This is a genomic window from Streptomyces sp. NPDC047971, assembly GCF_040653355.1.
Classification (GTDB): domain Bacteria; phylum Actinomycetota; class Actinomycetes; order Streptomycetales; family Streptomycetaceae; genus Streptomyces.
Window position 1 is genome coordinate 1 of the sequence record NZ_JBEZNW010000046.1, and the last position, 52,364, is coordinate 52,364.

General features: G+C 72.7%; 50 protein-coding genes. 32 read left to right on the forward strand and 18 right to left on the reverse strand.

What is annotated here, in order from left to right; genetic code table 11:
* Positions 1–142 precede the first annotated feature (142 nt).
* Both AB0D99_RS30630 and AB0D99_RS30635 read right to left on the reverse strand, forming a co-directional pair.
* Positions 143–2,548: an HAD-IC family P-type ATPase gene (locus AB0D99_RS30630; RefSeq protein WP_362369513.1), complete on the reverse strand. Its 2,406-nt coding sequence runs from the start codon at positions 2,546–2,548 to the stop codon at positions 143–145.
* 122 nt (positions 2,549–2,670) lie between these two features.
* Positions 2,671–2,940 (reverse strand): DUF2530 domain-containing protein, encoded by a 270-nt coding sequence (locus AB0D99_RS30635; RefSeq protein ID WP_362369515.1) that lies wholly within the window; start codon positions 2,938–2,940, stop codon positions 2,671–2,673.
* 144 nt (positions 2,941–3,084) lie between these two features.
* Between AB0D99_RS30635 and AB0D99_RS30640 the strand changes: the two genes are divergently transcribed.
* Complete coding sequence (locus tag AB0D99_RS30640; RefSeq protein WP_362369518.1) at positions 3,085–4,542, forward strand: NCS2 family permease; 1,458 nt, start codon at positions 3,085–3,087, stop codon at positions 4,540–4,542.
* Positions 4,543–4,551: 9 nt separating this feature from the next.
* Here AB0D99_RS30640 and AB0D99_RS30645 read toward each other — a convergent pair whose 3' ends face one another.
* Positions 4,552–4,752, reverse strand: a complete 201-nt coding sequence (locus AB0D99_RS30645; protein ID WP_362369521.1) for a ribbon-helix-helix protein, CopG family — start codon at positions 4,750–4,752, stop codon at positions 4,552–4,554.
* A 132-nt stretch (positions 4,753–4,884) separates the two neighbouring features.
* Here AB0D99_RS30645 and AB0D99_RS30650 point away from each other — a divergent pair, with 132 nt between their 5' ends.
* On the forward strand, positions 4,885–5,328 hold the full coding sequence (locus AB0D99_RS30650; RefSeq protein WP_362369524.1) for a MarR family transcriptional regulator: 444 nt from the start codon (positions 4,885–4,887) through the stop codon (positions 5,326–5,328).
* A 27-nt stretch (positions 5,329–5,355) separates the two neighbouring features.
* Positions 5,356–6,693 carry an MFS transporter gene (locus AB0D99_RS30655; protein WP_362369527.1) on the forward strand — a complete coding sequence of 446 codons (1,338 nt, stop codon included), beginning with the start codon at positions 5,356–5,358 and terminating at the stop codon, positions 6,691–6,693.
* Between the two features lie 74 nt (positions 6,694–6,767).
* On the opposite strand, the gene AB0D99_RS30660 is transcribed toward AB0D99_RS30655, so the two are convergent.
* Entirely contained in the window at positions 6,768–7,274 is a 507-nt protein-coding gene (locus AB0D99_RS30660; RefSeq protein ID WP_362369530.1) for a GNAT family N-acetyltransferase, read from the reverse strand.
* A gap of 33 nt (positions 7,275–7,307) precedes the next feature.
* Here AB0D99_RS30660 and thpR point away from each other — a divergent pair, with 33 nt between their 5' ends.
* Both thpR and AB0D99_RS30670 read left to right on the forward strand, forming a co-directional pair.
* A complete protein-coding gene (gene thpR, locus AB0D99_RS30665) occupies positions 7,308–7,877 on the forward strand; it encodes an RNA 2',3'-cyclic phosphodiesterase (RefSeq protein ID WP_362369533.1) in 570 nt (189 codons plus the stop codon).
* Between the two features lie 348 nt (positions 7,878–8,225).
* Entirely contained in the window at positions 8,226–9,218 is a 993-nt protein-coding gene (locus AB0D99_RS30670; protein WP_362369536.1) for an aldo/keto reductase, read from the forward strand.
* A 113-nt stretch (positions 9,219–9,331) separates the two neighbouring features.
* Here AB0D99_RS30670 and AB0D99_RS30675 read toward each other — a convergent pair whose 3' ends face one another.
* Positions 9,332–9,862 (reverse strand): MarR family winged helix-turn-helix transcriptional regulator, encoded by a 531-nt coding sequence (locus tag AB0D99_RS30675; RefSeq protein ID WP_362369539.1) that lies wholly within the window; start codon positions 9,860–9,862, stop codon positions 9,332–9,334.
* A gap of 34 nt (positions 9,863–9,896) precedes the next feature.
* Between AB0D99_RS30675 and AB0D99_RS30680 the strand changes: the two genes are divergently transcribed.
* The gene (locus AB0D99_RS30680; RefSeq protein ID WP_362369542.1) at positions 9,897–10,367 is read left to right on the forward strand and encodes a carboxymuconolactone decarboxylase; all 471 of its coding nucleotides are present in this window, start codon (positions 9,897–9,899) and stop codon (positions 10,365–10,367) included.
* Between the two features lie 68 nt (positions 10,368–10,435).
* Here the strand turns inward: AB0D99_RS30680 and AB0D99_RS30685 are convergent, their stop codons facing one another.
* The gene (locus tag AB0D99_RS30685; protein WP_362369544.1) at positions 10,436–10,954 is read right to left on the reverse strand and encodes a hypothetical protein; all 519 of its coding nucleotides are present in this window, start codon (positions 10,952–10,954) and stop codon (positions 10,436–10,438) included.
* A 128-nt stretch (positions 10,955–11,082) separates the two neighbouring features.
* The gene (locus tag AB0D99_RS30690; RefSeq protein WP_362369547.1) at positions 11,083–11,766 is read right to left on the reverse strand and encodes a GDSL-type esterase/lipase family protein; all 684 of its coding nucleotides are present in this window, start codon (positions 11,764–11,766) and stop codon (positions 11,083–11,085) included.
* Positions 11,767–11,844: 78 nt separating this feature from the next.
* On the opposite strand from AB0D99_RS30690, the gene AB0D99_RS30695 reads away from it, so the two are divergent.
* The gene (locus AB0D99_RS30695) at positions 11,845–12,825 is read left to right on the forward strand and encodes a WD40 repeat domain-containing protein (RefSeq protein WP_362369550.1); all 981 of its coding nucleotides are present in this window, start codon (positions 11,845–11,847) and stop codon (positions 12,823–12,825) included.
* Here the strand turns inward: AB0D99_RS30695 and AB0D99_RS30700 are convergent.
* A complete protein-coding gene (locus AB0D99_RS30700) occupies positions 12,791–13,546 on the reverse strand; it encodes a TetR/AcrR family transcriptional regulator (RefSeq protein WP_362369553.1) in 756 nt (251 codons plus the stop codon). The genes AB0D99_RS30695 and AB0D99_RS30700 overlap by 35 nt on opposite strands.
* A gap of 78 nt (positions 13,547–13,624) precedes the next feature.
* Here AB0D99_RS30700 and AB0D99_RS30705 point away from each other — a divergent pair, with 78 nt between their 5' ends.
* From AB0D99_RS30705 to AB0D99_RS30715, 3 genes are all read left to right on the forward strand, one after another.
* The gene (locus AB0D99_RS30705; protein WP_362369556.1) at positions 13,625–14,641 is read left to right on the forward strand and encodes an ATP-binding cassette domain-containing protein; all 1,017 of its coding nucleotides are present in this window, start codon (positions 13,625–13,627) and stop codon (positions 14,639–14,641) included.
* Positions 14,638–15,471: an ABC transporter permease gene (locus AB0D99_RS30710; protein WP_362369559.1), complete on the forward strand. Its 834-nt coding sequence runs from the start codon at positions 14,638–14,640 to the stop codon at positions 15,469–15,471. Before AB0D99_RS30705 ends, AB0D99_RS30710 begins: the two co-directional genes overlap by 4 nt.
* 86 nt (positions 15,472–15,557) lie before the next feature.
* On the forward strand, positions 15,558–15,923 hold the full coding sequence (locus AB0D99_RS30715) for a hypothetical protein (RefSeq protein ID WP_362369562.1): 366 nt from the start codon (positions 15,558–15,560) through the stop codon (positions 15,921–15,923).
* A 66-nt stretch (positions 15,924–15,989) separates the two neighbouring features.
* Here AB0D99_RS30715 and serC read toward each other — a convergent pair whose 3' ends face one another.
* A complete protein-coding gene (serC, locus tag AB0D99_RS30720) occupies positions 15,990–17,108 on the reverse strand; it encodes a phosphoserine transaminase (protein WP_362369565.1) in 1,119 nt (372 codons plus the stop codon).
* A 51-nt stretch (positions 17,109–17,159) separates the two neighbouring features.
* Between serC and AB0D99_RS30725 the strand changes: the two genes are divergently transcribed.
* The 4 genes from AB0D99_RS30725 (at position 17,160) to AB0D99_RS30740 (ending at position 21,884) form a co-directional block, all read left to right on the forward strand.
* Positions 17,160–19,886: an FAD-binding and (Fe-S)-binding domain-containing protein gene (locus AB0D99_RS30725; RefSeq protein ID WP_362369568.1), complete on the forward strand. Its 2,727-nt coding sequence runs from the start codon at positions 17,160–17,162 to the stop codon at positions 19,884–19,886.
* Between the two features lie 9 nt (positions 19,887–19,895).
* Entirely contained in the window at positions 19,896–20,627 is a 732-nt protein-coding gene (locus AB0D99_RS30730; protein WP_362369571.1) for a TetR/AcrR family transcriptional regulator, read from the forward strand.
* Positions 20,566–21,153, forward strand: coding sequence for a DUF2867 domain-containing protein (locus AB0D99_RS30735; RefSeq protein ID WP_362369574.1), 588 nt, complete (start codon positions 20,566–20,568; stop codon positions 21,151–21,153). The genes AB0D99_RS30730 and AB0D99_RS30735 overlap by 62 nt, the downstream gene beginning before the upstream one ends.
* Positions 21,154–21,224: 71 nt before the next feature.
* A complete protein-coding gene (locus AB0D99_RS30740) occupies positions 21,225–21,884 on the forward strand; it encodes a DUF5701 family protein (protein ID WP_362369577.1) in 660 nt (219 codons plus the stop codon).
* Here the strand turns inward: AB0D99_RS30740 and AB0D99_RS30745 are convergent.
* The gene (locus tag AB0D99_RS30745) at positions 21,881–22,915 is read right to left on the reverse strand and encodes a helix-turn-helix domain-containing protein (RefSeq protein WP_362369580.1); all 1,035 of its coding nucleotides are present in this window, start codon (positions 22,913–22,915) and stop codon (positions 21,881–21,883) included. The two genes, AB0D99_RS30740 and AB0D99_RS30745, sit on opposite strands and share 4 nt — an antisense overlap.
* 115 nt (positions 22,916–23,030) lie before the next feature.
* Between AB0D99_RS30745 and AB0D99_RS30750 the strand changes: the two genes are divergently transcribed.
* Positions 23,031–23,624 carry an MBL fold metallo-hydrolase gene (locus tag AB0D99_RS30750; RefSeq protein ID WP_362369583.1) on the forward strand — a complete coding sequence of 198 codons (594 nt, stop codon included), beginning with the start codon at positions 23,031–23,033 and terminating at the stop codon, positions 23,622–23,624.
* Between the two features lie 86 nt (positions 23,625–23,710).
* Here AB0D99_RS30750 and AB0D99_RS30755 read toward each other — a convergent pair whose 3' ends face one another.
* Positions 23,711–24,610, reverse strand: a complete 900-nt coding sequence (locus tag AB0D99_RS30755) for a LysR family transcriptional regulator (protein WP_362369586.1) — start codon at positions 24,608–24,610, stop codon at positions 23,711–23,713.
* A gap of 108 nt (positions 24,611–24,718) precedes the next feature.
* On the opposite strand from AB0D99_RS30755, the gene AB0D99_RS30760 reads away from it, so the two are divergent.
* A complete protein-coding gene (locus AB0D99_RS30760; RefSeq protein ID WP_362369589.1) occupies positions 24,719–25,675 on the forward strand; it encodes an EamA family transporter in 957 nt (318 codons plus the stop codon).
* Here the strand turns inward: AB0D99_RS30760 and AB0D99_RS30765 are convergent.
* Positions 25,672–26,160, reverse strand: coding sequence for a VOC family protein (locus AB0D99_RS30765; protein WP_362369592.1), 489 nt, complete (start codon positions 26,158–26,160; stop codon positions 25,672–25,674). The two genes, AB0D99_RS30760 and AB0D99_RS30765, sit on opposite strands and share 4 nt — an antisense overlap.
* A 106-nt stretch (positions 26,161–26,266) precedes the next feature.
* Between AB0D99_RS30765 and AB0D99_RS30770 the strand changes: the two genes are divergently transcribed.
* The 6 genes from AB0D99_RS30770 to AB0D99_RS30795 all read left to right on the forward strand — a co-directional run bounded on the left by AB0D99_RS30770 (position 26,267) and on the right by AB0D99_RS30795 (position 34,317).
* Complete coding sequence (locus AB0D99_RS30770) at positions 26,267–26,875, forward strand: TetR/AcrR family transcriptional regulator (RefSeq protein ID WP_362369652.1); 609 nt, start codon at positions 26,267–26,269, stop codon at positions 26,873–26,875.
* Positions 26,876–27,229: 354 nt separating this feature from the next.
* Positions 27,230–28,021 (forward strand): TIGR03084 family metal-binding protein, encoded by a 792-nt coding sequence (locus AB0D99_RS30775; protein ID WP_362369595.1) that lies wholly within the window; start codon positions 27,230–27,232, stop codon positions 28,019–28,021.
* Positions 28,018–29,706, forward strand: coding sequence for an acyclic terpene utilization AtuA family protein (locus AB0D99_RS30780; RefSeq protein ID WP_362369598.1), 1,689 nt, complete (start codon positions 28,018–28,020; stop codon positions 29,704–29,706). Before AB0D99_RS30775 ends, AB0D99_RS30780 begins: the two co-directional genes overlap by 4 nt.
* Positions 29,703–31,301: a carboxyl transferase domain-containing protein gene (locus AB0D99_RS30785; protein ID WP_362369601.1), complete on the forward strand. Its 1,599-nt coding sequence runs from the start codon at positions 29,703–29,705 to the stop codon at positions 31,299–31,301. The genes AB0D99_RS30780 and AB0D99_RS30785 overlap by 4 nt, the downstream gene beginning before the upstream one ends.
* An 8-nt stretch (positions 31,302–31,309) precedes the next feature.
* On the forward strand, positions 31,310–33,187 hold the full coding sequence (locus AB0D99_RS30790) for a biotin carboxylase N-terminal domain-containing protein (protein ID WP_362369604.1): 1,878 nt from the start codon (positions 31,310–31,312) through the stop codon (positions 33,185–33,187).
* Complete coding sequence (locus tag AB0D99_RS30795; RefSeq protein WP_362369606.1) at positions 33,184–34,317, forward strand: acyl-CoA dehydrogenase; 1,134 nt, start codon at positions 33,184–33,186, stop codon at positions 34,315–34,317. Before AB0D99_RS30790 ends, AB0D99_RS30795 begins: the two co-directional genes overlap by 4 nt.
* 28 nt (positions 34,318–34,345) lie before the next feature.
* Here the strand turns inward: AB0D99_RS30795 and AB0D99_RS30800 are convergent, their stop codons facing one another.
* Positions 34,346–35,149: a sporulation protein gene (locus tag AB0D99_RS30800; RefSeq protein WP_362369609.1), complete on the reverse strand. Its 804-nt coding sequence runs from the start codon at positions 35,147–35,149 to the stop codon at positions 34,346–34,348.
* A 186-nt stretch (positions 35,150–35,335) separates the two neighbouring features.
* On the opposite strand from AB0D99_RS30800, the gene AB0D99_RS30805 reads away from it, so the two are divergent.
* Genes AB0D99_RS30805 through AB0D99_RS30815 form a run of 3 tightly spaced genes read left to right on the forward strand, consistent with a single transcriptional unit; the run spans position 35,336 to position 38,206 of the window.
* Positions 35,336–36,913, forward strand: coding sequence for a 4-coumarate--CoA ligase family protein (locus tag AB0D99_RS30805; protein ID WP_362369612.1), 1,578 nt, complete (start codon positions 35,336–35,338; stop codon positions 36,911–36,913).
* Between the two features lie 19 nt (positions 36,914–36,932).
* Complete coding sequence (locus AB0D99_RS30810; RefSeq protein ID WP_362369615.1) at positions 36,933–37,640, forward strand: enoyl-CoA hydratase family protein; 708 nt, start codon at positions 36,933–36,935, stop codon at positions 37,638–37,640.
* Positions 37,628–38,206: a TetR/AcrR family transcriptional regulator gene (locus tag AB0D99_RS30815; protein ID WP_362369618.1), complete on the forward strand. Its 579-nt coding sequence runs from the start codon at positions 37,628–37,630 to the stop codon at positions 38,204–38,206. Before AB0D99_RS30810 ends, AB0D99_RS30815 begins: the two co-directional genes overlap by 13 nt.
* Positions 38,207–38,230: 24 nt before the next feature.
* On the opposite strand, the gene AB0D99_RS30820 is transcribed toward AB0D99_RS30815, so the two are convergent.
* Positions 38,231–39,967: an FAD-dependent monooxygenase gene (locus tag AB0D99_RS30820; RefSeq protein ID WP_362369621.1), complete on the reverse strand. Its 1,737-nt coding sequence runs from the start codon at positions 39,965–39,967 to the stop codon at positions 38,231–38,233.
* 294 nt (positions 39,968–40,261) lie between these two features.
* Between AB0D99_RS30820 and AB0D99_RS30825 the strand changes: the two genes are divergently transcribed.
* Positions 40,262–41,302 (forward strand): 2-oxoglutarate and iron-dependent oxygenase domain-containing protein, encoded by a 1,041-nt coding sequence (locus AB0D99_RS30825; protein ID WP_362369624.1) that lies wholly within the window; start codon positions 40,262–40,264, stop codon positions 41,300–41,302.
* Between the two features lie 216 nt (positions 41,303–41,518).
* Here the strand turns inward: AB0D99_RS30825 and AB0D99_RS30830 are convergent, their stop codons facing one another.
* Complete coding sequence (locus AB0D99_RS30830) at positions 41,519–42,628, reverse strand: citrate synthase 2 (RefSeq protein WP_362369627.1); 1,110 nt, start codon at positions 42,626–42,628, stop codon at positions 41,519–41,521.
* A 218-nt stretch (positions 42,629–42,846) separates the two neighbouring features.
* Between AB0D99_RS30830 and pdxH the strand changes: the two genes are divergently transcribed.
* Entirely contained in the window at positions 42,847–43,479 is a 633-nt protein-coding gene (pdxH, locus tag AB0D99_RS30835; RefSeq protein ID WP_362369655.1) for a pyridoxamine 5'-phosphate oxidase, read from the forward strand.
* Here the strand turns inward: pdxH and AB0D99_RS30840 are convergent.
* Positions 43,471–44,349 (reverse strand): winged helix-turn-helix transcriptional regulator, encoded by an 879-nt coding sequence (locus tag AB0D99_RS30840; RefSeq protein ID WP_362369630.1) that lies wholly within the window; start codon positions 44,347–44,349, stop codon positions 43,471–43,473. The two genes, pdxH and AB0D99_RS30840, sit on opposite strands and share 9 nt — an antisense overlap.
* A gap of 131 nt (positions 44,350–44,480) precedes the next feature.
* On the opposite strand from AB0D99_RS30840, the gene AB0D99_RS30845 reads away from it, so the two are divergent.
* The 3 genes from AB0D99_RS30845 to AB0D99_RS30855 are packed head-to-tail and all read left to right on the forward strand — an operon-like array spanning position 44,481 to position 47,078.
* On the forward strand, positions 44,481–45,284 hold the full coding sequence (locus tag AB0D99_RS30845) for an ABC transporter permease (RefSeq protein WP_362369633.1): 804 nt from the start codon (positions 44,481–44,483) through the stop codon (positions 45,282–45,284).
* A gap of 1 nt (position 45,285) precedes the next feature.
* Positions 45,286–46,260: an ABC transporter ATP-binding protein gene (locus tag AB0D99_RS30850; protein WP_362369636.1), complete on the forward strand. Its 975-nt coding sequence runs from the start codon at positions 45,286–45,288 to the stop codon at positions 46,258–46,260.
* The gene (locus AB0D99_RS30855; protein ID WP_362369638.1) at positions 46,257–47,078 is read left to right on the forward strand and encodes an ABC transporter permease; all 822 of its coding nucleotides are present in this window, start codon (positions 46,257–46,259) and stop codon (positions 47,076–47,078) included. The genes AB0D99_RS30850 and AB0D99_RS30855 overlap by 4 nt, the downstream gene beginning before the upstream one ends.
* Positions 47,079–47,121: 43 nt before the next feature.
* On the opposite strand, the gene AB0D99_RS30860 is transcribed toward AB0D99_RS30855, so the two are convergent.
* Positions 47,122–48,084 (reverse strand): alpha/beta fold hydrolase, encoded by a 963-nt coding sequence (locus AB0D99_RS30860; protein ID WP_362369640.1) that lies wholly within the window; start codon positions 48,082–48,084, stop codon positions 47,122–47,124.
* Between the two features lie 531 nt (positions 48,085–48,615).
* Here AB0D99_RS30860 and AB0D99_RS30865 point away from each other — a divergent pair.
* A complete protein-coding gene (locus AB0D99_RS30865; RefSeq protein WP_362369643.1) occupies positions 48,616–49,830 on the forward strand; it encodes a helix-turn-helix domain-containing protein in 1,215 nt (404 codons plus the stop codon).
* A 263-nt stretch (positions 49,831–50,093) separates the two neighbouring features.
* Here the strand turns inward: AB0D99_RS30865 and AB0D99_RS30870 are convergent, their stop codons facing one another.
* Positions 50,094–50,717: a hypothetical protein gene (locus AB0D99_RS30870; protein ID WP_362369646.1), complete on the reverse strand. Its 624-nt coding sequence runs from the start codon at positions 50,715–50,717 to the stop codon at positions 50,094–50,096.
* A gap of 207 nt (positions 50,718–50,924) precedes the next feature.
* Between AB0D99_RS30870 and AB0D99_RS30875 the strand changes: the two genes are divergently transcribed.
* Positions 50,925–52,262, forward strand: a complete 1,338-nt coding sequence (locus tag AB0D99_RS30875; protein WP_362369649.1) for a PAS domain-containing protein — start codon at positions 50,925–50,927, stop codon at positions 52,260–52,262.
* The last annotated feature ends 102 nt before the right edge of the window (positions 52,263–52,364 follow it).

Sequence of the window (52,364 nt, forward strand, 5' to 3'; positions counted from 1 at the left end):
CGACCCCAAGCCCTACGTCTGGACCAAGACCGCAGACGAGATCCTCGAACGCCTCACCTCATATCTGAACAGAATTCCTGACTCAGAAGACTAGCCCCGGCCACCCCGCGTGCCCGGTCGCGTTTCCGCACCGGGCACGTCCTCAGGCCGGGAAGCGGCGGTCCACCCAGCGCCAGGCCACTTCGAGGAGTGCCGCGCCCGCCGCCGCGATCGCCACCGCCGTCCAGGGCATCGTCACGCCCACCAGCTTCAGGGCGAAGAAGTCCTGGAGCCAGGGGACGACGAGGACCAGCAGGAAGGCGCCGCCCATCGTGGCGACCAGGGCGATGCGCCACCAGGTGTAGGGGCGGGCGACGATCGCCAGGACCCACATGGAGACCAGGAAGAGCGTCAGGGTGGCGGCGCTCGTCTCCGCGTCGAGGGCGCCCGGGCCGCTGTAGTGGGAGCGGGCGATGAGGTACGTGGTGAAGGTGGCCGCCGCCGCCACGACGCCGCCCGGGATCGCGTACCGCATCACCCGTCTCACGAAGTTCGGCTTCGCGCGCTCCTTGTTGGGGGCGAGGGCGAGGAAGAACGCGGGGACACCGATGGTGAGGGTGGACAGCAGGGTCAGATGCCTCGGCAGGAACGGGTACTCGACCTGTGAGCAGACCACCAGGACGGCGAGGAGGACGGAGTAGACCGTCTTCGTCAGGAAGAGGGTCGCCACCCGGGTGATGTTCCCGATGACCCGGCGCCCCTCCGCCACCACCGAGGGCAGGGTCGCGAAGGAGTTGTTCAGGAGGACGATCTGGGCGACGGCCCGGGTCGCCTCCGAGCCCGAGCCCATCGAGACGCCGATGTCGGCGTCCTTGAGGGCGAGGACGTCGTTGACGCCGTCGCCGGTCATGGCGACCGTGTGGCCGTGGGACTGGAGCGCGCCGACCATGTCCCGCTTCTGCTGCGGGGTGACCCGGCCGAAGACCGCGTTCCGGTCGAGTTCGTCGGCCATCGCGGCCTGCTCGGAGGGCAGCTGACGGGCGTCGACGGTGTTCTCGGCCCCGGGCAGGCCGAGCTTCGACGCCACCGCGCCGACGGAGACCGCGTTGTCGCCGGAGATGACCTTGGCGGCCACGTTCTGGTCGGCGAAGTAGGAGAGGGTGTCGGCGGCGTCGGGCCGCAGCCGCTGTTCCAGGACGACGAGCGCGGTCGGGGTGGCCTCCTGCGCGACGTCGGGGGAGTCGAGCTCGCGGGTCGTACGGGCGAGGAGCAGGACGCGCAGGCCCTGTTCGTTGAGGTGGTCGATCTCGGTGAGTGTCGGGTCGCCGGCCTTCAGGAGGACGTCGGGGGCGCCGAGCAGCCACGCGGAGCTCTCGCCGTCGCCCTCGCTGAACGCCGCGCCGCTGTACTTGCGGGCGGAGGAGAACGGCAGCGACTCGGTGCAGCGCCAGTCCTCCGCGTCCGGGTAGGCGTCGATGATGGCCTGGAGCGAGGCGTTGGGATGCGGGTCGGACTCGCCGAGGGCGCCGAGGACCTTGCGTACGTACTCCTCGTCGCTCCCGTTGAGGGCCCGCAGCTCGGTGACGTCCATGCCGCCCTCGGTCAGCGTGCCCGTCTTGTCGAGGCAGACGACGTCGACGCGGGCCAGGCCCTCGATGGCCGGCAGTTCCTGCACGAGGCACTGCTTGCGGCCGAGCCGGATCACCCCGATCGCGAAGGCGACGGAGGTGAGGAGGACGAGGCCCTCGGGGATCATCGGGACGATGCCGCCGACGGTCCGGGCGACGGAGTCCTTGAAGTTGGTGTCCTTGACGACGAGCTGGCTGATGATGAGGCCGATCGCCGTCGGGACCATCATCCAGGTCACGTACTTGAGGATCGTGGAGATGCCGGAGCGCAGCTCGGAGTGGACGAGGGTGAAGCGGGACGCCTCCTCGGCCAGCTGGGCCGCGTACGCCTCGCGCCCGACCTTCGTGGCGGTGAACGCGCCGCCTCCGGCGACCACGAACGAGCCCGACATCATGGTGTCGCCGGGCTTCTTCACCACCGGGTCGGCCTCGCCGGTCAGCAGCGACTCGTCGATCTCCAGGCTGTCCGCCTCGGCGACCTCGCCGTCGACGACGACCTTGTCGCCGGGGCCGAGTTCGATGAGGTCGCCGAGGACGATCTCCGAGGTGGAGACCTCGGCGGAGACCCCGTCGCGCCGGACCGTCGGTTTCGCCTCGCCGATGACGGCCAGGCTGTCGAGGGTCTTCTTGGCGCGCAGCTCCTGGATGATGCCGATGCCGGTGTTGGCGACGATCACGAAGCCGAAGAGGCTGTCCTGGATCGGCGCGACGAAGAACATGATCACCCAGAGCACGCCGATGATGGCGTTGAAGCGGGTGAAGACGTTGCCTCGGACGATGTCGATCGTGGAGCGCGAACTGCGGACCGGGACGTCGTTGACCTCGCCGCGGGCGACGCGCTCGGCGACCTCGGCGGAGGTCAGTCCGGCGACGTGGTGGACGACGGGTGGTTCGTCCGTGATCTCACTGCCGTCCGTGTCGATCTTCGCCCGCTGAGTCATGTTTTCGACGGTACGACCGGAAGCGGTCGTTCACCCGCCGAGAAGGGTGAACATCAGACCGGGGGAGGACCGAAATCGTCCCGCGGTACTACGGGTGATCGAGCGGTACGACGTGCGCGGGGTCAGGGAGTGGGCGAGGCGTTCCGCTCGGCCTCGTGCCGCTTGATCGCGGCGTCGCGCTTCCGCACGTACCAGATGCCGATGAGCCCGAGGCCGGCTCCGGCCAGGCAGGTCCACACCCACCAGGTCAGGTCCCGGTCGTCGAACCAGCCGTAGAAGGGGACCTGGACGAGGAAGAGTACGAACCAGAGGATCGTGCCGCCGGTGATGGTGGCGACGACGGGCCCCTCCAGGGGCTCGGGTGCCTCGTGCTTGGGGGTCCACTTCGCCATGCGGTCAGTCTAGGCGGCGGGAAAAGGGGTCTACGCGCGGAGATGGACGCTCGCTCGTTCATGTGTTCATACTGAAACGGTTTGCCTCTGGCGGGTTTCTCTCGTATGAACCGCCAATTGGACGCCCCGAAGAGGAACCACCCCATGAGCACCACGGCCACCGCCAAGGCCATATCTCCCGAGCCCGCCCCCGAGTCGCCGCAGCGGCCCGCATCCGGACTCGACCGCTTCTTCAAGATCTCCGAGCGCGGCTCCACCGTCGCCCGCGAGGTCCGCGGCGGTTTCGCCACCTTCTTCGCGATGGCCTACATCATCGTGCTGAACCCGATCATCCTCGGCAGCGCCAAGGACATGTACGGGCACCAGCTCGACGGCGGCCAGCTGGTCACCGCGACCGTGCTCACCGCGGCCTTCTCGACCCTCCTCATGGGTGTCATCGGCAACGTGCCGATCGCCCTCGCGGCCGGACTCGGCGTCAACACCGTCGTCGCCCTCCAGCTCGCGCCGAGGATGTCCTGGCCGGACGCGATGGGCATGGTCGTCCTCGCCGGCCTCGTCGTGATGCTGCTGGTGGCGACGGGCCTGCGCGAGCGGGTGATGAACGCCGTCCCGGTCGGCCTGCGCAAGGGCATCGCGATCGGCATCGGTCTCTTCATCATGCTCATCGGCCTCGTCGACTCGGGTTTCGTCTCCCGCATCCCCGACGCCGCGCACACCACCGTCCCGCTCCAGCTCGGCGGCGACGGTCACCTCACCGGCTGGCCGGTCCTGGTCTTCATCCTCGGCACGCTGCTCACCCTCGCGCTGATCATCCGCAAGGTGCCGGGCGCCATCCTCATCTCCATCGTCGTGATGACGATCGTCGCGATGGTGATCAACGCGGTCGCCACCGTCCCGTCCTGGGGCCTCACCACCCCGACCTGGCCCGGGAACCCGGTGGCCTCGCCCGACTTCGGCCTGGTCGGCGAGGTGAGCCTGTTCGGCGGCTTCGAGAAGGTCGGGCTGCTGACCGGCGTCCTCTTCGTCTTCACCGTGCTGCTGTCCTGCTTCTTCGACGCGATGGGCACGATCCTCGGTGTCGGCGACGAGGCGAAGCTGATCGACAAGGACGGCAACTTCCCCGGCATCAACAAGGTCCTGCTGGTGGACGGCCTGGCCGTCGCCTCCGGTGGTGGCACCTCCTCCTCGGCCACCACCTGCTTCGTGGAGTCCACGGCGGGTGTCGGCGAGGGTGCGCGCACCGGCCTCGCGTCGGTGGTCACCGGTGGTCTGTTCTCGGTCGCGCTGTTCCTGACGCCGCTGGCCACGATGGTCCCGTCCCAGGCGGCGACGCCGGCGCTGCTCGCGGTCGGCTTCCTGATCCTGGCCGGTTCGATCAAGGAGATCGACTGGAGCGACTTCACCATCGCGGTGCCGGCGTTCCTGGCGATGGTGATGATGCCGTTCACGTACTCGATCACGAACGGCATCGGCATCGGCTTCATCGCCTTCAGCGTGCTGCGGCTCGCCACGGGCCGGGGCCGCGAGGTCCCGGTGGCGATGTACGTCGTGTCGGCGGTGTTCGTCTTCTACTACGCGATGCCGTCCCTCGGCCTCACGTGATCCACACGGTCATGACGGAGCGTTCGTGGGCTTGAGCCCGTAGAACTTCTCCGTCTCGTCGACGGCGGTCTGGAACCGGTCGTCGAAATCAGCGCGGATGAGCGTCCGGACGACATAGTCCTGGACGCTCATTCCGCGTTTGGCGGCGTGTCCCTTGAGACGGTCGAGCAGCTCACCGTCGATGCGCAGGCTGAGCACGGTCGATCCCATGCCCGTCAGGGTCGCGGCAGGAACGGGCCCCGTGCGTCACTTTCCGGATCCGTCTCACTCGTTTGGGTGACAGATTCGGTCACGGGCATCCCGAGTGGTATTTAGATTGGGTAATGAGTTATGCTAACGAACATGCCTGACCTGTCCCACGGCACTGCCGACGACGTCGCCGCCGTGAACGAGCTCCGCTCCGCCGTCATGCGACTGGGCCGACGCCTCAAGCACCAGCGCGTCGACGAGTCACTGAGCCCGACCGAGATGTCGGTGCTCGGCACCCTGAAGCTCTGCGGCTCCGCCACCCCCGGTGAGCTGGCCCGCAAGGAACACGTCCAGCCGCCGTCGATGACCCGCATCGTCGCGCTGCTCGAAGCCAAGGGGCTGGTCAGGCTGGAGCCGCATCCCGACGACCGACGACAGAAGGTCGTCAGCCAGACCGAGCGGGCCGAGGCCATGCTCGAGGAGTCCCGCCGCAAACGGAACGCCTGGCTGGCGTCGCTCGCCGAGGGTCTGGACGAGGACGAATGGGCCAAGCTGCGCGCGGCCGCCCCCGTCCTGGAGAAGCTCGCCCACCTCTAGACCCCGACGCCGAGGAGGCGACGCACTTTGAGTACGGGACCCGGAGCAGACTCCGCACCCGTCCATCAACCCGACACCCACACCCCCGGGCGAGGCGGCACGTTCTCCTCGCTCAGGATCCGGAACTACCGGCTGTTCTTCACCGGTGCCATCGTCTCGAACACCGGCACCTGGATGGCCCGTATCACCCAGGACTGGCTGGTCCTGAGCCTCACCGGATCCGCCGCAGCCGTCGGCATCACCACGGCGCTGCAGTTCCTCCCGATGCTGCTCTTCGGTCTGTACGGCGGTGTCCTCGCCGACCGGTACCCGAAGCGGCGCATCCTGCTGATCAGCCAGGCCGCGCTCGGCCTCTGCGGGCTCGCGCTGGCCGTCCTGACGCTCTCCGGCCACGTCCAGGTCTGGCACGTCTACCTGATCGCCTTCCTGCTCGGCATGGTCACCGTCGTCGACAACCCGGCCCGGCAGTCCTTCGTCTCCGAGATGGTCGGCCCCGCGCAGCTGCGCAACGCCGTCTCGCTGAACTCCGCGAACTTCCAGTCCGCCCGGCTCGTCGGCCCGGCGGTCGCCGGTCTGCTGATCGCCACCGTCGGCAGCGGCTGGTCGTTCCTGCTCAACGGCCTCTTCTTCCTGGCCCCGCTGGCCGGGCTGCTGATGATGCGCCCCGCCGAGTTCCACAAGGTGGAGCGCGCCCCCCGGGGCAAGGGACAGCTCAGAGAGGGCCTGCGGTACGTGGCCGGGCGGCCGGACCTGATCTGGCCGATCGTCCTCGTGGGCTTCGTCGGCACCTTCGGGTTCAACTTCCCGATCTGGCTCACCGCCTTCGCGGACGACATCTTCCACGTGGGCGCCGGGACGTACGGCTTCCTGAACACCCTCATGGCGGCCGGCTCGCTCGTCGGCGCGCTCCTGGCGGCGCGGCGCGGCTCCACGCGGCTGCGGATGCTGGTGCTCGCCGCGGTGGTCTTCGGTGTGCTGGAGATCGCGGCGGCGCTCTCGCCGTCCTTCTGGCTCTTCGTGCTGCTGCTCGTCCCGATCGGCATGTTCGGCCTGACGGTCAACATCACCGCCAACTCGGCGGTGCAGCTGGCGACGGACCCGGTCATGCGGGGCCGGGTGATGAGCCTCTACATGATGGTCTTCGCGGGTGGCACCCCGATCGGCGCACCGCTGCTCGGCTGGGTCACCGACACGTACGGGCCCCGGGTGGGCTTCGCGACGGGCGGTCTCGTCTCCCTCGCGGCGGCGGTCGTGGTGGGCCTGGTCCTCGCGCGCGTGGGCGGCCTGAGGATGGCGTTCGGCTGGAACCACGGCCATCCGCGGGTCCGGTTCGTCGAACGCGAGCGTCTGGCGACGGCGGCGTAGCCCTGGAGCGGGCGGCGGAGCGGGAGCCCCCGGTCCGCCGCCCGAACAGCGGTGTCCTGCCGGACGGGCGGTCGTCACACCCGCCGCTCCAGCACCTGGCCCGGCCAGTCGCCCACCGTGAAGGGCTCGGTCCTGATGAATCCCTGGCGTTCGTAGTACTCCACCAGGCGCCCCTCGCTGCCCGCGAAACAGTCCACCCGGAGCAGGGACAGGCCCTGGCGACGGGTCTCGTCCACCGCGTGGGCGAGCAGCGCCGCGCCCACGCCCCGGCCGTGGAAGCGCGCGTCCGTCGCCAGGATGTGGACGTAGACCTCCGGCTCGTCCACCGGCGCCACGTACGGTGCGGGATGCGGGGTCAGGGTGACGGTTCCGGCCGGGACACCGTCGATCTCCGCGATCCACGGAGTGCCCTCGGCCACGATCTCCTCGACCCGCGCGACCGCCTTCGCCCGGGCGGACCAGGGCTCCGTGCCCCACTGATCGGTGATCCCCTTGCCGTTGAGCCAGCGGACCGCGCTGTCGAGCATCGCGAGTATCGCGGGGACGTCGTCCGCCCCGCCCTTCCTGATGGTGATCTCCATCCGGTCGACGGTAGCCGCTGACACACTCTGCCCATGAGGCTTTTCGCTGCCGTGCTTCCGCCCCGGGAGCAGCTGACCGAACTCGCCCGTCTCGTGGACCGCCTGGCCCGCCTCCCCGACGCCGGGCGCCTGCGCTGGACCCAGCGGCCCGGCTGGCACTTCACCCTCGCCTTCATGGGCGAGGTCGACGACGAGCTGCTCCCGGAACTGCACGAGCGGCTCGCCCGCGCCGCCCACCGCACCTCGCCGTTCGCGCTGCGGCTGCACGCCGGCGGACACTTCGGGCGGGCGGTGCTGTGGACGGGAGCCGCCGGAGACCTCGACGAGATGCGCCTGCTCGCCGAGCGCGCCGACGCGGCCGCCCGCCGGGCCGGCGTGCCGATGGACGAGCACCGCCGCTACCAGGCCCACCTGACGATCGCCCGCTCGCGCGCCGACGTCGACCTCCGGCCGTTCGTCGACGCGATGGCCGGCTTCGAGGGCAGCCGCTGGCAGGTCCCCGAGCTGGCGCTGGTCCGCAGCAACCTCCCGGGCGGTGGCGTGCCGGGGGAGCAGCCCCGGTACGAGACGGTCGGCGCATGGCCACTCGGAGGGGCGGGTTAACCTCGAAGGGTGGACCCGAAAACCCGTAACCGGATCATGGCCGGTGTGCTTGTCCTGATGTTCGCGATGATCGCGGTGGCCTCCGTGGTCGGCCAGTAGCCAGGAGCCGGGCCGGTTCGTGAGAACCCGCTCGGCGATGCCGTCGCGTACCGCCCGGCCGCGGAGCTCGCGGGCCTGCGCGCCGTCCGGACGCGGAAGCAGCCGAGGAACTCCTCGGCGATCCCGAGCCGGGGTGGCGCGTCACGTCCGTGCCAGGGTGCCGCGGAAACGCGACTGTGCGCGCATGAACGGGCCGCTGCGCGATCGGCCCTTGCCTGGAGTGGGCTCGAAGCGGTTCGCTTGTGGTTCATGAAGTACACGCAGCTCGGACGTACGGGACTCAAGGTCAGCCGACTCGTTCTCGGCACGATGAACTTCGGTCCTCAGACAGACGAATCAACCAGCCACGGCATCATGGACGCCGCCCTCGACGCGGGTGTGAACGTCGTCGACACGGCCAACGTCTATGGGTGGGGTGAGAACAAGGGCCGCACCGAGGAGATCATCGGCAGCTGGTTCGACCAGGGCGGCGGCCGCCGGGACAGGACGGTCCTGGCGACCAAGGTCTACGGCTCCATGTCGCGCGAGGGCGAGACCTGGCCCAACGAGGACCGGCTGTCGGCGCTGAACATCCGGCGGGCGGTCGAGGCCAGCCTCAAGCGGCTGCGGACGGACTACATCGACCTGTACCAGTTCCACCACATCGACCGGCTCACTCCCTTCGAGGAGATCTGGCAGGCGGTCGACGTCCTGATCCAGCAGGGCAAGATCCTCTACGCCGGATCGTCCAATTTCCCCGGCTACAAGATCGCCCAGGCCAACGAGATCGCCGCTCGACGCGGCTCCACGTACGGCCTGGTCAGCGAGCAGTGCCTGTACAACCTCCATGAGCGGCGGGCCGAGATGGAGGTCCTCCCGGCGGCCCGGGAGTACGGCCTCGGCGTCATCCCGTGGTCCCCGCTCCACGGCGGACTGCTCGGCGGCGTCATCCGCAAGGAGGTGACGGGCGGGCGGCGTGCCTCCGGCCGGACCGCCGAGGCACTGACCGACACCGCGGTCCGGGCGCGGATCCAGGCGTACGAGGACCTGCTCGACAAGCACGGCCTGGAGCCCGGCGAGGTGGCCCTGGCGTGGCTGCTGACCCGCCCCGGCGTCACGGGGCCGATCGTCGGCCCGCGTACGGCCGAACAGCTGGACTCCGCTCTGCGCGCTGTGGAGTTGGAGCTGAGCGAGGACGTGCTGACCGGCCTGGACGAGATCTTCCCGGGGCCCGGGCCTTCGCCGGAGGCCTTCGCCTGGTGATCGAGTAGCGCGTGGTCGTCGAGGCCGTCGCCCCTCCCGGGGGCGGCGGCCTCCGCGTCTCTCCGAGGACCGGGGCCGCTCCGGGCGAGAGGTCTCGGTGGAGGACCGTCGGGTCAGCCGCCGAGCCAGCTGCCGGCGTCGAGGCGGAAGGCGGTCTCCGGGGGGACGACCTGGCGCAGCGCGTTCTCCACGTCCCGGACGCGCTCGGCGCCGAGGGTCGCGCACCACTCCGCGTGCAGCGCGTCGAAGATGACGGCCGAGCGGGCGAGGGCGTCGTGGCCGCGTGCGGTGAGGCGGACGAGTTTGCGGCGGGCGTCGGCCGGGTCGTCGGCGCGCTCCGCGTAGCCGACGGCGAGGAGACGGTCGACGGTCTTGCCCGCGGCCTGTTTGGAGACGCCCAGATGGCGCCCGATGTCGCTGGCGGTGGCGCCGCGGGGCCCGCCGGCGGCGATGGCCTGCATGGCGAAGCCGTGTGCGGGGCGCAGGTCGGGGTGGCCCTGGCGGGCGAGTTCGGCGTGGAGCCGGTCGATGAGGGTGCGGAAGCCGGCGAAGAGGAGCAGCGGCAGCTCGAAGCCCGCGACGGATTCCCCCTTGCCCCTATCGACAACCTGGTTTACGTTTTCCTCGTCCGCATGGTCAACCATGTTGTCGATTCTACTCTCTCGTCCAGGAGTCGCCTTGTTCACCGATCACACCGTAGAGACCGCCCCCGCCGCCTCGCGCCGCTCCATGGAGTCCGTGTCCGCCGCCTGGGGCCGTCTCCCGCAGGCCGTCGCGCGCATGGCCGAGTCCCCGCATGCGCTGGACGGATTCCTGACGATGAGCGCGCTGTTCGAGGCCACGACGCTCGACGCGCACTCCCGCGAGACCGTGATCCTCGTGGTCGCGGAACGCCATCAGTGCCATCTGTGCATCGGGATCCACGAGGCCAGGCTGGCCGGGCTGGGTCCGGCCGGGCGACCGGAACGGCTGGCGAGCGTACGGAGGTTCACGCATCAGGTCCTCGCCTCGTCCGGGGCGGTGAGCGACGAGGAGCTGGAGGCGTTCCTCGACGCCGGGTACACCCGGCAGAACGCCCTGGAGGTGGTGCTCGGCATCGGTGCGTACACCCTGTCGACGCTGGCGAACCGGCTGACCCGCTCGGCGTGACGGAGCCGGGCCGTCACGAGCGGGTCGGTGGGGGCGGGTCGTACGGCCGACCGGTGGCGTCGGCGGTGTCAGAGGGAGACGGCGACGAGCGCCAGGGCGGAGCCGCCGAAGACGATGGCGTGCCGGATGTTCTGCTGGATCCGGACCCAGCCCGGGAAGGCGTTCTCGGCGGCCTTGAGGAAGGCGGGGACGTCGACGCGCGCCAGCTCCGGGTCGCCCTTGCGCCGGAAGGCGGCGCGGACGGCGGAGACGGCCGTCAGGTTGCTGTAGAGGATCAGGCCGTTCATGACGATGACGAGCGACTGGAAGATCCAGGTCGAGGTCGTGGCCCAGTCGCTCCCGGCGACGTTGAGCGCGGCCAGGGCGATCATGACCACACCGACCGAGACCGGGGCCCATGTCTCGTGCCCGCTCGCGTCGAACCTGAGGCCGTTCTCCTCCAGGACCTCGGGCCGGACGCCCTGGCGGGTGAGCTCGTCCTGAGCGGCGGTCGTGGCCAGGGGGCCGAAGCGGTGACGGACGATCGGGATGCTGACGAAGGCGAGGGCGATGAGCAGCTGCATGAGGGCGGCGAGGTCGGCGTTCACGGGGGGCCTGCTTCCTGGTCGGCGTGGCGTCGTTGCTGACGAGGAAGACGATGCCGAGCCGCGCTGACGCCCCGCGGACCGTTCGCTGACAGGGTCCGTGAGGGCCTGTCAGCGTCGGCGTCCGGCTGTCAGGCGCCCTGGTAGAGGGCCCCGAGACCCCATGCCTGGTGCATGGCCGCCGCGAAGGCGCCCGCCAGTTTGTGCTCGCCGGACGGGCCCGGGTGGGTGCCGTCGTAGGTGTCCGCGTGGATGTCGTACGCCTCCGGGGTCGTCGCCAGGAGCAGTGGCGACGCCGCCGTGTCGAGGTCGGCGACGGCCTTCGCCAGCAGCTCGTTGAAGCGCGCGCACTCGGCGGCGAACGGTGCGTCGTACTCGGCCCGTACGTTCGGGATGACGGGCATGACCACGGTCCTGACGCGCGGGTTGACCGCGCGGGCCGCGGCGACGAACGCGCGGGTGTTCTCCGCGGTCTGGTCGCTGTTGGTGTAGAAGCCGAGGTCGATCAGGCCGAGGGAGACCAGCAGGACGTCCGCCCGGGTCGTCCCGACCGCCTCGCCGATCAGCGGCGCCATGTGCAGCCAGCCCTCGCCCCAGCCGGCCAGATGGCGCCGGGCGGGCGCGGGGAAGCCGGGGTCGGCGTAGTCGTGCGAGAGCGGGGCGTCGGCGGCGGTGTCGTACAGCTCGGTGCGCGGCCCGACGATCTCGTACCGCCCGGGCAGCGCGGTCTCCAGGTGCTGCCACATCCGGTAGCGCCACGTGTAGTCGCCGGCGCGTCCGATGGTCATGCTGTCGCCGACGAACATAAAACGCATGGTCACATCATCGCGGAGCCCGAGCGGCGGCTGCGACGTGATCCCGGCCACCCCTCGGCCCCGTGGCAGGCTTGGTCCATGCGATCGCTTCTGCGCGTCACCGGTGCCGCCGCCCTGGTCCTCCTCACGGCGGCGGGCCCGGCCGTGGCCGCGGACGCCGACCAGGACTTCACGATCAAGGATCCGCGGATCACCGAGTCCAGCGGCCTCGCGGCCAGTCACGCCCACCCGGGCGTCTACTGGACGCACAACGACCAGGACGCGCCCCTGATCTACGGCATCGACTCGCGGACCGGCGAGACGGTCGCGACGCTCACCATGAAGGGCGTCGGCACGCCCCGTGACATGGAGGCCGTCGCCGTCGGCCCGGACGGCGACATCTACGTCGGCGACATCGGCGACAACAAGGACGGCACCTGGGACCACGTCTGGATCTACCGCTTCCCCGAGCCGAAGCGGCTGAAGGACCAGACCGTCACGGCGCAGCAGTACGACGTGACGTACGCGGACGGGCCCCGCAACGCAGAGGCCCTGATGGTCCATCCGAAGACCGGCCGGGTCTACATCGCCAGCAAGAACCAGGACGGCGGCGGGCTCTACGCGGGCCCCGAGCGGCTCTCCTCGGGGAGGACGAACGTCTTCCGGCGCGTCGACGACGTGCCCTGGGTGACGGACGGCGCCTTCTCGCCCGACGGCGAACGGCTCACCCTGCGCGGCTACTTCTCCGCGAAGGAGTACGCCTGGAAGGACGGGCGCCTCGGTGACGAGGGAACGAGCGTGGGGGCGCCCTTCCAGGGACAGGCGGAGTCGGTGACGTACTCCGGGGACGGCGAGGCGCTGATGTTCGGATCGGAGGGGGCGAACAGCAAGGTCGTCCGTGTCGACCGGTCCCCGGCGCCGCGTCCCTCGACCTCGGCCCCCGGCGCACCGCCGAAGGCCCCGGACGCGGACGCGTCCGCCACCGCGGAGGACCGCGGGAACTTCACCGTGGGCGTGATCGTCCTCGGCGCCGCGACCGCCCTGGTCATCGGCGGGAAGCGCCTCCTGCGCCGCCGCTGACGAGCACCTCGAAGCCGTCGAGGAGACGTGCGAGCCCGAAGGCGAAGTGGTCGACGTCGTGGGAGAAGGTGTCCTCGGCGAGTGCCGCCATGTGCGGATAGTCGCCCGAGGCCATCGCCCGTTCCAGGAAGGGGTGTTGCCTCTTCCAGAACTCCTCGTCGTCCACGCCCGTCTCCTTCGCGGCCTCGACGGCCTGGATCTCCATCCGGGCGACGCCGACGACGTAGTTCTGCACGGCGATGATCACTCCGATCGTCTCGGGGTCGCTCAACCCCATCCCGTGCGGCCCCTTCAGGCCGGAGAGGCAGAGATCGAGCCCGCGCAGGGTGCTCGGTCCGAGGACCGAGCGGGCCTGGTTCACCCTGAGCAGCCAGGGGTGGGACCGGTACAGCTCGCGGTAGGAGCGCGCGAGCTGCTCGACGGTGTCCCGCCAGTGCGTGGGGGGCGGCGGGTCGCCCTCGAACGACTCGCCCTGGACGCGGTCGAGCATCAGGTCGAGCAGCTCGGTCTTGCCGGGGACGTACCGGTAGAGCGACATCGTGCCGACGCCGAGCTCGGTGGCCACCCGCCGCATCGAGACGGCGTCGAGCCCCTCGGTGTCGGCGACCCCGACCGCGGCCGTGACGATCCGGTCGAGGGTGAGGCCCGGCTTGGGGCCTCGGCTGGGCCGGTCGCCCGTGCCCCACAGGAGTTCCAGGCTGCTCGTCGTCGCGTCCTTCATGGCCTCACCTTAAAACTGAGTACACCGTACTCTGAATCGGGTACGGTGTACTCAGTTTCCTGGATCGGAGGATGTCCCATGTACGAACACGCGGTCCTCGCCGAGGACCTGCGCAAGCGGTACGGAGGCAAGGGCGGGAGCGCCTTCGCCCTCGACGGCTTCGACCTCGCCGTCCGCCCGGGTACCGTCCACGGCCTCCTGGGCCCCAACGGCGCGGGCAAGACCACCGCCGTCCGCGTCCTCGCCACCCTCCTGAAGACCGACGGAGGCCGTGCCGAGGTCGCCGGCGTCGACGTGGCCCGCCACCCGCGCGCCGTCCGCGCCCGCATCGGTCTCGTCGGCCAGTACGCCGCCGTGGACGAGGGCATCAGCGGCCGGCAGAACCTGGAGATCTTCGGCCGCCTCTTCCACCTCGGCGCCCGCCGGGCCCGTGCCCGCGCCGGAGAACTGCTCGACCGCTTCCAGCTCGCCGAGGCCGCCGACCGGAACGCGGGCACCTACAGCGGCGGGATGCGCCGCCGCCTCGACCTGGCCGCCTCGATGATCCTCACCCCCGACGTCCTCTTCCTCGACGAGCCGACCACCGGACTCGATCCGCGCGGTCGCGGCGAGGTCTGGGACGCCGTCCGCGCCCTCGTCGCCGGTGGCACGACCGTGCTGCTCACCACGCAGTACCTCGACGAGGCCGACCGGCTGGCCTCCCGGATCACCGTCATGGACCGGGGCCGCGCCATCGCCGACGACACCCCCGACGGGCTCAAGAACCGGGTCGGGGGCGACCGGATCGAGGTCGTGGTGGCGGACGCGGCCGACCTGCCGGCCGTACGGAAGGCCCTCGCCCGGGTCGCGGCGGCCGAACCGGCCGTGGACGAGGGGGACAGGCGCGTCCACGCCCCCGTCACCGACCGGGTCGCCGCCCTCACCGAGGTCGCGCGCACCCTGCGGGACGAGCGGATCCCCGTCGAGGACCTCGGCCTTCGCCGCCCCAGCCTGGACGACGTCTTCCTGACCCTGACGGGCCGCCCGAGCGCGGACGTCACCACCGACGAGGCCGGCGCCACCCGTGCCGGTGCCGAAGGAGTCGCAGCCGCATGACGACCGCCGCCACGACGGACCGCGCCCCGGTCGCCACCCGCGGCCGCGCCTACTGGGCGCTGGCCGACTGCGCCACCCTCGTCCTCCGTACCCTGCTCAACTACCGACGTCAGCCCGTCGCCATCCTCTGGCAGCTCGGATTCCCCATCGTCTCCGTCCTCCTCTACGGCTTCGTCTTCGGCAGCGCGATGCAGGTGCCCGGAGGCGGCGACTACAAGGACTTCCTCATGCCGGGGATGTTCACCATGACGATGACCTTCGGTCTCATGAACACCGCCATCGCCGTCGTCGCCGACGCGGGGAGGGGGGTCATGGACCGGTTCCGGTCCATGCCGATGGCCCCCTCCGCCGTCACCACCGGCCGGGGCGCCTCCGACCTGCTGATCGCCGCCGCCGAACTGGGCATCCTCGCCGCCACCGCGCTCGCCATCGGCTGGACCTCCGACGGTGGCGCGGGCGGCACGCTGTTCGCCTTCGCCCTGCTGCTCCTGCTGAGGTTCAGCCTCATCTGGGTGGGGGTGTGGTGCGGTCTCGTCCTGCCGAACACCGAGGCGGCCGGCGCGCTCTACGGGGTGATCTTCCCGATCACGATGATCTCCAGCGTGTTCGTGGCCCCGTCGCTGATGCCCGACTGGCTGGCCCCCGTGGCGGCCTGGAACCCGATCTCCTCGACGGTCGCCGCCACCCGCGAGCTGTTCGGCAATCCGGGCGCGGCGGGCGGGAGCTGGGTGGAGCAGCACGCGATCCTCATGGCCGTCCTGTGGCCGGTGCTCCTGACGGCGGTCTTCCTGCCGCTGGCCGTGCGCAGGTTCCAGCGGCTCAGCCGCTGACCGGAGGTTCCTCTCCCGCGTCGACCGGGCGGGGCGGGAGGCAGAGACTGGAAGGAGAGCGGGGGACGACGAGGCCAGGAGGGATCATGACGGGATTCACCCGTGAGGGCACCCCGGTCGTCATGGAAGGCGGCGGCCTGGACTTCCGGATGCGGGAGGCCGGAGGCGACATGACCGTCGCCTTCATCCACCTTCCCCAGGGCACCGACATGGCGCCCGCGCTCAAGGGGCTCGAAGGCGACCTGTGCCAGTGCCCCCACTGGGGGTACCTGTTCAAGGGCCGGATCAGGATGCGGACCGCCTCGGGCGAGGAGATCTACGAGGCCGGCCAGGCCTACTACTGGGGACCCGGTCATGCCCCCGAGGCGCTGGAGGACGTCGACGTCGTGGAGTTCTCGCCGACCGCCGAGTTCAACGCGGTGATCGACCACGTCAAGGCGCAGGCGGGGTGAGCGCCGGCCACGCGAAGGGCCCGGCACCGGATGTCGCCGGTGCCGGGCCCTTCGGAGGCGTGGAGGTCAGAGGTTCTCGATCACGTAGTCGATGCAGGCCGTCAGGGCCCGCACGTCCGCCGGGTCGATCGCCGGGAACATCGCGATCCGCAGCTGGTTGCGGCCCAGCTTGCGGTACGGCTCGGTGTCCACGATGCCGTTGGCCCGCAGCGCCTTGGCGACCGCCGCCGCGTCGACGTCCTCGGAGAAGTCGATCGTGCCGATGACCTGCGAACGCTTCGCCGGGTCGGTGACGAACGGCGTCGCGTGCTTGGACTCCTCGGCCCAGCCGTACAGCGCCTGGGAGGACTCCTTCGTCCGGGCCACGGCCCAGTCCAGACCGCCCTGGCCGTTGATCCACTTCAGCTGCTCGGCGAGCAGGAAGAGGGTCGAGAGCGCCGGGGTGTTGTACGTCTGGTTCTTCAGCGAGTTGTCGATCGCCGTCGGGAGCGAGAAGAACTCCGGGATGTGGCGGCCGGACGCGTGGATCCGGGCGGCGCGCTCCAGGGCGGCGGGCGAGAACGCCGCCAGCCACAGACCGCCGTCGGCGGCGAAGGACTTCTGCGGGGCGAAGTAGTAGACGTCCGACTCGGTGATGTCGACCGGCAGGCCGCCCGCGCCGGAGGTCGCGTCGACCAGGACGAGCGCGCCCTCGTCGGCGCCCGCGACGCGCTTGACCGGGGCCGCGACACCGGTGGAGGTCTCGTTGTGCGTGAACGCGTAGACGTCGACGCCCGCCTCGGCCTGCGGCTCCGGGTGGGTGCCCGGGTCCGAGGAGATCACGGTCGGCTCGGCCAGCCAGGGGGCCAGCTTCGCGGCCTTCGCGAACTTGGAGGAGAACTCGCCGAAGTTGAGGTGCTGCGACTTCGACTCGATGAGCCCGTGGGTCGCGATGTCCCAGAAGGCGGTGGAGCCGCCGTTGCCCAGGATCACCTCGTAGCCCTCGGGCAGCGAGAAGAGGTCACGCACTCCGGCACGTACCTCGCCGACCAGGTTCTTGACCGGGGCCTGGCGGTGGGACGTGCCGAGGAGGGAGGTGCCGGTGGCGGCCAGGGCGTCCAGCGCCTCCGTACGCACCTTGGAGGGGCCCGCGCCGAAACGGCCGTCGGCGGGCTTGATGTCAGCGGGAATCCGGATCTCAGCCACGAGGCGGAGCGTATCCGGTCGGAAGGGCCACGGCGGAACGATGTCCGCCGGATGAGACGACAGGTGAGACATCCTGACCTCGTGCGAAAACACCATGAGCGGTCCGAGCTGGAGGACGCCCTCCGTGCGGAGGTGGCCGGAGACGTCGATTTCGGCGCCACGGCCAGGGCCCTGACGACGATGGACGCCTCCAACTACCGCCGGGTGCCGGTGGGTGTGGTCGCCCCCCGCGACGCCGGGGACGTGGCGGCGGTGCTCTCGGTCTGCCGCGAACGGGGGGTGCCGGTCGTCGCCCGGGGCGGCGGCACGTCGATCGCGGGCCAGGCGACCGGCACGGGCGTCGTGCTCGACTTCACACGTCACATGCGGGCCGTCGTCTCCGTCGACCACGCGGCGCGCACGGCCGTCGTCCAGCCGGGGGTGGTGCTGGACCGGCTGCGGGACGCGGTGCGCCCGTACGGGCTGACCTTCGGCCCCGATCCGTCGACGCACAGCCGCTGCACCCTCGGCGGCATGATCGGGAACAACGCCTGCGGGGCGCACTCGGTGGCGTGGGGGACGACCGCCGACAACGTGCGCGGGCTCGACGTCCTGACGTACGGGGGCGAGCGGCTGCGCCTCGGCCGGGAATGGCAGGGCGCGCCGGCGGGGCTGCGGGAGCTGGTGGAGGGGCGGCTCGCCCTGCTGCGGACGGGCTATCCGGCCGGGCTGCCGCGCCGGATCTCCGGCTACGCGCTCGACGCGCTGCTGCCGGAGCGGGGCGCGGACGTGGCCCGCTCGTACTGCGGCAGCGAGGGCACGCTGGGGGTGCTGACGGAGGCGACGGTACGGCTGGTGCCGTTGCCCGCCTCGCCGGTCCTGGCGGTCCTCGGATACGCGGACGAGAGCGCGGCGGCCGACGCGGCGGCGGGGCTGCTGACGCTGGGCCCGCTGACGGTGGAGGGGATGGCGGCCGATCTGGTGCGGGGCGCGTCGGGGCTGCCGCGCGGTGGCGCCTGGCTGTTCGTGGAGATGGACGGTGAGCCGGCGGCGCGTGGGCTGATCGCCGCGGCGGACGCGCTGGACGCGTCGCTGGTGACGGACCCGGCGGGGCAGCGCGCGCTGTGGCGGATCCGGGAGGACGCGGCGGGCACGGCGACGCGGATGCCCGGGGGCGGCGACGCGTGGCCGGGCTGGGAGGACTGCGCGGTCCCGCCGGCGAGGCTGGGCGCGTACCTGCGCGCGTTCCGCGCGCTGCTCGCCGAGCACGGTCTGCGGGGCACCCCGTACGGCCACTTCGGCGACGGCTGCATCCACGTCCGGATCGACTTCGACCTCTACACCGGGAAGGGAGTGGGGCGTTTCCGGGAGTTCTCCGAGGCGGTGGCGGATCTGGTGGTGGCGCACGGGGGCTCGCTGTCGGGGGAGCACGGGGACGGACAGGCGCGGGCGGAGCTGCTGCCGCGGATGTACGGGCCCGAGCTGGTGTCGGTGTTCGGCGCGGTCAAGGACGTGTGGGACCCGGACGGCGGTCTGAACCCGGGGATGCTGGTGCGGCCGGCGCCGCTCGACACGAACCTGCGCTTCCAGGGCCTGCCGTTGGTGGGCCGGGAGCCGGCGCGCTGTGTGGGGGTGGCCAAGTGCCGGGTGGAGGGGCCGACGTCGGGGCCGGAGGTGATGTGCCCTTCGTACCGTGCGACGGGGGAGGAGCGGCATTCGACGCGGGGCAGGGCGCGGCTGCTGCACGAGATGGCGCTGGGCGAGGTGATCACGGACGGCTGGCGCTCGGAGGAGGTCAAGGAGGCCCTCGACCTGTGCCTGTCGTGCAAGGGGTGCCGGAGCGACTGTCCGGTGGGCGTGGACATGGCCGCGTACAAGGCGGAGTTCCTCGATCGGCACTACGCGGACCGGCGGCGGCCGCGCTCGCATCTGACGATGGGCCGGCTGCCGGAGTGGCTGAGGCTGTTCGGCCCGGCGCTGAACATCGCGCGGATGCTCCCCGCGCGGTTCGCGGGTGTCACTCCGGAGCGGAAGCTGCCGCGGGTGGCGGCGCTGACGTTCGTGTCCTGGTTCGGGGCGCGGCTGGAGGAGGCCGTGGACGTGCTGCTGTGGCCGGACACCTTCACCAACCACCTGGCGCCCGGGGTGGGCCGCTCGGCGGTGCGGGTGCTGCACGCCGCCGGTCTGGGGGTGGGGCTGCCGCCGGGGCGGGTGTGCTGCGGGCTGACCTACGTGTCGACGGGCCAGCTGGACCGGGCTCGGAAGGCGATGCGCAGGACGCTCGACGTGATGGAGCCCAAGCTGGGCCATCCGGTGGTCGTCCTGGAACCCTCCTGCGCGGCGACCCTGCGGACCGACCTCCCCGAACTCCTCCCGGACGATCCCCGGGCCCGGACGCTGGCCTCGTCGGTGCGGACCTTCGCCGAGGCGCTGGAGGAGTTCGCGCCCGCGTGGGAGCCCCCGCGTCTCGACCACCCGGTGGCCGGCCAGACCCACTGCCACCAGCACGCGGTCCTGGGGGACGGCGCGGACCGGCGCCTGCGGGAACGGATGGGGCTGGTCGGCGAGTTGAGCGGCGGCTGCTGTGGTCTCGCGGGCAACTTCGGCTTCGAGCCGGGCCACTACGAGGTCTCGGTGGCCTGCGCGGAGGACCAGCTCCTCCCGGCGGTCCGCGCGGCGGACGACGACGCGGTCCTCCTGGCCGACGGCTTCTCCTGCCGTACCCAACTGGACGATCTGACGGGCCGTCGCGCCCGTCATCTGGCGGAAGTCCTCGCGGAGGCGCTGCGGGAGCGGTAACATACATTCATGAATGTACGTGAGGAGCCGGGCTCGTCGCGTCCGCGGCGTTCCACCCAGGCCGAGCGGCGGGAGCGGACGCGCGGCGCGCTGCTGGAGTCGGCGGCCCGGGGGCTGTCCCGGCACGGGTACAGCAACCTCGTCCTCGAGCAGGTGGCCAGGGACGCCGGCTACACGCGCGGCGCGCTCTACCACCAGTTCAAGGACAAGCAGGACCTGGCCCTCGCCGTCTCCGAGTGGGTCTTCCGGTTCTGGGACCAGGAGGTCGGGCAGCACGTCTGGCGCGAGCCGGATCCGCTCGCCGCGCTGCTCACGCTCGCCCGCGCCCACACGGTCTTCTGCCGTCGCGACATCGCCCGCGTGGCTGTCGCGCTGCGTCTGGAGTTCTCCGGGCAGGACCACCCGATCGGACAGGTCGTGGAGACCGGCTACCGCCAACTCCTCGACCTCTGCACCGGATTCGTCGAGGCCGGGCGGGCGGCGGGGACGATCCCCGACGGACCGCCGGCCGCGGACGTCGCGCTCGCCTACGTCGGCGCGCTCGAAGGAACCTCGATCGCCCTCGCCGGCCGTGTGCCCGACGACGTGTCCCTCGTCGTCGCGGCGGCCGCGGGAGCCCTCGGGCTCGACCCCCGCACCACGCACCCCTCTGTACGGAACGCACCGCAGGAGGAAAGCCATGGAACTCCCCCAGTCCGCGCACACGTCCCGCCCCTGGCGGATCCACGAGATAACGCCTGACTTCCGCGTCTACGACGTCTGGGCGCTGCCCACGCCCGGTGGTCCCGACGACTTCCCGCGCCTGATACGGAACTTCGCCGGCGGCGACACGAGCGAGAACTCCTCCCGGATCGCCCGTCTGCTCTTCGCGATCCGCTGGAAGCTCGGCGCGCTGCTCGGCTGGGACGACAGGGAGAAGGGCCTCGGCTCCCGGGTGCCGACCCTCCGCGACCGGCTGCCGCAGGACCTCCGCGACGGCCCGGCCGGCCCGGAGTTCGACCGGCTGCCCTTCACGTCCGTCTACCTGAGGGACGACGAGTGGGCGGCGGAGATGGCCAACCGGACCTGCCACGGAGTGATGCACATCAGCTGGGTCCCCGACGGCTCCGGCGGATACCGGGGTCAGATGGCCGTCCTCGTGAAGCCCAACGGCCTCTTCGGCAAGGCGTACATGGCCCTCATCGGCCCCTTCCGGCACCTGATCGTCTACCCGCCGTTGATGCGCGACATCGGACGCCAGTGGAGCGAGACCACCCCCTCCAGGTGAAGGGAACGTTCCGCTCGACTACCGCGTTTCCCTCGGGTCCACAGCCGCGCATCACCGACCGAGGAGTCCCGTTGTCCACATCAGTCCCGCCCGCCACCGTGACCCCGCTGCCGCCGCTCGCCGCCCAGGCCGAGCGTCTGATCGAGCTCGGCGTGCACGAGCTCGCGGGGATCACCGCCGAGGAGCTGCGCGCCTTCGCCGCGGGCGCCGACGACGCGCACGGCGGCGCGCTGCTCGCCGTCCACCCGGAACGGGCCCCCGCCTCCGCCCTCGCGCCGCTGCTGCGCCGCGAGGGCAGACCCGGATTCGTCGTCGTCGACATGCCCGACGTCGACGACTTCGCGCCGTCCGGCGGGATCGAACTCCCCGACACCCCGCTCTACCTCGTCACCGGCCCCGACCGCGGCGACCACATGGCCAACTGGAGCCCGGAGGAGGCCCTGCCCGCCCTCACCGAGCAGGGCCGCAGCCCGATGCTGCTCACCGAGGGCATCCACTGGGTGCTCCAGCAGCCGGAGGTCCTGGAGCGCAACAACTGCTTCATGACCATCGGCTCCCGGCTGCGCAAGGCCAACGGCACCCTGGACGCCCGTACCCCCGCGATCTGGATCAGCAACGGCACCGGCAGGGACGGCCGCGAGCGGCGCGACGCCCCGAAGGTCGGCTGGTGCTGGTGGGGCAACCGCCACACCTGGCTGGGCTTCGGCTCCACCACGGGCCGCGAGGGCTAGGGCGTCCCTTCCGGATCTTGCCGCGCTCGGCCCGATCCGGAGGAAACGCCCTGGGCCACGTCCCCGGCGCCTGCCGTCTCCGTTCTCGTGAACGTGCGGCGGTAGGTCCGGGGCGGTACGCCCCGTCGGCGGACGAACTGCTCGCGCAGCACCGCCGCGCTGCCGTATCCGACCAGGCGGGCGATCTCCTCCACCGGCAGGTCGGTCGTCTCCAGGAGCTCCTCCGCCCGGCCGAGCCGCAGGCCGAGGACCCACGCGTGGGGTGTCGTCCCCGTGGCGGCGGCGAAGCGGCGGGCGAAGGAGCGGCGGCTCATCAGGGCGCGCCGGGCCAGTTCGGCCACGGGCAGCGGCTCGTGGAGGTGGGCGCGGGCCCAGGCGAGGACGCCGGAGAGCCGCTCGTCCTCGCAGTCCTCGGGGACGGGAGCGGTGACGTACTGGGCCTGACCGCCGTCGCGGTGCGGCGGCAGGACGAGGTCACGGGCGACCGCGTTGGCGGCCGCCGCCCCGTACTCCCGGCGCAGCAGATGCAGACAGAGGTCGAATCCGGCCGCCGCGCCCGCGCCCGTGATGATCCGGCCCTCGTCGACGTAGAGCGCGTCCCGCTCGACGGTCACGGACGGGTGGCGGTTCGCGAGCAGATCGGCGAACCGCCAGTGCGTGGTGGCCCGGAGCCCGTCGAGCAGACCGGCGGCGGCGAGCGCGAAGGCGCCGACGCAGTGCGACCCGACCAGCGCGCCGCGCGCGTGGGCGGTGCGGAGCGCGTCGAGCACGGGAGCCGGCGGCGGGACGCGGAAGTCGGCCCAGGGCAGGGCGAGTACGAGATCGGCGGCGGCGAGCCGGTCGAGCCCGTGCTCGACGGTGAGCGGGACGCCGAGGTCGGTCGGGACCCGCCCGGGCCGGTCGGAGCAGAGCGCGAAGTCGAAGCGCGGCAGGCTCGCGGGGGGAGCGCTGAAGACCTCGGAGACGAGGCCGACGGCGAGCATCCCGACGCGGGGCGGGGCGTAGGCGGCGACGTTCAGGAACGGCGGCATGAGGCGGAGTGTGGCACGCCGGGGAGCGGCCGCGCGGGGAGTGTGGCACAAAACCCGCGATGGGTGGCAGTACGGCCACTCGTCCGTGGTCGTTCGTCCGGCGAAGCTTGGGGACATGACAGACCAGCCGCGCGGGAACACCGCCACCTTCACCGTCCTGACCACCGGTTACACCACCTCCACGGGCCCGGGCGTCGCCGCCACCGTCTCGTACGTCTCCGACGGCGACCGTCATGTGATCGTCGACCCCGGCATGGTCGCGAGCCGTGACCGCATCCTCGGCCCGCTCGCCGAACTGGGCCTGGGCCCCGAGGACATCACCGATGTCGTGCTGAGCCACCACCACCCCGACAACACGATGAACGTGGGCCTGTTCGGCTCGGCGCGCGTCCACGACCACAAGGCCGAGTACCTCGGCGACCAGTGGACCGACCGGGACGCCGAGGGGTATGAACTGACCCCGTCCCTGCGTCTGATCCGCACCCCGGGACACAGCCCCGAGGACATCACGCTCCTCGCGGGCACGGCCGAAGGCGTCGTCGCCTTCGTGGGCGACCTGTGGTGGCGCCCGGACGGCCCGGCCGAGGACCCCGTGGCCCCCGACCGCGATCTGCTCCGCGACAACCGCCTCCGTGTCCTGAAGGCGTCCGACGTGATCGTCCCCGGTCACGGCGCGCCGTTCCCCGCGGGTGACGAGGCCGTGCTCTGAAGGGTGTCGGTCATGCCCCGCCCGACGGGCCGCCGCCTCGCGCGAGCCGGCCGGGTGCGACCGCGCGTCGGAGTGACGCGGCGTCCTCACGACTCCCCGGCGATCTCCCGGGCCAGTGCCACCAGCAGCGCCGTGGCCGGGTGGGGGGACGCGTCGCGCCAGGCCAGCAGGACATGGACCGGCGGCGCGTCCGGGAGCGGGCGGTAGGCCACGCCCGGGTGGGGGTGCATGGCGGCCGTCGAGGCCGAGGAGACGCCGACGCCCCGGCCCGCCGCGATCGCCGTCAGCCAGTCGTCGGTGTTGCCGACGGTGAGCGTGGTCGCCGGACGGCGCGACGGGGGCCAGAGATCGAGGGTCGTCGTACCGGAGACGGTGTTGAGGACGACCGTCCCGTCGGCGAGGTCCGCCAGCGTGAGCGACGTACGGGACGCCAGCCCGCTGTCGGTGGGGACCGCGGCGACCCTGCCCTCCGTCGCCAGTTCCTCCGTCGCCAGGCCCGGCGCCTCCACCGGCCCGCGCAGCAGCGCCGCGTCCACCTCGCCCCGTACGAGACCGGCGGTGCGGTCGTCGATGCGCAGCAGTTCCAGGGGGGTCTCGGGGTGGTCCCGCTCCCAGCGCCGGAGCAGGGGAGTGGTGAACGGACCGAAGGCCGACCACGCGTGCCCGAGCCGCAGCGGCCGCCGGCGCAGTCGCTCGGGATCCAGGGCCGTGTCGAAGGCGGCGACGGCCGCGGCGGCCCGGTCATGGAAGGCGCGGCCCTCGGCGGTCAGCGACAGGTGGTGGGTGGAGCGGTCGACGAGCCGGGTGCCGAGGTGTTTCTCCAGGGCGGCGAGCGTGCGGGAGACGGCGGGCTGGGTGAGATGGAGGCGGGCCGCCGCCCGGGTCACATTGCCCTCCTCGGCGATGGCGAGGAAGCAGCGGAGATGGCGCAGCTCGATGCTCGTGCGGCTCATGCGTCCGGAGCATAACCGCAGCCCAATCGGCATTTCACCTGCCGCGCGGCGGTTCGTAACGTGAGAGGCGGAACCCGGTTGACGGGTGCAGTATTCTGGACTGATAGTCCAGTCTGATGAACTGTGCGAGGGAGTGAGCCGGTGGACAGCCCGGTCAAGGACATCGCCGCCGGGGCGACGGCGGCGGGGGGAGCGGGCGCGGGCGCGTCGACCGCCGCGCCGGGTGCCTCGGTCCGCGCCACGCGCCTCGGCCCGGTCGCGCTGGTCGTCGCCGGCGGTCTGTCCGTGCAGTTCGGGTCGGCCGTCGCCGTGCTGCTCATGCCCCGCGCCGGCGCCCTCGGTGTCGTCACCCTGCGCCTGGTCCTCGCCGCGGCCGTCCTGCTGATCGTCTGCCGCCCCAAGGTGCGCGGCTACGGACGTGCCGACTGGGGCACCGTCGTCGCCTTCGGTACCGCCATGGCGGGCATGAACATCCTCTTCTACCAGGCGGCGGACCGGATCCCGCTCGGCGCCGCCGTGACCCTGGAGGTCCTCGGCCCGCTCGTCCTCTCGGTGGTCGCCTCGCGCCGGCTGGTGAACCTGCTGTGGGCGGCCCTCGCCCTCGGTGGCGTCCTCCTGCTCAGCGGTGGCGGCTTCGACCGGCTCGACCCGGTGGGCGCGGCCTTCGCGCTCGCGGCGGGCGCGATGTGGGCGACGTACATCGTCTTCAGCGCCCGCACCGGCCGGCGCTTCCCGCAGGCGGACGGACTCGCGCTGGCGATGGCCTTCGGTGCGGTGATCAGCCTGCCGTTCGGCATCGTCGAGGCGGGCGACAAGCTGCTCGTCCCCTCCACGATCGGCCTCGGCCTCTGTGTGGCGCTGATGTCCTCCGTCCTCCCGTACACGCTCGAACTCCTCGCCCTGCGCCGGCTGCCCGCGCCCACCTTCGCGATCCTGATGAGCCTGGAACCGGCCATCGCGGCGACCGCCGGCTTCCTCGTCCTGAGCCAGGCGCTCGCCCTGACGGACGCGCTGGCGATCGCCCTGGTCATCGCGGCGAGCATGGGTGCGGTGCGCACGCAGATGAAGCGGGTGTCCGCGCTGCCGCCGGAGGTCTAGTCGGCGGGCGTGTGCCGATCCGCCGCGCCCTGCGCCGACGCGCCCTGCGCCGCCGCGCCCTGATCCGGCGTGTACTGATCCGCGTACTCGGCGGTCGGCGGGATCGTCGTGATCACGTCGATCAGCACCCCGTCCGGGGCCCCGACGATGAAGTGCCGCTGGCCGAAGTCCTCCGTGCGCAGCGGGAGCAGTTCGGGCAGCCCCGCCTCGCCGACCAGTCGGCGGTGCTCCGCGTCCACGTCCTCCACCTCGAAGTTGAGCAGCAGGCCGCCCTGGGTGGGGGTGCGATGGCCCTCGGGGAGGGTCGGGTGGCTGTGGTCGAGCAGCGCGAGCTCGTAGTGCGGCGCGTCGGGGCGGCGCAGGCTCACGTACCAGTCGGCCTCGAAGGTCGGCGTGAAGCCGAGATGGCGGGTGTAGAAGTCGCGTGCCGCGGCGACGTCGCGGGTGCAGATCACGGGGTAGAAGCTGTCGAGCCCGGTTCTCATGGCATGACTCCTCTGCGCGTGCGCTCTGTTTCGCATACCTCGGGTATGTGAACTGTCCGGCTAGCATACCCGGGGTATGTGAAGCGGGAAAGGGCGGTGCGTGGCGATGGCGGACGAGCGGGCGGCGGGCAGCAGGGCGGAGCGGCGGGCGGCAACCCGGCGGGCGCTGCTGGCCGAGGGGCGGCGGCGGTTCGCCGAGGACGGCTACCACGGCGTGGTCCTCGCCGAGGTCGCCCAGGCCGTCGGGGTCACCAAGGGCGCCGCCTACCACCACTTCGAGAGCAAGGCGGGGCTCTTCCGGGCCGTGGTCGCCGAGGTTCAGCGCGAACTGGGCGAGCGGGTCGCGGCTGCGGCGGAGGGGCACGCCGACCCCTGGGAGCAGCTGCGCGCCGGCTGCCGGACCTTCCTCGCGGCCGGCTCGGACCCGGCCGTACGGCGGATCGTGCTGGTCGACGCGCCGAACGTCCTCGGGTGGGAGGAGTGGCGGGCCCTGGACGAGGAGTCCTCCGCCCGGCATCTGGCCGAGGCCCTGGCGGCCCTGATCGACGCCGGGATCGTCGCCGAGCAGCCGGTCGAACCCCTGGCGCGCCTGCTGTCGGGCGCGATGAACGAGGCCGCGCTCTGGCTGGCCCGCGGCGGCACACCCGCAGGGCTGGACCTGACGATGAACGCCCTGGACGGCCTCCTGTCGGGCCTCCGCCGCCAGGAGCGGTAACGGCGACGCGCGGCCCGGTCGCGCGCACCCGGCGACCCGGCCCGGCGACGCGTGCCCGGTCCCGTACCCGGGCGACGCGTGCCCGGTCCCGTACCCCGGCGACGCGTGCCCGGTCCCGTACCCGGGCGACGCGTGCCCGGTCCCGTGCCTGGGCGACGCGTGCCCGGTCCCGCACCCGGGCGGCGCGCCCCGGCCGCGCGCCGCGCCGCCAGGCGCGCGCCCCCGGTCGCACCCCCTCCGTGGCGGCGGAGCGCTCGCGCGATCGCGTCAAGAACTAAAGCAAGCGCGCTTGATTGTTTCTCCGTCCGCTGCCATGCTCCTCGGCACACGCCCGTGTCCCGAGGGGAGCGCACCGTGTCCGACCCTGCCGTCGTCCTCGACGATCTGCGCAGTGAGAGCGAGGAAGTCGACCTCCTCGTACGGGGGTTGAGCGACGGCGAATGGGCCGCGCCCACCCCCGCCGCCGGCTGGACGATCGCCCACCAGATCGCCCATCTCGCCTGGACCGACCGGGCGGCCCTGCTCGCCGCCACCGACCCCGACGCGTTCGCCGCCGAGGCCGAGAAGGCGCTCGCCGCGCCCGACACGTTCGTCGACGACGGCGCGGCCCGGGGCGCCGCCCTCCCGCCCGCCGAGCTGCTCGGACGCTGGCGCGTCGGGCGCGAGCGGCTGCAGAGCGCCCTGCGCACGGCACCGCCCGGTGCCCGATTCCCCTGGTACGGGCCGCCGATGAGCGCCGTCTCCATGGGCACCGCCCGGCTCATGGAGAGCTGGGCACACGGCCAGGACATCGCCGACGCCCTCGGCGTCGTCCGCGAACCGACCGCCCGGCTGCGCCACGTCGCCTGGATCGGCATCCGCGCCCGCGACTACGCCTATCTCGTCCGGGGGATCACCCCGCCGTCGGCCCCCTTCCGGGTCCGGCTCACCGGGCCCGACGGCGAGGAATGGGCCTACGGGCCCGAGGACGCCGCCCAGCGGATCACCGGGCCCGCCCTCGACTTCTGCCTCCTCGTGACCCAGCGCGTCCACCCCGACGACACCGCCCTCACCGCCGAAGGCCCCGACGCCGCCCACTGGCTCACCATCGCCCAGGCGTTCGCGGGCCCGGCGGGCACGGGCCGCGCACCGCGGGGGGACCGGTGAACCCCCTCCGCGTCGGCAACGCCTCCGGCTTCTACGGGGACCGCTTCGACGCCGTCCGCGAGATGCTCACCGGCGGCGAACTCGACGTCCTCACCGGTGACTACCTCGCCGAACTGACCATGCTCATCCTCGGCCGGGACCTCCTCAAGGACCCGGCCACCGGCTACGCCAAGACCTTCCTGCGCCAGATGGAGGAGGGCCTCGGCCTCGCCCACGAGCGCGGCGTCCGCATCGTCACCAACGCCGGCGGCCTCAACCCCGCCGGCCTCGCCGAGGCGCTCGGCGAGCTGAGCCGGCGGCTCGGCGTCCCCGCCCGGATCGCCTACGTCGAGGGCGACCGCCTCCCCGCCGAGGACGGCGCCCTCACCGCCAACGCCTACCTCGGGGGAACCGGCATCGCCGCCTGCCTCGACGCCGGCGCCGACGTCGTCGTCACCGGCCGCGTCACCGACGCCGCCCTCGTCACCGGCCCCGCGCAGTGGCACTTCGGCTGGGGAGCGGAGGAGTACGACAAGCTGGCCGGCGCGGTCGTCGCGGGACACGTCCTGGAGTGCGGCACCCAGGCCACCGGCGGCAACTACGCCTTCTTCGCCGAACACGACCGGCGCACGATGCGCCGCCCCGGCTTCCCGCTGGCCGAACTCCACGCCGACGGCAGCGCCGTCATCACCAAGCACCCCGGCACCGGCGGCGTCGTCGACCTCGGCACCGTCACCGCGCAGCTCCTGTACGAGACGGCGGGCGCGCGCTACGCGGGGCCCGACGTGACCGCCCGGCTCGACACCGTACGGCTCACCCAGGACGGGCCGGACCGGGTCCGGATCGACGGCGTACGGGGCGAGGCGCCGCCACCCACCCTCAAGGCGGGGTTCACCAGGATCGGCGGCCACCGCAACGAGGTCGTCCTCGTCCTCACCGGGCTCGACATCGAGGCCAAGGCCGAGCTGGTCAGGGAGCAGGTCGAGGACGCCTTCGCGCGCACCAAGTCGCGCCCCGCGGAGGTGCGGTGGGAGCTGGCCCGCACCGATCACACGGACGCCGCGACCGAGGAGACCGCGAGCGCGCTGCTGCGCCTCGTCGTCCGCGACCCGGCCCCCGAGCCCGTCGGACGCGCCCTCAGCGGCGCCGCGATCGAGCTGGCCCTCGCGAGCTACCCCGGCTTCCACGTCACCGCCCCGCCCGGCAGGGGCGCGCCCTACGGCGTCTTCGAGACCCGGCCCGTCCCGGCCGCCGACGTCCCGCACACGGCCGTCCTCCCCGACGGCGGCCGCGTCACCCTCCCCGTACCCGGGCGCACGCGGGAGTTGACGCCGGTCGGCACGCCCCCGCTGCCCGAGCCCCTCCCGCCCGGCCCGGTGCGGCGGGTGCCGCTCGGGCGCGTCGCCGGGGCCCGCAGCGGCGACAAGGGGGGCGACGCGAACGTCGGCGTCTGGGTCCGCACGGACGCCGCGTGGCGCTGGCTCGCCCACACCCTCACCGCCGAACGCCTCGGGCACCTCCTGCCGGAGACGGCCGGGCTGGAGGTCGTACGCCACCTGCTGCCGAACCTGCGCGCGGTGAACTTCGTCGTCACCGGCCTCCTCGGCGAGGGCGTCGCCTCCCAGGCCCGCTTCGACCCCCAGGCCAAGGCCCTCGGCGAATGGCTCCGCGCCCGCGAACTCGACGTACCGGAGGAACTGCTGTGACCGTCCTCGCCTCCGCCCTCGACACGGGCGGACCCGACTACGCGGCCCATCGCGCCGCCATGCTCGACAAGCTGGCGGCCCTCGGAACCGAACACGCCAAGGCGCTCGCGGGCGGCGGAGAGAAGTACGTCGCGCGGCACCGGGCGCGCGGGAAGATGCTCGCCCGCGAACGGATCGAGCTGCTCCTCGACCCCGACACCCCGTTCCTGGAGCTGTCGCCGCTCGCCGCCTGGGGCAGCGACTATCCCGTCGGCGCGTCGATCGTCACGGGCATCGGCGTCGTCGAGGGCGTCGAGTGCCTGATCACCGCCAACGACCCGACCGTGCGCGGTGGCGCCTCCAACCCGTGGACGCTCAAGAAGGCCCTGCGCGCCAACGAGATCGCGTACGCCAACCGGCTCCCGGTCATCTCCCTCGTGGAGTCCGGAGGCGCCGATCTGCCGTCCCAGAAGGAGATCTTCATCCCCGGCGGGGCGCTCTTCCGCGACCTGACGCGGCTGTCCGCCGCCGGCATCCCCACCATCGCCGTGGTCTTCGGCAACTCGACGGCCGGCGGTGCCTACGTCCCCGGCATGTCCGACCACACGGTGATGATCAAGGAACGGTCCAAGGTCTTCCTCGGCGGTCCGCCGCTGGTGAAGATGGCGACGGGCGAGGAGAGCGACGACGAGTCGCTCGGCGGCGCGGAGATGCACGCCCGCGTCTCCGGACTCGCGGACCACTACGCCGTCGACGAGGCCGACGCGCTGCGTCAGGCGCGGCGGATCGTCGCTCGCCTCAACCACCGCAAGGCGCTGCCCGATCCGGCCGTCGCGGAGCCGCCGAAGTACGACGAGGACGAGCTGCTCGGGATCGTGCCCGGGGACCTGAAGACCCCCTTCGACCCGCGCGAGGTCATCGCCCGTGTCGTGGACGGCTCGGACTTCGACGAGTTCAAGCCCCTGTACGGGCCGAGCCTCGTGACGGGCTGGGCGGAGCTGCACGGCTACCCGGTCGGCATCCTCGCCAACGCCCAGGGCGTGCTGTTCAGCGCGGAGTCGCAGAAGGCGGCGCAGTTCATCCAGCTCGCCAACCAGCGCGACATTCCGCTGGTCTTCCTCCACAACACCACCGGCTACATGGTCGGCAGGGAGTACGAGCAGGGCGGCATCATCAAGCACGGCGCGATGATGATCAACGCGGTGTCGAACAGCCGGGTGCCGCACCTGTCGGTACTGATGGGCGCGTCGTACGGCGCGGGGCACTACGGCATGTGCGGCCGGGCCTACGATCCGCGCTTCCTCTTCGCCTGGCCGAGCGCCAAGTCGGCCGTCATGGGGCCGCAGCAGCTCGCCGGGGTCCTGTCGATCGTCGCGCGTGCGAGCGCCGCCGCGAAGGGGCAGCCGTACGACGACGAGGCGGACGCGGGGCTGCGCGCGATGGTCGAGGCGCAGATCGAGTCGGAGTCCCTGCCGATGTTCCTGTCCGGGCGGCTGTACGACGACGGCGTCATCGACCCCCGCGACACGCGCACGGTCCTCGGGCTGTGCCTGTCCGCGATCCACACGGCACCGGTCGAGGGCGCGCGCGGCGGCTTCGGCGTCTTCCGAATGTGAGGCGAGTGATGATCTCCAGGCTGTTGGTCGCGAACCGGGGCGAGATCGCCTGCCGGGTGTTCCGTACGTGCCGTGAGCTGGGCGTCGAGACGGTCGCCGTGTACTCGGACGCGGACGCCTCCGCCCTCCACGTGCGGGAGGCGGACGCGGCGGTGCGGCTGCCGGGCGCGACGCCCGGGGAGACGTATCTGCGCGGGGACCTGGTGGTGAAGGCGGCACTGGCCGCGGGGGCGGACGCGGTCCACCCGGGGTACGGCTTCCTCTCGGAGAACCCGGAGTTCGCCCGGCAGGTCCTGGACGCGGGCCTGGTGTGGATCGGCCCTCCGCCGGCCGCGATCGAGGCGATGGCCTCCAAGACGCGGGCGAAGGAACTCCTCGGGATCGCCCCGCTGGTCGCCGCCGACGTCACGGAGGCCGACCTGCCGGTCCTGGTGAAGGCGGCGGCGGGCGGCGGCGGGCGTGGCATGCGGGTCGTCCGCGAACTGGCCGCGCTGGAGGGGGAGCTGGCGGCCGCGTCGGCGGAGGCCGCGAGCGCCTTCGGGGACGGCGAGGTGTTCGTCGAGCCGTACGTGGAGAACGGCCGCCACGTGGAGGTCCAGGTCCTCGCGGACGGCCACGGCACGGTCTGGGCGCTCGGCACCCGCGACTGCTCGCTCCAGCGCCGCCACCAGAAGGTGATCGAGGAGTCCCCGGCGCCGGGTCTGCCGCCGGCGCTGCTCGCGGAGCTGCACGACCGGTCGGTGTCGGCCGCGAAGGCGGTCGGCTATGTCGGCGCCGGCACGGTCGAGTTCCTGGTCGCGGAGGGCCGGGCGCACTTCCTGGAGATGAACACGCGCCTCCAGGTGGAGCATCCGGTGACGGAGGAGGTGCACGGGGTCGATCTGGTCGGTCTCCAGCTGTCGGTCGCCGAGGGCCGGGCGCTGCCTCCGGAGCCCCCGAAGGCGGAGGGCCACGCGATCGAGGCCCGCCTCTACGCGGAGGACCCGGCGTCGGGCTGGACGCCGCAGACGGGCACGCTGCACACGCTCGACCTCCCGTCGGGTCCCCGCGTCGACACCGGCTACCTCTCCGGGGACACCATCGGCGTGCACTACGACGCCATGATCGCCAAGGTCGTCGTCCACGCGGCCACCCGCGCGGAGGCCGTCCGCAAACTCGCCCACGTGCTGGAGCGGGCCCGGATCCACGGGCCCGTGACCAACCGGGACCTGTTGGTCGCGAGCCTTCGGCATCCGGAGTTCGGCGACCCCGCCCGTCTCGACACCGGGTTCTACGACCGGAACCTCGACGCTCTCACCCAGGCCCCGCCCGGAGCGGCGTACGCGGCCGTCGCCGCCGCGCTCGCGGAGGCCGAGGAGAACCGGGGCCGGTTCGGCGGCGGGTGGCGGAACCTCGCGTCGCAGGACCAGGCCAGGACGTACGGGGACCACGAGGTCCGCTACCGGCCCACCCGGGAGGGGTACGCCGTCTCCGCCCCCGAGGGCGTCCGGGCCGTCGGTGTCGCCCCCGGTCGCGTACGACTCGACGTCGACGGGGTCGTGCGCGACTACGAGGTCGCCCGGCACGGCGACACCGTCCACGTCGGCCCGCACCGGCTCGCCGTGCGGCCCCGCTTCCCCGACCCCACCGACCAGCGGGAACCCGGCTCCCTGCTGGCGCCCATGCCCGGCACCGTCGTCCGGGTCGCCGACGGCCTCGCGCCGGGCGTTCGGGTCACGGCCGGGCAGCCGCTGCTCTGGCTGGAGGCCATGAAGATGGAGCACCGCGTCATCGCCCCCGCCTCCGGCACGCTCACCGCGCTCCACGCCGCCCCCGGCCGCCAGGTCGAGGTCGGTGCCCTGCTCGCCGTCGTACAGACCGATGCACAGGAGGACCAGACCGTATGAGCACCATGATCGAAAGCGAAGAGCTCACGGCGCTCCGTGCCGCCGTCTCCGCGCTCGGCCACCGCCACGGTCCCGGCTTCGACCGGGCCGCCCTGTGGGCCGAGGCGGGCAAGCTCGGCTATCTCGGGGTGAACCTGCCGGAGGAGTACGGCGGCGGGGGCGGCGGCATGGCCGAGCTGTCGACCGTCCTGGAGGAGGCCGGGGCCGCCGGCGCGCCGCTCCTGATGATGGTGGTCTCGCCGGCGATCTGCGGCACCGTCATCGCCCGTTTCGGCACGGAGGAGCAGAAGCGGACCTGGCTGCCCGGTCTGGCGGACGGCAGCCGCACGATGGCCTTCGGCATCACCGAGCCCGACGCGGGCTCCAACTCCCACCGGATCACCACGACCGCCACGAGGACCGAGGCGGGCTGGGTGCTCAACGGCCGCAAGGTCTTCGTCTCGGGTGTCGACATCGCCGACGCGACCCTGATCGTCGGCCGGGCGTCGGACGCCCGGACGGGCAACCTCAAGCCCTGTCTCTTCGTCGTCCCCCGCGACACCCCCGGCTTCGGGCGCCGGCAGATCGAGATGGAACTGGACGCCCAGGAGAAGCAGTTCGAGCTGACGCTCGACGACGTCCACCTTCCCGCGGACGCGTTGGTGGGCGACGAGGACGCGGGCCTGCTCCAGCTCTTCGCCGGGTTGAACCCCGAGCGGATCATGACGGCCGCCTTCGCGATCGGCATGGGCCGCTACGCCCTCGACAAGGCCGTCGCCTACGCCAAGGAGCGCCAGGTCTGGAAGTCGCCGATCGGCGCCCACCAGGCCATCGCCCATCCCCTGGCGCAGGCCCGCATCGAACTGGAGCTGGCCCGGCTGATGATGCAGAAGGCCGCCCAGCTCTACGACGCCGGTGACGACGTCGGCGCGGGCGAGGCGGCGAACATGGCGAAGTACGCGGCCGGTGAGGCCTGTGTGAAGGCCGTCGACCAGGCCGTGCACACGCTCGGCGGCAACGGCCTGACCCGCGAGTTCGGCCTCGCCCGTCTGATCGCCGCGTCCCGCGTGGCCAGGATCGCCCCCGTCAGCCGGGAGATGATCCTGAACTACGTGTCCCACCAGACCCTGGGGCTCCCCAAGTCGTACTGATCCGAGGGCGGTCCGGACGGCGGCGGGGTCAGTCCTCGTCGTCGTCGGCGGCGTGGCTGTCGCTCAGGAGGGACACCTCGCCGATCCACCGCCGCACCTCCGCGCCGAAGTCCGCCCGTCCGACCTCGTGATGGGCGGCGACGAAGCGCAGCGCGGGCGGCTTGCTCTTCCAGTACCCCTCCTGGAGGGCGGCCTTGCGGAGGAAGATCTCGCAGCCGACCGCGTTGGTGTGGAAGTTCAACTCCAGCTCGCGCGGCCGCTCGTGGCCGGACAGCCGGTCGACCAGAAGGAGGCTCTGCCGCCGGTAGACGTGGTACTCGGTGCGGGGGATGTCGCCGCGGACGATCCTGGACCCTTCGCAGCCGTAGCCCTCGGCGGCGAAGGCGTCGAGGACCGTCTCGTGCAGGGGCAGCGCGGCGATGTGCACGAGGTCGTCGTCCGTCTGCGCCTTGATCCCCTCGGCCTCGACCTCGGTGTGCAGGCCCAGGTGCACGCCCAGCTTGTCTCCCTTGACCTCGGTCAGCGGGGTCTCCCACTTGAGCCGGTGCCGGATGCGCACGCGCCGCTCCTCGCCCTTCTCCAGGGTGAAGTAGCCGCTCACGCTGGGGTAGTCGAAGGTGTCGCCGCTCTCGCCGTCGCCGTCCCCCTTGTGCGCCACCGGCGCGTCGGTGACGAGCCTCAGGCGTATCGCCTTCACCTCGACCCTGCGTTCGGGGGCGCGCAGCACCACCTCTCCGGTCAGAAGTCCCCCCGGCAGCGCGGGTTCGGACTGTACGAGGGTGTCGATCTCGAGCGGGACGCCGCCCTTGCCCAGCAGACGTTTGAAGACCATGCCCGCAGGCTAACCGGTCGTGAACATCCTGTGGACGATCTTCGGCGGTTCGGTGCGCGCCGCACCCCCGCCCACGAATCATGCAGGCACGCTTGATTGTTTCCCCGGAGTGCTGACAAGGTCTCCCCAAGTCGTACCGACACACGCGATCCTGGCGACCACCTTCCACCTCTCCAGGGGGCTTGCATGGTGTTCCACAGCGAGTACGAGGCCGTTCCCACCGTTTCCCTCCCCATCCACGAGGCCGTCCTCGGCCGGGCCGCCGAGTTCGGCGACGCCCCCGCGCTGATCGACGGGGCCGGTGGGCTCACCCTCACGTACGCCCAGGTCGACGCGTTCCACCGGCGGGTCGCCGCCGGGCTCGCCGAGGCCGGGGTGCGCAAGGGCGACGTGCTCGCCCTGCACAGCCCCAACACCGTCCTGTTCCCCGTCGCGTTCTACGCCGCCACCCGCGCCGGCGCGTCCGTCACGACCGTCCATCCGCTCGCCACGGCGGAGGAGTTCGCCAAGCAGCTCCGCGACTCCTCGGCCCGCTGGATCGTCACCGTCTCCCCGCTCCTCGAACCGGCCCGACGGGCCGCCGAACTCGCGGGCGGGATCGAGGAGATCTTCGTCTGCGACCAGGCACCCGAGGGGTCCGGCATCCGCTCCCTGCAGTCGATGCTCGCCACCACCGCCCCCGAACCGGCCCTGGAGTTCGCCCCCGACGACGACATCGCCGCCCTGCCGTACTCCTCCGGAACCACCGGGGTCCCCAAAGGCGTGATGCTCACCCACACCTCGATCGCCACCAACCTCTCCCAGCTCGAACCCTTCATCCCCATGGGCCCGGGCGACCGCATCCTCGCCGTCCTGCCCTTCTTCCACATCTACGGGCTGACCGCCCTGATGAACGCACCGCTGCGCAGGGGCGCGACCGTCGTCGTCCTGCCCCGCTTCGAGCTCGACCAGTTCCTCGCCGCCGTCCAGGACCACCGCATCAACGGCCTGTACGTGGCCCCGCCGATCGTCCTCGCGCTCGCCAAGCACCCTGCCGTCGCCGACTACGACCTGTCCTCCCTGGAGTACATCGTCAGCGCCGCCGCCCCTCTCGACGCCTCCCTCGCCGAGGCGTGTTCGGCCCGGCTGAAGCTGCCGCCGGTCCGCCAGGCGTACGGCATGACGGAGCTGTCACCCGGCACCCACGTCGTCCCCCTCGACGCCGTGAACCCGCCGCCCGGCGCCGTCGGCAGGCTGCTCCCCTCCACCGAGATGCGGATCCTCTCCCTCGACGACCCGGCACGGGACGCCGAGCCGGGCGCGGAGGGCGAGGTCGCCATCCGCGGGCCGCAGGTGATGAAGGGCTACCTGGGCCGCCCCGACGCCACCGCCGACATGATCGACGCGGACGGCTGGGTGCACACCGGCGACATCGGACGGGTCGACGAGAACGGCTGGCTCTTCGTCGTCGACCGGGTCAAGGAACTCATCAAGTACAAGGGCTTCCAGGTCGCCCCGGCGGAGCTGGAGGCGCTGCTCCTCACCCACGAGGGGATCGCCGACGCCGCCGTGATCGGTGTGCACGACGAGGAGGGGACCGAGATCCCCAAGGCGTTCGTCGTCCGGCAGGCCGGCGCGGCCGACCTGGACGGCGAGGACGTGATGGCGTACGTGGCGGGCAAGGTCGCCCCGTACAAGAAGATCAGGCGTGTGGAGTTCATCGACGGGGTGCCGCGCGCCGCGTCGGGGAAGATCCTGCGCCGCGAACTGAGGGACCGCGCGTGAACCGACAGGGAGCAGACACGTGAAGCTCGACCGTGGCATCGCCACGCTGACGCTGGACTCCCCGGAGAACCGCAACGCCCTCTCGGCGGCCCTGGTCGCCGAGCTGGCGGAGGCGCTCACCGAGTGCGGCGCCGACCCGGCCGTACGGGCGGTGGTCCTCACCCACACCGGCTCGACGTTCAGCGCCGGCGCCGACCTGAACGCCCCACCGAGTCCGTACGCCTTCGTCGACCTGCTCCGGCAGATCGTGGAACTGCCGAAACCGGTGGTGGGCGTGGTGCGCGGCCACGCGCGCGCCGGCGGCCTCGGGCTGCTCGGGGCCTGCGACGTCGTGGTCGCCTCCGAGGAATCGGACTTCGCGCTCACGGAGGTGCGGATCGGGGTCGCGCCCGCCGTCATCTCCCTGACACTGCTGCCGAGGCTGGAGCCGCGGGCGGCGGCGCGGTACTACCTGACGGGGGAGCGGTTCGGCACGGCGGACGCCGTACGGATGGGTCTGGTGACCGCCACCGAGCACGAGCTGGAGGCGATCCTGGACGGGCTGCGCAAGGGATCCCCGCAGGGGCTGGCCGAGTCGAAGCGCCTGGTCACGGCTAGAGTCCTGGAGACCTTCGAACGCGACGCGGAGGACCTGGTGCAGAGGTCGGCCTCGCTCTTCGCCTCCGCGGAGGCACGCGAAGGGATGACGGCCTTCCTCGAACGACGGGACCCTGAATGGCGGCTCTGACCGGCCCGAAGCAGGACAGGAGCCGCGCCACCCGGCAGCGGCTCCTGGAGGCGGCGGTGTCCTGCCTGGCCGAACACGGCTGGGCGGGCTCCACCGTCTCCGTGGTGGCCGAGCGCGCCGGGGTGTCGCGGGGCGCCGCGCAGCACCACTTCCCGACCCGGGAGGACCTGTTCACCGCGGCCGTCGAGTACGTCGCCGAGGAACGCTCCCACGCCCTGCGCACCCTCCCGGCGCGCGACCGCCGCGAGGCCCTCGGCGCCCTGGTCGACCTCTTCACCGGGCCGCTCTTCCGCGCCGCCCTGCACCTCTGGGTGGCCGCGGCCCACGAGCCCCAGCTCCACGCACGGGTCACCGAGCTGGAAGCCCGGGTCGGCCGCGAGTCCCACCGCATGGCGGTGGCCCTCCTGGCCGCGGACGAGTCCGTCCCCGGGGTACGGGAGACGGTGCAGGGCCTCCTCGACATGGCCCGCGGCCTGGGCCTCGCCACCCTGCTGACCGACGACAGGGCCCGTCGCGACAGGATCGTGGCCCAGTGGTCGACGATCCTGGACGACGTCCTGGGCTGAGCCCTCCCGCGGGCGTCGGCACGCTCAGGACGGGACGGACAGCGCGCCGAGATAGCCGGTCAGCGCCGCGGCCGTGCCCGCCAGCGGGAAGCGGGCGCCGAGCTGCCCGTCCGGCCGCACGAGGAACCCGGTCGGACCGTCGGTGCGGTAGGTCCGCGCGAACTCGCCCGCCGCGTCGACGTACCCGGCACCGAAGTCGGCGGCGGAGGCCGCCTCGCGGGCGAGCACCGCGACCGTCCGCAGGCCGCTCCCGGGGTCCTGCCCGTCGGGTCCGGACGGTCCCGCTCCGGGGAACCCGGGCCCGGAGAGCCCCCCGAGGGCCGCGGGCTCCGCGCCGGGCGCCTTCCGCCCGCCGACGGCGGCGGCGACCACCGCGCCCGCCTCCGCCGCCCTGGCCAGGTCGGCGGGGTCGCTCGCGTACAGCAGCAGCACGTGCCCGGTGCGTCCGCGCAGGACGTCCAGCAGCCGCAGGGGGTAGGTGGCGACGGGCACGGTCAGCCCGCCGCAGTCGGGGGCCCGGTCGCCGGGCTGGGGCGCGTCCTCGGGCCCGTACGGGCTGCCGGCGAGCGGTCCGTCCCGGTAGGCGACGAGCAGCTGGGCCTCCCGGAGCATCAGGGTGCCCGGGTCCTCGGGGTCGGACTCGATGCCCTGCCGCGCATGCCGGACGGTGCGGCCCACCACCTCCTCGCCGACGGGTCGGCGCTCGGCGTCGTAACTGTCCAGCAGGGCCGGCCCGGCCTCCCCGTCGAGGACGAGAGCGAGCTTCCACGCCAGGTTGCAGGCGTCCTGGATGCCGGTGTTCATGCCCTGGGCGCCGGTGGGCGGGTGGATGTGGGCGGCGTCCCCGGCGACGAAGACCCGGCCGACGGAGTACCGGTCGACGATCCGGTGGCTGATGCGGAAGACGGAGGACCAGCGCAGCGTGGAGACCCGGGTGGGGGTGGGGGCCAGCCGGTCGACCACGGCCTGGATGTGGGACAGCTCCGGCGCCCGGCCGCCCTCCAGCCCGTGCGCCACCTCGTCCCCCCGCGCGGCCCGCGCGGAGAGCTCGGGCGGGACCGTCATCGACATGCGGTAGCGCCCGGTCCCCGGCAGCGGGATGGCGACCAGCGCGTCGTCGGTCGAGCCGTCCTCGGCGTGGTGCAGGGACCGCAGGCCGTAGCCGTACGGCAGGTCCCAGTCGGCCTCGAGGTCGCCCAGCATGTACTCCTCGGGGAAGGCCCCGCCCTCGAAGTTCAGGCCGAGGCCCTTGCGGACGGTGCTGTGCGCGCCGTCGCAGCCGATCAGATAGCGGGTGCGCAGCTCCTCGTCGGCGCCGGAGGCGTTCCGCAGCAGGGCGGTCACCCCGTCCGCGTCCTGGGCGAAGGACAGCAGCTCGGTGCCGCGTTCGATGGTCGTGCCCAGGCCCGCGACGTACTCCTCCAGAAGGCGCTCGGTCTCGTACTGCGGCAGCGCGGCGAATCCGTACGGCACCTCGGGGGGCAGCGCGAGTTCGATCCGCGCGACCTCCCGGCCGTCGATGAGGATCGACTGTCCGCGCAGCGGGACGGCGGCCTCCAGCACGGCACGGGCCAGACCCATGCGGTCCCAGATCTCCAGGGTCCGCGGCTGGATGCCCACCGCCTTCGCGTACGGAAGCCTGGCGGGCAGCCGGTCGACGAGCCGGCAGCGCACTCCGCGGCGGCGGAGTTCGGCCGCGGCGCTCAGCCCGACGGGGCCGGCGCCCGCGATCAGTACGTCGGTTGTACGGGTGCGTGCCACGGGTGCCTCCCTGAACACCTGGCCCCCGGACCGGTCCGTACACCATGGTCACCCGGCGGCGTGACCGGCGCCACATACGACTCGCGCGCCCCGCAGTACGCTGGTCCCATGCTTTCGCTCGTACGCCGTCGCCACGTGGACTTCGTCCGCGTCACGAGCATGGGCTGTCGGCGCTCCGCCTGACCTCCAAGCCCTCCCGGACCCGGTCCGGGGACCCCCTCCTCTTCAGGCACCCGCGCCCCCGCCCCACCCCTGGCGGCGCGCCCGGGCCCGTACACCCAGCGGACGCACACCATGACGCACACCTCGTACAGCTCCCAGCTCCCCATCGTCGACCTCGCCGCCGCCGACCGCGGCCCCCAGGCCCGGCGACTCCTCCACGCGCAGCTCCACAGCGCCGCCCACGACGTCGGCTTCTTCCAGCTGGTCGGGCACGGTGTGACCGAGACCGAGACCCGCGCGCTCACCTCCGCCATGCGGGCCTTCTTCGCGCTGCCGGAGGCCGACCGGATCGCCCTCGACACCACCAACTCGCCGCACTTCCGCGGCTACACCCGCATCGGCGACGAGCGCACCGGCGGCTCGCGGGACTGGCGCGACCAGCTCGACATCGGCGCCGAGCGGCCCGCGCACGTGCCGGGCCCGGGCGAGGCCCCGTACTGGTGGCTGCAGGGCCCGAACCAGTGGCCCGCCGCCCTCCCCGAACTGCGGCTCGCCGCCCTGAACTGGGTCGAGCGGCTCAGCGGGGTCGCCGAGCGGCTGCTGCACGAGCTGCTCGCCTCGATCGGCGCGCCCACCGGCTTCTACGACGACGTGTTCGGCGACCGCGCCCACCCGCACCTGAAGCTGGTGCGCTACCCGGGAAGCGCCGGCGACGGCGCGGACCAGGGCGTCGGCGCGCACAAGGACTACGGCTTCCTGACGCTGCTCCTGCAGGACCAGGTCGGCGGCCTCCAGGTGGAGCGCGAGGACGGTGCCTTCCACGACGTGCCGCCGCTGCCCGGCGCCTTCGTCGTCAATCTGGGCGAGCTCCTGGAAGTGGCGACCAACGGCTATCTGATCGCCACCAACCACCGGGTGGTCTCGCCGCCCGGAGCGACGGAGCGGTACTCCGTCCCGTTCTTCTACAACCCGCGGCTCGACGCCCGGATCGCCCCGCTGCCGTTCCCGCACGCCTCGACGGCGCCCGGGATCACGACGGACCCGGCGAACCCGCTGTTCTCCGAGTACGGCCGCAACGAGCTGAAGGGCAAGCTGCGCGCCCACCCGCTGGCCGCGGCCCGCCACCACGGAGACCTGCTCGGCGCGGACGAGCGTCCGCTCGCGACGGCCTGACCACGCGAGAACCGGGGCGGGCGACGGGCTGACCGCCGGCCGCCCCGGACGCCCGCAGGCGCCGCCGCGGCGGGCGTCGCACGGGCTCGCCGGTCCGGACGTGGTGCCCGGCTCGGAGCGGTGTCCGACACGGCGCGGCCCGGCACCGCGGTCGCGGTGCCGGGCCGGTCGGGGCGGGCTGTGCGGGCTCGCCCCGGTGTACCTGCGTCGGCGGACTCAGCCCGCGAACGCCGCCAGGTCGGCGTAGCCCGCGATCTCCTGCGGGTCGCGTCGGCCGGGGCCGGTGTAGCGCGCGGAGGGCCGCACGAGGCGGCCCGTGCGCTTCTGCTCCAGGATGTGCGCCGACCAGCCGGCCGTACGGGCGCAGCTGAACATCGAGGTGAACATGTGCGCCGGGACCTCGGCGAAGTCGAGCATGATCGCGGCCCAGAACTCGACGTTCGTCGCGAGGACGCGGTCGGGGCGGCGGTTGTGCAGCTCTTCGAGAGCGGCCTTCTCCAGCGCCTCGGCGACCTCGTAGCGCGGTGCGCCGAGCTCCTTGGCCGTACGCCGCAGCACGCGGGCGCGCGGGTCCTCGGCGCGGTAGACGCGGTGGCCGAAGCCCATCAGACGCTCACCCCGGTCGAGCGCCTGCCTGACGTACGCCTGGGCGTCGCCGGTCCGCTCGATCTCCTCGATCATGCCGAGGACGCGGGACGGGGCGCCGCCGTGCAGCGGGCCGGACATGGCGCCGACGGCCCCGGACAGGGCCGCGGCCACGTCCGCGCCGGTGGAGGCGATGACGCGCGCGGTGAACGTGGAGGCGTTCATGCCGTGCTCGGCGGCCGAGGTCCAGTACGCGTCGACGGCCTTGACGTGCTTGGGGTCCGGCTCGCCGCGCCAGCGGATCATGAACCGCTCGACGACCGACTCGGCCTTGTCGATCTCGCTCTGCGGCACCATCGGCAGACCCTGGCCGCGCGCCGACTGGGCGACGTACGACAGCGCCATGACGGCGGCCCTCGCGAGGTCCTCGCGGGCCTGTTCGGCATCGATGTCGAGGAGCGGCTTGAGGCCCCACACGGGGGCGAGCATGGCGAGCGCGGACTGGACGTCGACGCGGATGTCGCCGGAGTGCACGGGGATCGGGAACGGCTCGGCCGGCGGCAGACCGGGGTCGAAGGCGCCGTCGACGAGCAGGCCCCAGACGTTGCCGAACGAGACGTGACCGACCAGATCCTCGATGTCGACGCCGCGGTACCGAAGAGCGCCGCCCTCCTTGTCCGGTTCGGCGATCTCCGTTTCGAACGCGACGACTCCCTCGAGTCCGGGTACGAAGTCGGACATCAGGCGGCTCCTCTATCGATGATCAATCATCCGGGTGTTGGTCGGGAATCAACAGTCATCCAGCGGAAGAGTCTGTACGGTTCCGATGATGCGGGGAAGCGTGACATCCGGCACACTCCGCCGATCCGGCGAGGAAGGGTTAGCGGGCTGCCGTGCCGGGCAGACTGCGTCTCTGCGGCAGGATGGCCCCTGTGACTGACGCTCTCGATCCCGCCGACATGCGCGAGCAGTACCGCACCACGGAGCTGACTGTGGCCGACCTCGCCCCCGAACCGATCGAACAGTTCACGCGCTGGTTCAAGGAGACCGCCACCAATCCGGCGATCCATGAGCCGAACGCGATGGTCGTCTCGACCGCGACCCCCGACGGCCGGCCGTCCTCCCGCACGGTGCTGTTGAAGCACTTCGACGAGGCGGGCTTCGTCTTCTACACGAACTACGGCTCCCGCAAGGGCACCGAGCTGGCGGCCAATCCGTACGTCTCGCTGCTCTTTCCCTGGCATCCGCTGGCCCGCCAGGTCATCGTCGGGGGGCGGGCGGTGCGCACCGGCCGGGACGAGACGGTCGCCTACTTCCGCACCCGCCCGCACGGCTCCCAGCTGGGCGCCTGGGCCAGCCACCAGTCCTCGGTGATCGAGTCCCGTGAGGAACTCCTCGCCCGCTACGAGGAGTTGGCGGCGCGTTATCCGGACGACGAGCAGGTGCCCGTGCCGCCGGAGTGGGGTGGCTTCCGGGTCGTCCCGGAGACGGTGGAGTTCTGGCAGGGCCACGAGAACCGGCTGCACGACCGGCTGCGGTACGTGCGGGCGGGGGACGGCGACGGCTGGCGTGTGGAGCGCCTCTCACCCTGACGCCTTCGTCGCCTCCGTGAGCGCCGTCTCCACGGCATGCGGGATGTCCGTGACCGGGAACTGGACGTGCCGTACGGTCCGCTCCCGGTCCACGACCAGGACCGCGCGTTTGAGCCGCAGGGCCTGGCCGGCGCGGAAGGTCGGCAGCCGGAGCGCCGCCGAGAGCCGGGCGTCCATGTCGGACAGCAGCGGGAAGGGGATCTCCTCGGCGGCGGCGAAGGACCGCTGTTCGTCGGGGCGCTGGGTCGAGACCCCGCGGACGGCGACACCGGCCGCGGTGAACGTGGGGTGCGCGTCCCTGAACAGCCGGTTCTCCAGCGTGCAGCCGACCGTGCCGGGAATGTCGTTCCAGCCCTCGGGCAGCGGGCCGGGCCGCCCGGTCGCGGGGTAGCAGAAGAGCACCGTGGCGGCGGCGTCCGGATCCACCGGGTCCCGCTCCTCGCCGGTGTGCGCCGGCAGCGTGAGGCGCGGCAGCCGGGTGCCGGGGAGTTCGTGGACGCGGTGGGCCTCGGCGCTGTGCTCGTCGGCCGAGGCGGTGAGGGTGCCGTCGCCGAGCAGCCAGCGGTCGGACCAGTCCTGCATCGCGACCAGGACGGGGAGCAGGGCGCGGCCCGAGGGGCTGAGCCGGTACTCGTACCGCACCGGCCCCTCCTGGTAGGGCACCTTGTCGAGCACGCCGCATCCGACCAGATGGGTCAGCCGCTCGGCGAGGACCTTGCGGGAGATGTCGAGCTCGCGCTGGAGGTCGTCGAAGCGGTGCCGGCCGCGGGCGGTCTCCCGGACGAGCAGCAGGCTCCACCAGTCGCCGACGACGGCGGCGGCCTGGGCGATCGCGCAGTCGGCGTCACGCTCGGGCACGGCTCGGGCCATGGTCTCCTCCTCGGTCGGTCGACCGCACCATCTTGCGTCATCGAGTGAGTTCCCGATAGAAACTCGCTGTGAGTTCCGAAAGGGAACTCGCCTCTGGACGCTCATCGAACCACGGGGAGGGGAACGCCCGCATGCCCATCGCCTGGGCAACCGTCCTGCGCACCTGGCGGATGACCCGCCGCGCCTATCCATGGACCTACGCCGTCGGCACGGTCCTCCCGGCCGCGCTCGCCATCGCGCTCGCCCACCTCGGCTACCACGCCGTCGGCGGCGGAGCCGTCGCCGACGACTTCACCGAAAGCAGCGGCACCACCGCCTACCTCGCCTACGTCGTCGTCGGCGCGACCGCCTTCCAGTTCACCGTCCGGCTCATCCTCTGGTCCGCGAAAGCCCTGATCACCGAAGAGCGGCAGGGCACCCTCGGCGCCCTCCTCATCGCTCCCGCCGGCCGCTTCCCCTACCTCGCCGGGTTCACCGCCTTCGCCGTCCTCAGCAGCCTCGTCGAGTTCCTCGTCCTCGGGGTCGTCGTCGCCCTGCTCGGGATCTCCGTCCCGGTGGCGTCCGTGCCCGGCCTGCTCCTCGGCGCCCTCGCCCTGATCGGCTCCGTCTTCGCGCTCTCCGTCGGACTCGGCGGCCTCATGATCGCAGCGGGCGAGGCCCACATCTCCCAGAACACCGTCTTCATCGTCCTCGGCCTGGTCGGCGGCTTCACCTTCCCGCGCGCCTATCTGCCCGCACCCCTCCAGTGGTTCGCCGAACTGCTCCCCACCACCGCGGCGACGGACGTCCTGCACGCCGTGACCACCGGAGGGCAGTCGCTGCCCGACCTCCTGCCGAGGCTGGCCGTCTGCGCGGCGCTCAGCGGAGCCCACCTGTTCCTGGGCCTGAGATACCTGCCGCGGGCCGAGGCCCGCGCCGTGGAAAGGACGTACTGACATGACGGGCATCCAGGTGCGCGCGCTGCGCAAGGACTTCCCCGTACGCGACAAGGGACTGTTCGGCCCCCGCGGCCTCACGAGGGCCGTCGACGGACTCGACCTCGACATCCCGCCCGGCCGGATCACCGGCCTCCTCGGCCTCAACGGCGCCGGCAAGACCACCACCATCAAGGTCCTCGCCACCCTGCTGCGCCCGACCTCCGGGACGGTCACGGTCGACGGACTCGACACGGTCGCCGACGCCCGCGCCGTACGCCGTCGCATCAACCTCATCGCGGGCGGCGAGCGCATGGTCTACACCCGGATGACCGGAGCCGAGAACCTCTGGTACTTCGGCCGGCTCTACGACGTCCCGAAGCGGGAACTGCGAGCTCGTACCGATGAGTTGCTGAGCGTCGTCGGCCTGTCGGACGCGGCGGACACCCTGGTCGAACGGTACTCGCGCGGCATGACCCAGCGGCTCGCCATCGCGCGCGGGCTGATCAACCGGCCCGCCTACCTCCTGCTCGACGAGCCCACCCTCGGCCTGGACGCCCCGATCGCCCGCGACCTGCGGCGCGTCGTCGCCCGCCTCGCCGAGGAGGGCACGGGCGTCCTGCTGACCTCCCACTACCTCGCCGAGGTCGAGGAGCTCTGCGGCCATGTGTACGTGATCTCCGCCGGCCGCCACCTCGCGGAGGGCAGCCCGGCGGAGCTGAAGCGGGCCACGGGCAGCCACCGCACGATCCGCCTGACCGTCACCAACCCGAGCGAGGCGACGGCCGCGGTGGCCGCCCGGCTCGGCGCCACCTCCGAACCCCTGCCCGCCGGGGCCGAGCTGATCACCCTGCGCCACCCGGACGACATGGCGGGCCCGCTGGCCGCCGCGATCGTCCGGGCGGGCGGCTCGATCGGCGGCCTGGAGATCGCCGAGGCGAGCCTGGAGGACGCGATCCTGGCGCTCGCGGAGTCCGGCCGGGAGGCCCTCGTATGAAGCACGCCGCGCGGGTCTTCGCGGCGGAGGCCCTGAAACAGCACCGCCGCCTCTTCGGGCAGCCCCTCGTCGTGTTCTCGATGCTGGTCTGGCCCGTCCTCCAACTCGCCACGACCTACTACACGTTGCGACCCGTCGCCACGGCCTCCCCGGCCGCGGCGAACTGGCCGCTGGCCGCGGACCCCGAACGGCTCCTCGCCTTCCTGACCACCGGCACCCTCGCGTACGCCTTCTTCTTCTCCCTCGTCCAGAGCGCCTGGCACCTCTCCTTCGAGCGCACCACCGGCACCTTGGAACTCCTCTTCCTCTCCCCGGCCGGACGCCTCACCCTCATGCTCTCCAACGGCGCTGGCGCCCTGCTCCAGAACGCCTGGCTGCTGACCTGCTTCACCGTCGCCGCCCTCACCGGCTTCGGCGCGCTGTCGGTCTCGGCCTGGTGGATGTACGGCGTCGTCCTCCTCGCCCTGCTGGTCCCGGCGGTCGCCTGGGGAGCGTTCCTCAACAGCCTGCTGGTCTTCTCCCGCGACTCCGCCTTCCTGTACACGATCCTCGACGAGCCCCTCTGGTTCGTCTCGGGTGTCCGCCTCCCGCACTTCGCGCTGCCCGCGGCGATCCAGATCGTCGGCGCGGTCTTCCCGCTCACGGGCAGCCTGATCGCCGTCCGCGGAGCCCTCCTCGAACACCGCACCCTGACGGAACTCGCCCCGGTGCTCCTGGGCCTGGGCGCCCTGAGCGCCCTGCTGCTCGGCGCGGCCGCGGTGATCCTGCGGGTGGGCGAGGCCAGGTCCCGGAGGACGGGGAGGCTGTCCCTGGCGTAGACGCCAGGACACGCCCCGGGGACCCGGCCCCTTCTCCTCGCTCTCAGCAGGCGGGGCGCCGGGCGTGGGCCGGGTCGAGGGCGTTGAGGACGAGCCGGCCGGAGACGTCGTGGTAGTTGATGTCGAGGTGCTCGGTGAACGCCAGCGGACAGAAGTCCTGGACCCGCTGGTTGACGACGTTGGGCCCGGGGGCGAGGAAGGACGAGGTGTACGGCGTGACGACCTCGTCGTACCAGGTGGCGATCACGGTGTAGGAGACGTCGGGGTGGGTCTCGCCGCCCGCGTTGAGCTCCTTGAGGAAGTCGGAGCCGGTCACCTGCTGGGCGCACGCGGCGCAGGCGAGACCGAGGAGGTCCTCCCCGCCGGGGAACGCGGTGGCGAGCAGGCCCAGACCCCACAGCGAGGTGCCGTGGTTGGTGGGGGACAGGGCCACCAGGCGGCCGACCTTCCCGGCTCCGGAGAGGTGCTTGATGTAGTACCGCGGCATCACTCCGCCCTGGGAGTGGCCCACGAGGTCGACCTCGGCCGCGCCGGTCGCGGCCCGCACCTCGTCGACGAACCCCGCGAGCCGCGCGGCCGACGTGGGGATGTCCCCGGTGCCCATCACGGGACCCGAGCCCCCGCCGTAGTTGAGCGCGAAGACGCAGTACCCCTCGGCCTTCAACTTCGGAGCCAGGCCGGCCCAGTTGGCGTACCGGTTCTCGAAGGTGCCGTGGACGAGGACGACCGGACGCGGATGGGCGGCGCTCGGGCGGCAGCTCCAGTCGTTCGCGCCGGTGGGGACGGCGGTCGGGTGGAGCAGTGAGTATCCGAGGGCGGCGAGGAAGCCGTCCTGGGGCGGGCCGACGGGGTCGACCGCCGCCCGCGTCGTCGCCGTCTCCGTGGGCACCGCCTGCGCGGTCCCGGTCCCGGCGAGGCCCAGACAGGCCGCGGTCGCGAGGCCGGTGACGGCGGCGGTCAGAACACGCGGGCGGCGCGGAGGGCGTCCCGTCCGGAAGATGCGCATGGTGAATCTCCTCTGCCGTGCTCGGTGGGGGAGCGCCGGAGAGGCCCGTAACACTTCGTCACAAGGACGGGACACGGAAGCTACCGGCGCGTAACGTCTGGTCCACAGTGGCGCCGGGCTGGTGAGCCGTACCAGCGGGAGCCGGAGCCGGTCCCGGAAGATGTCATGGGCGTGACAGCTTTCAAGGGCCCGGTCTCACGGCCGTCAGCGCCCACGCTCCACAGTGCGCCGGACTGCCACCCAGCCCCCGGCCACGAGCCCCGGCCGCCGAGACCCGCGCCGCCGCGACCCGCCGCCCGGCCCCGCGCCACCAGCCCCGCCGCCCGAGCCTCCGCCCAGATGCCCGCCCCGCCCGGACGTCCGCCCCGCCCGGACGTCCGCCCCGCCCGGACGTCCGCCGTCCCAGCCCGACCCACCCCCGTCCGAGCCCCGACCGTTCAGACCCGCACTCGCACCCGCACTCGCACCCGCACTCCCACCCGCGCCACCAGTCCCGCCCACCCCCGCCGCCCCCCGATACGGAGAACCGCGATGGCGTCACCGGCCGACCCCTTCTCCCGCCGGCCCTGGCACGAACTCCCCGCCGTGCTCGCCGAGCTGATCCGCCCCCGGATCGACGCGATCGTCGCCGAAATGGGCCACGCGATCCGCGCCGAGGTCCCCGCCTACCGCCGCCCCCTCGACTCCGCCGTCGGCCGCGACCTCACCGAGGCGATCCGCCGGGCCCTGTGGCAGTTCACCGAGCTGATCGAGAACCCCGACAGCCTCCAGGACGGTCACAGCGGCCACTTCCGCCACCTGGGCCGGATCGAGTACCTCAACGGCCGCACCACCGACGGCATCCAGGCCGCCTTCCGGATCGGCGCCCGCGTCGGCAGCAGGCGCTACGCCGAGATCCTGCAGGAGGCCGCGCTGCCCCCACAGCTCGTCGTCCCGCTCCACGAAGCCGTCCTCATCCACATCAACGCCCTCTCCAACGAGGCCGTCAAGGGCTTCCTGGCCGCCCAGCTCCGCTCCGAGGGCGAGATACGGCGCGCCCGCCGCGTCCTCGCCGAACGCCTCCTCGACCAGCCCCGGGGCGAGAATCCGGGCGGCCAGGACCGTGCGACGCTCGGCCCGCTCGCCGAACGCGCCCACTGGCCGCTGCCGGCCACGGTCGCCTGCGCCGTCGTCCGCCCGGCGGGCCGGCTCACGGTGCCCGGCGCGGAGGACCGTCTGCTCACCGTCGTCCGAGGCAACGACGTCGTCCTGCTCGTGCCCGAACCGGAGGCCGGCGGGCTGCTCGACCGGATCGGGGACGCGGCACGGGACCGGGTCGCCGTCGCGGGCCCCACGGTCGACCTGCCGGAGGCGTGGCTCTCGCTGCTGTGCGCGCGCCTCGTCCTGGACGACCGCGCGCCCGCTCCCGGCGATCCGCTGGTGCGCGCCGGTGACGACCTCGCGCGGCTCCACCTGCTGCGCGGCGCGCCGATCGGCCGTCTCCTGGGGCGCCGGGTCCTCGACGCCTTCGAGGGACTGCCCGACGGGCGCGCGGCCCGGCTGGCCGAGACCCTCGACGCCCTGCTCACGTCCTGGGGGCGCACCGCGCCCGAGGTGGCGCACTCCCTCGGCATCCATCCGCAGACGGCACGCCAGCGGCTGCGCCGGCTCGACGCCCTCTTCGGCGACCGGCTGAGCGACCCCCGCTTCCGCTTCGAGGCGCTGCTCGCGTTGCGCACCCGGGCCCTGGAGCCGGGAGGCGGCTGACCCGCGGAGCGAGAACGCAGACGACCCGTGGGCCTTGGTCCCGTCCGCTCGAGTTCGGACGGGAGCCGGCCGGACTACCGGCGGCCCACGGGTCGGGTGACTGCTTGGGTTTCGGCAGGTGGCCTGCCGAGGTGCACAGAGTGCGACGGCAGGCCGTTAGCCCGCAGTCACCTCACGAATCCGAAAAGAAACCATGTTCTCGGATCACCTCCTTTCGCGTGTGCTCCACACCTTAGGAACCCTTCCGCAGAGCCTCAAGCCATTTATTCACCGACCTCGCGCCGCGCCTGCCGGGCCAGCGCGGGCGGCCAGATCGCCAGGAAGCCGGCCACAGCGGGATCCCAGGGACGGACCGGCGGGACGAAGGACGTTCCGACGAGGGCGCGGGTGTCGGGATCCTCGGCGGTCATCGCCCGCTCCAGGAACGCCAGACAGCGCCCCACGAGCTCCCTGTCCCCCCGCGCCCAGGCGTCGAGCACGAAAGGGGTCACGTCGAGGTGGACGAAGACGTGGGACAGGATCTCGTGCTCGTTGAAGATGTGGAGGTCGAGATCCTCCCGCAGCTCCGGAACGGCCTCCACGAGCGCGTGCACGACGCCGGCGCAGGAGAGCGGGTCGGGCATGGGCGGCTCGGTCACGCGGTACGTCCAGGCGTGGTCGAGGATGTCCTCGGCGCCCCCCGTCCAGGCCCCGGACGGCAGGCACCCGTCGACGTATCGCCCTCCGCGGGCAGGCGCGAAGCTCCAGAACTCCGGATGCGCGGTCTCCCGGAGCAGGCACAGGGGGACGCCGCGCCCCGTGTCGTGGACGTATACGAACTCGTCGTCCACACGGACGGCGACCTCCACGCCGACGCGTCGGCTCCACTGCCGTACGAGGGATTCCATGGCGCCATCCTGCCGGGCGCCCCGTTCACGCCGTCCACCGAGGCGTCGATCCGTGCCTCGGTCGTCGCGACCGGCGGAGGCCGCCCCGTGTTCGTTTCCGGGACGCAACGATTTCATGGAACCGGGTGTGTCCTGCGTCACGTTCAAGTTGAATGATCGGGGGCGTGCGGGTGCACGCGCGTACACCGTCCTGCAGGGGGTGCCGGGATGAGTGCTGCCAGGAGCGAGACCACGTCCGTGCCGGGTGACGATCTGCTCGCCGCGTTGCTCGACGGGATGGACGCGGCGCTCTGCGCGTTCGACGCGGACGGCACCGTCACGCACTGGAACAAGGAGGCCGAGCGGATACTCGGCTGGTCGGCCGGGGAGGCCGTCGGGCGGCGCGGGTTCGAGGGGTGGGCCGCGCGGCGGGCCGACGCGGCCCAGGCGCTGGACCGGCTGATGGCGGCCATGGAGGCGCCGGGGCGGCTGGTGCACGAGCTCGCGCTGGTGCGGAAGGACGGCGGGCGGGTCCTCGTACGGACGCAGTCGGCCGGGGTGCGGGGCGCGGACGGGAAGCCCGCCGGGGTGTACTGCGCGTTCAGCGAGGTGCATGCGCAGATAGACCTGGAGCGCTCGATCGCACTCAGCGAGGCGCTCTTCGAGGACGCGTCCTGGGGCGTCGTCCTCGTCGATGTGGACCTGCGGCCCACGACCGTCAACGGACATGCCGCCCGGGCGATGGGCGGGGGCCGCACCACGCTCCTCGGCCGGCCGCTCGGCGAGCTGATCGCGCAAGGGGTCGAGGAGTTGGAGGGGGCGCTCCAGCACGTGCTGGCGGAGGGCGCGCCGCGGGCCCTGGCGGAGGTGTGGGTGACGCTGCGGACCGCGGAGGGCGACCGGCGGCGCTGCTGGCGCAGCGGGTTCGTGCGGCTGTCGTCGCCGCTCGCGGAGGAGCCGGTGCCACTGGGAGTGGGCTGGCTGTTCCAGGACGTGACGGAGGAGCGGCTCGCGGAGCAGGAGGCGGACCGACTGCGGTTCCGGTACAGCCAGTTGCACCGGGCGGGCGTGGCGGCGGCCGAGTGCGAGGACCCGAGGGAGGCGGCGACCGTCCTGCTGGACTTCGCGCTGGCCGGGTTCGCCGACCACGCGCTGGTCGACGTGGCGGCGGGCGAGCGGAGGCTCGTCCGGGTGGCGGCCACGCCCGCCGGCCAGCCCGGCCCGGTCGCCCCCGTCGCGGGCGGCGGCATCCCCGTGCGGTACCCGGCGGGTCACCCGGTCCTCCAGGCGGTGTCCCGTACGGGCCCGGTGCGCGCGTCGGCCACGGTGGCCGGCCCGAAGAGCGCGGAGGAGTGGGCGGCGGAACGCCACTGGCCCCGGGACGCGGTCCACGCGCTGTGCCTGCCGCTGCGCAGCCGCGGCCGGACGGTGGGCGCGGTGACCTTCCTGCGCGGCGGCTCACGCCCCTCCTTCGAACGCCCGGACGCGGTGTACGCGGAGGCGGTGGCGGTCCGCGTGGCGGCGTCCCTCGACCTGTCGACGGCGGCCGCCCCGCCGACGCCGTAGGACCCCGCCGTGGGGGGGGCCGGGCCCGCCGGGGGGCGCCCGCCGGCGCCCCGGCGGCGGGGCGCGCCGCCGGGCCGCGGCGGCGCCGCCCAGCCCCCGGCG

Bases quoted from the DNA above. Each gene is read 5' to 3' on its own strand.
- AB0D99_RS30695 (WP_362369550.1), top strand. From the start codon at position 11,845: ATGCGATCGCTTCTGCGCGTCACCGGTGCCGCCGCCCTGGTCCTCCTC.
- AB0D99_RS30670 (WP_362369536.1), top strand. From the start codon at position 8,226: ATGAAGTACACGCAGCTCGGACGTACGGGACTCAAGGTCAGCCGACTC.
- AB0D99_RS30725 (WP_362369568.1), top strand. From the start codon at position 17,160: ATGAGACGACAGGTGAGACATCCTGACCTCGTGCGAAAACACCATGAG.
- AB0D99_RS30865 (WP_362369643.1), top strand. From the start codon at position 48,616: ATGGCGTCACCGGCCGACCCCTTCTCCCGCCGGCCCTGGCACGAACTC.
- AB0D99_RS30730 (WP_362369571.1), top strand. From the start codon at position 19,896: ATGAATGTACGTGAGGAGCCGGGCTCGTCGCGTCCGCGGCGTTCCACC.
- AB0D99_RS30765 (WP_362369592.1), bottom strand. From the start codon at position 26,160: ATGAGAACCGGGCTCGACAGCTTCTACCCCGTGATCTGCACCCGCGAC.
- AB0D99_RS30790 (WP_362369604.1), top strand. From the start codon at position 31,310: ATGATCTCCAGGCTGTTGGTCGCGAACCGGGGCGAGATCGCCTGCCGG.
- AB0D99_RS30830 (WP_362369627.1), bottom strand. From the start codon at position 42,628: ATGTCCGACTTCGTACCCGGACTCGAGGGAGTCGTCGCGTTCGAAACG.
- AB0D99_RS30660 (WP_362369530.1), bottom strand. From the start codon at position 7,274: ATGGAGATCACCATCAGGAAGGGCGGGGCGGACGACGTCCCCGCGATA.
- AB0D99_RS30635 (WP_362369515.1), bottom strand. From the start codon at position 2,940: ATGGCGAAGTGGACCCCCAAGCACGAGGCACCCGAGCCCCTGGAGGGG.
- AB0D99_RS30805 (WP_362369612.1), top strand. From the start codon at position 35,336: ATGGTGTTCCACAGCGAGTACGAGGCCGTTCCCACCGTTTCCCTCCCC.
- AB0D99_RS30795 (WP_362369606.1), top strand. From the start codon at position 33,184: ATGAGCACCATGATCGAAAGCGAAGAGCTCACGGCGCTCCGTGCCGCC.
- AB0D99_RS30630 (WP_362369513.1), bottom strand. From the start codon at position 2,548: ATGACTCAGCGGGCGAAGATCGACACGGACGGCAGTGAGATCACGGAC.
- AB0D99_RS30860 (WP_362369640.1), bottom strand. From the start codon at position 48,084: ATGCGCATCTTCCGGACGGGACGCCCTCCGCGCCGCCCGCGTGTTCTG.
- AB0D99_RS30640 (WP_362369518.1), top strand. From the start codon at position 3,085: ATGAGCACCACGGCCACCGCCAAGGCCATATCTCCCGAGCCCGCCCCC.
- AB0D99_RS30700 (WP_362369553.1), bottom strand. From the start codon at position 13,546: ATGAAGGACGCGACGACGAGCAGCCTGGAACTCCTGTGGGGCACGGGC.
- AB0D99_RS30650 (WP_362369524.1), top strand. From the start codon at position 4,885: ATGCCTGACCTGTCCCACGGCACTGCCGACGACGTCGCCGCCGTGAAC.
- AB0D99_RS30770 (WP_362369652.1), top strand. From the start codon at position 26,267: ATGGCGGACGAGCGGGCGGCGGGCAGCAGGGCGGAGCGGCGGGCGGCA.
- AB0D99_RS30745 (WP_362369580.1), bottom strand. From the start codon at position 22,915: ATGCCGCCGTTCCTGAACGTCGCCGCCTACGCCCCGCCCCGCGTCGGG.
- AB0D99_RS30840 (WP_362369630.1), bottom strand. From the start codon at position 44,349: ATGGCCCGAGCCGTGCCCGAGCGTGACGCCGACTGCGCGATCGCCCAG.
- AB0D99_RS30710 (WP_362369559.1), top strand. From the start codon at position 14,638: ATGACGACCGCCGCCACGACGGACCGCGCCCCGGTCGCCACCCGCGGC.
- AB0D99_RS30645 (WP_362369521.1), bottom strand. From the start codon at position 4,752: ATGGGATCGACCGTGCTCAGCCTGCGCATCGACGGTGAGCTGCTCGAC.
- AB0D99_RS30870 (WP_362369646.1), bottom strand. From the start codon at position 50,717: ATGGAATCCCTCGTACGGCAGTGGAGCCGACGCGTCGGCGTGGAGGTC.
- AB0D99_RS30755 (WP_362369586.1), bottom strand. From the start codon at position 24,610: ATGCCGATTGGGCTGCGGTTATGCTCCGGACGCATGAGCCGCACGAGC.
- thpR (WP_362369533.1), top strand. From the start codon at position 7,308: ATGAGGCTTTTCGCTGCCGTGCTTCCGCCCCGGGAGCAGCTGACCGAA.
- AB0D99_RS30825 (WP_362369624.1), top strand. From the start codon at position 40,262: ATGACGCACACCTCGTACAGCTCCCAGCTCCCCATCGTCGACCTCGCC.
- AB0D99_RS30845 (WP_362369633.1), top strand. From the start codon at position 44,481: ATGCCCATCGCCTGGGCAACCGTCCTGCGCACCTGGCGGATGACCCGC.
- pdxH (WP_362369655.1), top strand. From the start codon at position 42,847: ATGCGCGAGCAGTACCGCACCACGGAGCTGACTGTGGCCGACCTCGCC.
- AB0D99_RS30705 (WP_362369556.1), top strand. From the start codon at position 13,625: ATGTACGAACACGCGGTCCTCGCCGAGGACCTGCGCAAGCGGTACGGA.
- AB0D99_RS30815 (WP_362369618.1), top strand. From the start codon at position 37,628: ATGGCGGCTCTGACCGGCCCGAAGCAGGACAGGAGCCGCGCCACCCGG.
- AB0D99_RS30850 (WP_362369636.1), top strand. From the start codon at position 45,286: ATGACGGGCATCCAGGTGCGCGCGCTGCGCAAGGACTTCCCCGTACGC.
- AB0D99_RS30735 (WP_362369574.1), top strand. From the start codon at position 20,566: ATGGAACTCCCCCAGTCCGCGCACACGTCCCGCCCCTGGCGGATCCAC.
- AB0D99_RS30715 (WP_362369562.1), top strand. From the start codon at position 15,558: ATGACGGGATTCACCCGTGAGGGCACCCCGGTCGTCATGGAAGGCGGC.
- AB0D99_RS30855 (WP_362369638.1), top strand. From the start codon at position 46,257: ATGAAGCACGCCGCGCGGGTCTTCGCGGCGGAGGCCCTGAAACAGCAC.
- AB0D99_RS30800 (WP_362369609.1), bottom strand. From the start codon at position 35,149: ATGGTCTTCAAACGTCTGCTGGGCAAGGGCGGCGTCCCGCTCGAGATC.
- AB0D99_RS30690 (WP_362369547.1), bottom strand. From the start codon at position 11,766: ATGCGTTTTATGTTCGTCGGCGACAGCATGACCATCGGACGCGCCGGC.
- AB0D99_RS30875 (WP_362369649.1), top strand. From the start codon at position 50,925: ATGAGTGCTGCCAGGAGCGAGACCACGTCCGTGCCGGGTGACGATCTG.
- AB0D99_RS30750 (WP_362369583.1), top strand. From the start codon at position 23,031: ATGACAGACCAGCCGCGCGGGAACACCGCCACCTTCACCGTCCTGACC.
- AB0D99_RS30675 (WP_362369539.1), bottom strand. From the start codon at position 9,862: ATGGTTGACCATGCGGACGAGGAAAACGTAAACCAGGTTGTCGATAGG.